This window comes from Pseudomonas sp. ZT5P21 (assembly GCF_054897785.1).
On record NZ_CM142705.1, the window covers coordinates 2,911,782 to 2,967,881 of the forward strand.

At 55.0% G+C, this 56,100-nt stretch carries 53 protein-coding genes and 12 pseudogenes (2 of these 65 running past the window's edge); 49 read left to right on the plus strand and 16 right to left on the minus strand.

The features are described from left to right. A pseudogene (locus ACYZT9_RS13590) lies at positions 1-56 on the plus strand (aldehyde dehydrogenase family protein); it begins 1,443 nt to the left of the window's first position. A gap of 43 nt (positions 57-99) precedes the next feature. On the opposite strand, the gene ACYZT9_RS13595 reads toward ACYZT9_RS13590, so the two are convergent. Next, entirely contained in the window at positions 100-1,032 is a 933-nt protein-coding gene (locus ACYZT9_RS13595) for an alpha/beta fold hydrolase (RefSeq protein WP_462005978.1), read from the minus strand. A 334-nt stretch (positions 1,033-1,366) separates the two neighbouring features. Between ACYZT9_RS13595 and cynR the strand changes: the two genes are divergently transcribed. From cynR to ACYZT9_RS13615, 4 genes are all read left to right on the plus strand, one after another. After that, on the plus strand, positions 1,367-2,251 hold the full coding sequence (cynR, locus tag ACYZT9_RS13600; RefSeq protein WP_462005979.1) for a transcriptional regulator CynR: 885 nt from the start codon (positions 1,367-1,369) through the stop codon (positions 2,249-2,251). Between the two features lie 136 nt (positions 2,252-2,387). Next, complete coding sequence (locus ACYZT9_RS13605; protein WP_462005980.1) at positions 2,388-3,017, plus strand: glutathione S-transferase family protein; 630 nt, start codon at positions 2,388-2,390, stop codon at positions 3,015-3,017. Positions 3,018-3,215: 198 nt separating this feature from the next. Beyond that, positions 3,216-4,136, plus strand: a complete 921-nt coding sequence (locus ACYZT9_RS13610) for a LysR family transcriptional regulator (RefSeq protein ID WP_462005981.1) — start codon at positions 3,216-3,218, stop codon at positions 4,134-4,136. Further along, positions 4,136-5,047: a LysR family transcriptional regulator gene (locus ACYZT9_RS13615; protein ID WP_462005982.1), complete on the plus strand. Its 912-nt coding sequence runs from the start codon at positions 4,136-4,138 to the stop codon at positions 5,045-5,047. Before ACYZT9_RS13610 ends, ACYZT9_RS13615 begins: the two co-directional genes overlap by 1 nt. 58 nt (positions 5,048-5,105) lie before the next feature. Here the strand turns inward: ACYZT9_RS13615 and ACYZT9_RS13620 are convergent. Further along, a pseudogene (locus ACYZT9_RS13620) lies at positions 5,106-5,859 on the minus strand (alpha/beta fold hydrolase). A 263-nt stretch (positions 5,860-6,122) separates the two neighbouring features. Between ACYZT9_RS13620 and ACYZT9_RS13625 the strand changes: the two are divergent. The 4 genes from ACYZT9_RS13625 (at position 6,123) to ACYZT9_RS13640 (ending at position 10,322) form a co-directional block, all read left to right on the plus strand. After that, a complete protein-coding gene (locus ACYZT9_RS13625) occupies positions 6,123-6,746 on the plus strand; it encodes a DJ-1/PfpI family protein (protein ID WP_462005983.1) in 624 nt (207 codons plus the stop codon). A 41-nt stretch (positions 6,747-6,787) separates the two neighbouring features. Next, positions 6,788-7,333 (plus strand): cysteine hydrolase family protein, encoded by a 546-nt coding sequence (locus ACYZT9_RS13630; protein WP_462005984.1) that lies wholly within the window; start codon positions 6,788-6,790, stop codon positions 7,331-7,333. A gap of 32 nt (positions 7,334-7,365) precedes the next feature. After that, complete coding sequence (locus ACYZT9_RS13635) at positions 7,366-8,046, plus strand: glutathione S-transferase family protein (RefSeq protein ID WP_462005985.1); 681 nt, start codon at positions 7,366-7,368, stop codon at positions 8,044-8,046. Between the two features lie 203 nt (positions 8,047-8,249). Further along, complete coding sequence (locus tag ACYZT9_RS13640) at positions 8,250-10,322, plus strand: 2Fe-2S iron-sulfur cluster-binding protein (RefSeq protein WP_462005986.1); 2,073 nt, start codon at positions 8,250-8,252, stop codon at positions 10,320-10,322. A 21-nt stretch (positions 10,323-10,343) separates the two neighbouring features. On the opposite strand, the gene grxC is transcribed toward ACYZT9_RS13640, so the two are convergent. The 4 genes from grxC to cynS all read right to left on the minus strand — a co-directional run bounded on the left by grxC (position 10,344) and on the right by cynS (position 12,154). Beyond that, entirely contained in the window at positions 10,344-10,607 is a 264-nt protein-coding gene (gene grxC, locus ACYZT9_RS13645) for a glutaredoxin 3 (protein WP_462005987.1), read from the minus strand. Positions 10,608-10,634: 27 nt separating this feature from the next. Then, entirely contained in the window at positions 10,635-11,297 is a 663-nt protein-coding gene (locus tag ACYZT9_RS13650; protein WP_462005988.1) for a carbonic anhydrase, read from the minus strand. Between the two features lie 39 nt (positions 11,298-11,336). Next, positions 11,337-11,585 carry a DUF2790 domain-containing protein gene (locus ACYZT9_RS13655; protein WP_462005989.1) on the minus strand — a complete coding sequence of 83 codons (249 nt, stop codon included), beginning with the start codon at positions 11,583-11,585 and terminating at the stop codon, positions 11,337-11,339. Between the two features lie 101 nt (positions 11,586-11,686). Next, a complete protein-coding gene (gene cynS, locus ACYZT9_RS13660; RefSeq protein ID WP_462005990.1) occupies positions 11,687-12,154 on the minus strand; it encodes a cyanase in 468 nt (155 codons plus the stop codon). A gap of 148 nt (positions 12,155-12,302) precedes the next feature. Here cynS and ACYZT9_RS13665 point away from each other — a divergent pair, with 148 nt between their 5' ends. After that, positions 12,303-12,842: a cupin domain-containing protein gene (locus ACYZT9_RS13665; protein ID WP_462005991.1), complete on the plus strand. Its 540-nt coding sequence runs from the start codon at positions 12,303-12,305 to the stop codon at positions 12,840-12,842. 569 nt (positions 12,843-13,411) lie between these two features. Here the strand turns inward: ACYZT9_RS13665 and ACYZT9_RS13670 are convergent. Both ACYZT9_RS13670 and ACYZT9_RS13675 read right to left on the minus strand, forming a co-directional pair. Continuing rightward, the gene (locus ACYZT9_RS13670) at positions 13,412-13,888 is read right to left on the minus strand and encodes a nuclear transport factor 2 family protein (RefSeq protein WP_462005992.1); all 477 of its coding nucleotides are present in this window, start codon (positions 13,886-13,888) and stop codon (positions 13,412-13,414) included. A gap of 395 nt (positions 13,889-14,283) precedes the next feature. After that, a pseudogene (locus ACYZT9_RS13675) lies at positions 14,284-15,229 on the minus strand (LysR family transcriptional regulator). 433 nt (positions 15,230-15,662) lie between these two features. Here ACYZT9_RS13675 and ACYZT9_RS13680 point away from each other — a divergent pair. Continuing rightward, positions 15,663-15,974, plus strand: a pseudogene (locus tag ACYZT9_RS13680) (hypothetical protein); the annotation flags it as partial. Between the two features lie 50 nt (positions 15,975-16,024). Here the strand turns inward: ACYZT9_RS13680 and ACYZT9_RS13685 are convergent. Then, positions 16,025-16,654, minus strand: coding sequence for a LysE family translocator (locus tag ACYZT9_RS13685; RefSeq protein ID WP_462005993.1), 630 nt, complete (start codon positions 16,652-16,654; stop codon positions 16,025-16,027). Between the two features lie 157 nt (positions 16,655-16,811). Here ACYZT9_RS13685 and ACYZT9_RS13690 point away from each other — a divergent pair. The 4 genes and pseudogenes from ACYZT9_RS13690 to tnpC form a co-directional block, all read left to right on the plus strand. Further along, positions 16,812-16,906, plus strand: a pseudogene (locus ACYZT9_RS13690) (AsnC family transcriptional regulator); the annotation flags it as partial. Positions 16,907-17,008: 102 nt separating this feature from the next. Further along, a complete protein-coding gene (tnpA, locus tag ACYZT9_RS13695; RefSeq protein WP_462005994.1) occupies positions 17,009-17,326 on the plus strand; it encodes an IS66-like element accessory protein TnpA in 318 nt (105 codons plus the stop codon). After that, a complete protein-coding gene (tnpB, locus tag ACYZT9_RS13700; RefSeq protein ID WP_047542313.1) occupies positions 17,323-17,658 on the plus strand; it encodes an IS66 family insertion sequence element accessory protein TnpB in 336 nt (111 codons plus the stop codon). The genes tnpA and tnpB overlap by 4 nt, the downstream gene beginning before the upstream one ends. A gap of 61 nt (positions 17,659-17,719) precedes the next feature. Continuing rightward, positions 17,720-19,297, plus strand: coding sequence for an IS66 family transposase (tnpC, locus tag ACYZT9_RS13705; protein WP_414913365.1), 1,578 nt, complete (start codon positions 17,720-17,722; stop codon positions 19,295-19,297). Between the two features lie 105 nt (positions 19,298-19,402). On the opposite strand, the pseudogene ACYZT9_RS13710 reads toward tnpC, so the two are convergent. Beyond that, a pseudogene (locus tag ACYZT9_RS13710) lies at positions 19,403-19,702 on the minus strand (DUF2834 domain-containing protein); the annotation flags it as partial. 118 nt (positions 19,703-19,820) lie between these two features. Between ACYZT9_RS13710 and ACYZT9_RS13715 the strand changes: the two are divergent. Next, positions 19,821-20,627, plus strand: coding sequence for an MmyB family transcriptional regulator (locus tag ACYZT9_RS13715; protein ID WP_414913374.1), 807 nt, complete (start codon positions 19,821-19,823; stop codon positions 20,625-20,627). A 52-nt stretch (positions 20,628-20,679) separates the two neighbouring features. Beyond that, a pseudogene (locus tag ACYZT9_RS13720) lies at positions 20,680-21,080 on the plus strand (Lrp/AsnC family transcriptional regulator); the annotation flags it as partial. Positions 21,081-21,210: 130 nt separating this feature from the next. Here the strand turns inward: ACYZT9_RS13720 and ACYZT9_RS13725 are convergent. Then, positions 21,211-21,483, minus strand: a complete 273-nt coding sequence (locus tag ACYZT9_RS13725) for a LysR substrate-binding domain-containing protein (protein WP_462005995.1) — start codon at positions 21,481-21,483, stop codon at positions 21,211-21,213. A 509-nt stretch (positions 21,484-21,992) separates the two neighbouring features. Further along, positions 21,993-22,904, minus strand: a complete 912-nt coding sequence (locus ACYZT9_RS13730) for a LysR family transcriptional regulator (RefSeq protein WP_462005996.1) — start codon at positions 22,902-22,904, stop codon at positions 21,993-21,995. Between the two features lie 272 nt (positions 22,905-23,176). Here ACYZT9_RS13730 and ACYZT9_RS13735 point away from each other — a divergent pair, with 272 nt between their 5' ends. Both ACYZT9_RS13735 and ACYZT9_RS13740 read left to right on the plus strand, forming a co-directional pair. Then, positions 23,177-24,088, plus strand: a complete 912-nt coding sequence (locus ACYZT9_RS13735) for an SDR family NAD(P)-dependent oxidoreductase (protein ID WP_462005997.1) — start codon at positions 23,177-23,179, stop codon at positions 24,086-24,088. 4 nt (positions 24,089-24,092) lie between these two features. After that, positions 24,093-24,932, plus strand: coding sequence for an NAD(P)-dependent oxidoreductase (locus ACYZT9_RS13740; protein WP_462005998.1), 840 nt, complete (start codon positions 24,093-24,095; stop codon positions 24,930-24,932). 724 nt (positions 24,933-25,656) lie between these two features. Here the strand turns inward: ACYZT9_RS13740 and ACYZT9_RS13745 are convergent. Then, positions 25,657-26,277 carry a TetR/AcrR family transcriptional regulator gene (locus tag ACYZT9_RS13745; protein WP_462005999.1) on the minus strand — a complete coding sequence of 207 codons (621 nt, stop codon included), beginning with the start codon at positions 26,275-26,277 and terminating at the stop codon, positions 25,657-25,659. A 240-nt stretch (positions 26,278-26,517) separates the two neighbouring features. Here ACYZT9_RS13745 and ACYZT9_RS13750 point away from each other — a divergent pair, with 240 nt between their 5' ends. From ACYZT9_RS13750 to ACYZT9_RS13775, 6 genes are all read left to right on the plus strand, one after another. Then, positions 26,518-27,384, plus strand: coding sequence for a fumarylacetoacetate hydrolase family protein (locus ACYZT9_RS13750; protein ID WP_462006000.1), 867 nt, complete (start codon positions 26,518-26,520; stop codon positions 27,382-27,384). 262 nt (positions 27,385-27,646) lie between these two features. Further along, complete coding sequence (locus ACYZT9_RS13755; RefSeq protein ID WP_462006001.1) at positions 27,647-28,642, plus strand: 2,4,5-trihydroxytoluene oxygenase; 996 nt, start codon at positions 27,647-27,649, stop codon at positions 28,640-28,642. 23 nt (positions 28,643-28,665) lie between these two features. After that, positions 28,666-29,289, plus strand: coding sequence for a malonic semialdehyde reductase (locus tag ACYZT9_RS13760; RefSeq protein WP_462006002.1), 624 nt, complete (start codon positions 28,666-28,668; stop codon positions 29,287-29,289). Between the two features lie 104 nt (positions 29,290-29,393). Further along, positions 29,394-30,629, plus strand: a complete 1,236-nt coding sequence (locus ACYZT9_RS13765) for an MFS transporter (RefSeq protein ID WP_462006003.1) — start codon at positions 29,394-29,396, stop codon at positions 30,627-30,629. A gap of 72 nt (positions 30,630-30,701) precedes the next feature. Next, positions 30,702-31,085 carry a nuclear transport factor 2 family protein gene (locus tag ACYZT9_RS13770; RefSeq protein ID WP_462006004.1) on the plus strand — a complete coding sequence of 128 codons (384 nt, stop codon included), beginning with the start codon at positions 30,702-30,704 and terminating at the stop codon, positions 31,083-31,085. A 240-nt stretch (positions 31,086-31,325) separates the two neighbouring features. Then, a complete protein-coding gene (locus ACYZT9_RS13775; RefSeq protein WP_462006005.1) occupies positions 31,326-32,126 on the plus strand; it encodes a hypothetical protein in 801 nt (266 codons plus the stop codon). A 320-nt stretch (positions 32,127-32,446) separates the two neighbouring features. Here ACYZT9_RS13775 and pqqE read toward each other — a convergent pair. The 3 genes and pseudogenes from pqqE to ACYZT9_RS13790 all read right to left on the minus strand — a co-directional run. Continuing rightward, positions 32,447-33,442 (minus strand): annotated as a pseudogene (gene pqqE / locus ACYZT9_RS13780) (pyrroloquinoline quinone biosynthesis protein PqqE); the annotation flags it as partial. Position 33,443: 1 nt separating this feature from the next. After that, positions 33,444-33,635, minus strand: a pseudogene (locus ACYZT9_RS13785) (recombinase family protein); the annotation flags it as partial. A gap of 679 nt (positions 33,636-34,314) precedes the next feature. Next, positions 34,315-34,830 (minus strand): MarR family winged helix-turn-helix transcriptional regulator, encoded by a 516-nt coding sequence (locus ACYZT9_RS13790; protein WP_462006006.1) that lies wholly within the window; start codon positions 34,828-34,830, stop codon positions 34,315-34,317. An 80-nt stretch (positions 34,831-34,910) separates the two neighbouring features. Here ACYZT9_RS13790 and ACYZT9_RS13795 point away from each other — a divergent pair, with 80 nt between their 5' ends. From ACYZT9_RS13795 to ACYZT9_RS13910, 24 genes and pseudogenes are all read left to right on the plus strand, one after another. Further along, complete coding sequence (locus tag ACYZT9_RS13795) at positions 34,911-35,846, plus strand: EamA family transporter (protein WP_462006007.1); 936 nt, start codon at positions 34,911-34,913, stop codon at positions 35,844-35,846. 632 nt (positions 35,847-36,478) lie between these two features. Continuing rightward, complete coding sequence (locus tag ACYZT9_RS13800) at positions 36,479-37,084, plus strand: P-loop NTPase fold protein (RefSeq protein WP_462006008.1); 606 nt, start codon at positions 36,479-36,481, stop codon at positions 37,082-37,084. Continuing rightward, positions 37,039-37,974: a P-loop NTPase fold protein gene (locus ACYZT9_RS13805; RefSeq protein ID WP_462006009.1), complete on the plus strand. Its 936-nt coding sequence runs from the start codon at positions 37,039-37,041 to the stop codon at positions 37,972-37,974. Before ACYZT9_RS13800 ends, ACYZT9_RS13805 begins: the two co-directional genes overlap by 46 nt. A 27-nt stretch (positions 37,975-38,001) precedes the next feature. Then, positions 38,002-39,873 (plus strand): hypothetical protein, encoded by a 1,872-nt coding sequence (locus ACYZT9_RS13810; RefSeq protein WP_462006010.1) that lies wholly within the window; start codon positions 38,002-38,004, stop codon positions 39,871-39,873. Between the two features lie 152 nt (positions 39,874-40,025). Beyond that, positions 40,026-40,292: pseudogene (locus ACYZT9_RS13815) on the plus strand (LysR family transcriptional regulator); the annotation flags it as partial. Positions 40,293-40,500: 208 nt separating this feature from the next. After that, positions 40,501-41,418 carry an NAD(P)-dependent oxidoreductase gene (locus ACYZT9_RS13820; protein ID WP_462006011.1) on the plus strand — a complete coding sequence of 306 codons (918 nt, stop codon included), beginning with the start codon at positions 40,501-40,503 and terminating at the stop codon, positions 41,416-41,418. Continuing rightward, positions 41,412-41,726 (plus strand): NIPSNAP family protein, encoded by a 315-nt coding sequence (locus ACYZT9_RS13825; protein WP_462006012.1) that lies wholly within the window; start codon positions 41,412-41,414, stop codon positions 41,724-41,726. Before ACYZT9_RS13820 ends, ACYZT9_RS13825 begins: the two co-directional genes overlap by 7 nt. Positions 41,727-41,740: 14 nt before the next feature. Further along, a complete protein-coding gene (locus tag ACYZT9_RS13830; RefSeq protein ID WP_462006013.1) occupies positions 41,741-42,673 on the plus strand; it encodes a VOC family protein in 933 nt (310 codons plus the stop codon). Then, positions 42,666-43,043 carry a YciI family protein gene (locus ACYZT9_RS13835; RefSeq protein WP_462006014.1) on the plus strand — a complete coding sequence of 126 codons (378 nt, stop codon included), beginning with the start codon at positions 42,666-42,668 and terminating at the stop codon, positions 43,041-43,043. The genes ACYZT9_RS13830 and ACYZT9_RS13835 overlap by 8 nt, the downstream gene beginning before the upstream one ends. 10 nt (positions 43,044-43,053) lie before the next feature. After that, the gene (locus tag ACYZT9_RS13840) at positions 43,054-44,007 is read left to right on the plus strand and encodes a fumarylacetoacetate hydrolase family protein (RefSeq protein ID WP_462006015.1); all 954 of its coding nucleotides are present in this window, start codon (positions 43,054-43,056) and stop codon (positions 44,005-44,007) included. A gap of 152 nt (positions 44,008-44,159) precedes the next feature. Then, complete coding sequence (locus ACYZT9_RS13845; RefSeq protein WP_462006016.1) at positions 44,160-45,107, plus strand: SphA family protein; 948 nt, start codon at positions 44,160-44,162, stop codon at positions 45,105-45,107. 86 nt (positions 45,108-45,193) lie between these two features. Next, entirely contained in the window at positions 45,194-46,429 is a 1,236-nt protein-coding gene (locus tag ACYZT9_RS13850; protein ID WP_462006017.1) for an MFS transporter, read from the plus strand. A 179-nt stretch (positions 46,430-46,608) separates the two neighbouring features. Further along, positions 46,609-47,472 carry a VOC family protein gene (locus tag ACYZT9_RS13855; protein ID WP_462006018.1) on the plus strand — a complete coding sequence of 288 codons (864 nt, stop codon included), beginning with the start codon at positions 46,609-46,611 and terminating at the stop codon, positions 47,470-47,472. After that, the gene (locus ACYZT9_RS13860) at positions 47,469-48,173 is read left to right on the plus strand and encodes a class II aldolase/adducin family protein (protein ID WP_462006019.1); all 705 of its coding nucleotides are present in this window, start codon (positions 47,469-47,471) and stop codon (positions 48,171-48,173) included. The genes ACYZT9_RS13855 and ACYZT9_RS13860 overlap by 4 nt, the downstream gene beginning before the upstream one ends. A gap of 18 nt (positions 48,174-48,191) precedes the next feature. Then, positions 48,192-49,652, plus strand: coding sequence for a 2-hydroxymuconic semialdehyde dehydrogenase (locus tag ACYZT9_RS13865; RefSeq protein ID WP_462006020.1), 1,461 nt, complete (start codon positions 48,192-48,194; stop codon positions 49,650-49,652). A gap of 10 nt (positions 49,653-49,662) precedes the next feature. Continuing rightward, positions 49,663-50,445: a 2-oxopent-4-enoate hydratase gene (gene dmpE / locus ACYZT9_RS13870; protein ID WP_462006021.1), complete on the plus strand. Its 783-nt coding sequence runs from the start codon at positions 49,663-49,665 to the stop codon at positions 50,443-50,445. Between the two features lie 11 nt (positions 50,446-50,456). Then, on the plus strand, positions 50,457-51,260 hold the full coding sequence (gene dmpH / locus ACYZT9_RS13875) for a 2-oxo-3-hexenedioate decarboxylase (RefSeq protein ID WP_462006022.1): 804 nt from the start codon (positions 50,457-50,459) through the stop codon (positions 51,258-51,260). A gap of 16 nt (positions 51,261-51,276) precedes the next feature. Further along, positions 51,277-51,477 carry a 2-hydroxymuconate tautomerase family protein gene (locus ACYZT9_RS13880; protein ID WP_462006023.1) on the plus strand — a complete coding sequence of 67 codons (201 nt, stop codon included), beginning with the start codon at positions 51,277-51,279 and terminating at the stop codon, positions 51,475-51,477. Positions 51,478-51,513: 36 nt separating this feature from the next. Next, positions 51,514-52,452, plus strand: coding sequence for an acetaldehyde dehydrogenase (acetylating) (locus tag ACYZT9_RS13885; RefSeq protein ID WP_462006024.1), 939 nt, complete (start codon positions 51,514-51,516; stop codon positions 52,450-52,452). An 11-nt stretch (positions 52,453-52,463) separates the two neighbouring features. Continuing rightward, complete coding sequence (dmpG, locus tag ACYZT9_RS13890) at positions 52,464-53,483, plus strand: 4-hydroxy-2-oxovalerate aldolase (RefSeq protein ID WP_462006025.1); 1,020 nt, start codon at positions 52,464-52,466, stop codon at positions 53,481-53,483. Positions 53,484-53,581: 98 nt separating this feature from the next. Further along, positions 53,582-53,863: an SDR family NAD(P)-dependent oxidoreductase gene (locus tag ACYZT9_RS13895; protein ID WP_462006026.1), complete on the plus strand. Its 282-nt coding sequence runs from the start codon at positions 53,582-53,584 to the stop codon at positions 53,861-53,863. Positions 53,864-53,985: 122 nt separating this feature from the next. Further along, positions 53,986-54,336: pseudogene (locus ACYZT9_RS13900) on the plus strand (SDR family oxidoreductase). A gap of 74 nt (positions 54,337-54,410) precedes the next feature. Further along, a pseudogene (locus ACYZT9_RS13905) lies at positions 54,411-54,874 on the plus strand (SRPBCC family protein). A 542-nt stretch (positions 54,875-55,416) separates the two neighbouring features. Then, positions 55,417-56,100 carry the 5' portion of a LysR family transcriptional regulator gene (locus ACYZT9_RS13910; protein ID WP_462006027.1) on the plus strand. The gene runs 225 nt beyond the window's last position, so only the first 684 of its 909 coding nucleotides appear in the window; the start codon lies at positions 55,417-55,419; its stop codon lies off the right edge, out of view.

The following is a 56,100-nucleotide window of genomic DNA, read 5'->3' on the forward strand; positions in this document are numbered from 1 at the left end:
TCACCATCCGCAGTCGTATGACACAGAACGATTTAACTGTTAAACGCAAAGGCTGAGCGTAAAAAAAGCGCACCTTGATCTGATCAGGGTGCGCTTTTTTCATTTTTGCTTGATCAGGAATTTTCGAGTGAGATTCGCGACATCTTCCAGCCTGGTGTCCATAACGAAATGTCCGCCGTCGAGGATCGCAATCTCAGCATTGGGCAAGTCACGGTGAAAAGCTTCAGCTCCGGCAACGGTAAAGGCCAGATCATGCTTGCCCCAGACAACCAATGTGGGTAGCTGATGTTCATTCAGCCATTTCTGCCACGTCGGGTAAGCTTCCAAGTTAGTGCGATAGTCGTAGATCAACGCCATTTGAATCGGGCCCTCACCGCGGCGGTTGAGGAATGCCACTTCGTCTTGCCATAAATCAGGGTTGTACGCTGTGACGTCTGGATCACTACCGACATGCCGCTGTCGAGTTACGTCCAGGGATAAATGAGCAGCTTGGAACTTGGCCTCATAGGCATTGCGATCAGCCCAGTAAGCTTTGCGGCTGTCCCACATCTTGCCTAAACCTTCGGAATAGACGTTGCCATTTTGGAACACCATTGAAGTCACGGCTTCGGACCTCGCCATCGCCAATCGCATACCGACTGGAGCGCCGTAGTCTTGCATAAACAAGCTGTATCGTTTGAGCCCGACTTCATCTGTGAAGTGCTCCATAACCTTTGCTAGGTGGTCAAATGTGTAGACGAACTTGTCTGGAGGGGGGGCGTCGCTGTTGCCGAAGCCTGGGTAGTCCGGAGCAATGAGATGGAAACGGTCACCCAATTGCTTCATAAGATCGTCGTACATACGGGACGAGCTGGGCACACCATGAAGGAGTAACACGGCGGGGGCGCTGGGGTCGCCAATTTCTCGATAGGCAATTTTTACCCCATCGACTGTTACTTGGCGATACTGCATTTTTGGCGTTTCCGCTAGGGCGTGTCCGAAGCCCAAAAGCATCGGCAGAACTAGAAAGGAGAGGTATTTAAGTAAGGGCATCACCGCTACTCCAGTAGGTGCAGAGCTAATCTGCGGAGAGATCTGGTCAGCGCGTTGGTGTTGTTTTGCGCTGTGTCTGATACTCGATAAATCACTGGGTAAGCGGAATAACTAACAGTGACAATGCGGTATTTCACCGGGTGAAAGAATGATAAGGACGGTGGCACCGAAGTGACTACATAGAGCTGGGCTCCTTCGCGGCAGCGGTACTCGCTGAAAAGCCCAATGCGTTTTGGTAGGCTCGGTTGAGAATAATCAGCTGATACCGGCTCAGCCAACCGCTGCGCAGAGTCCGATATACAATGCATTACGAGCCCAACCTTTTGGTGATCCAATGCTCCTAAGACATTTGCGGTATCTGTTGGCAGTAGCTGACCACGGTGGCTTTACCCGAGCCGCAGAAGTCCTTCATGTGTCTCAGCCGACGCTGTCGCAGCAGATACGGCAGCTGGAAGAAACGCTTGGCGTCAGCCTTTTTGACCGAACATCCCGGACTGTCAGACCCACAGATGCGGGACTTGCCTACATCGAATGCGCCCGGCGCGTACTGGTCGAACTGGCGGCGGGTAAACGGGCATTGCACGACGTGAAAGACTTGTCCCGTGGCACGTTAAGGCTTGCCATGGCCCCAACGTTCATGGCGTACGTTTTGGGTCCTTTAGTGCGCGATTACATCTCCCAATTCCCGAACATTCACTTAGAGATTTTTGAGCTGTCGATGGGCGATATCGAAACGGGATTGGCCGATGATTCGCTGGACATTGCTGTTGCATTTGACCAAGTGAGGAACGCCGATATCGAATCGATCCCTGCTTTTGTTGAAACACTGGGTCTGATGGTCGGGCGCGCTCATCCACTGTATGACTGCCAAGACGCATTGACGACTGAGCAGCTGGCTCAACTGGATTTTGCTTTGCTGACTCCGGATTTCGCCACCCGCGTTTGTATCGATGAGTTCTTCACCAAAGTGAAGATCACGCCAAGGGTGAAGATCCAAGTCAACTCTGTTAATACATTGCTAGAAGTCATCCGAAACACCGCGTTCGCTACCATCCTTCCCGAACCCATAGCCACGCAGGATCGCGCTCTGTACAAACTGGCCTTGCTCGACAAGGCGCCTCAGCGTGGCGTGTCGATTCTCAGGCGAAAAAATAACTACCACAGTGCAGCGTCGGTCGCGTTCATGAATTTGATGCTTGGATCCGCGGCAGTGGACTGAGAATAGAGTGCTGACCATTACGCCCAGTGAAATGCTGGATTGTAAATAATGGTAATTCCGCTGTTTGGTAGGGAAGAGCAAGATGACTCCATCGACACGATCACCGGGTCGAATCCAAAAACAACCGGAGTACGTCATGTCCCAACAACCAATCAAGCTTTATCGTCACCCATTGTCTGGCCACGCGCATCGTGTCGAATTGATGCTCTCACTGCTCGGCCAGCCAACGGAGTTGATATTTGTGGATCTGATGAAGGGCGCGCACAAGATGCCCGAATTCCTAGCGCTCAACAGCTTCGGCCAAGTACCGGTGATTGATGATAACGGCACCGTTCTAGCTGACTCGAACGCGATTCTGGTCTATCTCGCTGCTAAATACGGCAATGGTGAGTGGCTGCCCAGTGATCCCGTAGCGCAAGCAAAAGTACAACGCTGGTTGTCAGTTGCAGCCGGGCAGATCAACTCAGGCCCCGCTACCGCTCGACTGATCACCGTGTTCGGTGCCGGTTACAATGCGGAAGATGCGATCAGCAAGTCCCACACCCTGCTGACGGTGATGGAGCAAGAGTTGGGTAAAAGTAAATTCCTGGCTGGCGACAAACCGACCGTTGCAGATGTAGCAGCCTACACCTACGTCTCCCACGCCCCAGAAGGTAATGTTGCACTGACTGACTATCCTAGCGTTCGTGCCTGGTTGAGCAGTATTGAGGCATTGCCAAATTTCGTAGGTATGCAGCGTACTGCCAAGGGCTTGCAGCAAGCTTGATCCAACCGTCGGAGCTACCCGGGAAAAATTCCGGGTAGGCTCCGCTAATTCAACTACGATCTCTTCGAATTTTTGCCTGTCGCACTAGTCATCTGGATAGGGTTTGCACTAGTCGCTCTAGGCGACACTTTTTTGCATTTATGTCTGCTCGCTCTCGCGATCAGATCTTGCTGTCCCAACATCACGGCAGAGTCGCCTATGGATCGCTTTCAGGAAATGCAGATATTCATGACGGTGGCCGAAGAAGAAGGTTTTGCGGCCGCCGCCCGTCGTTTGAATATTTCTCCCCCCAGCGTTACCCGTGCCATTGCTGCTATGGAGGAACGCATCGGCACTCAGTTGCTCTCACGCACAACTCGTAGCTTGCACTTGACTGAGGCAGGGCAACGGTACCTGGATGATTGCCGGCGAATACTCGGTGAGGTCAATGAAGCGGAGGAAGCTGCTGCTGGCAGCTACTCAATTCCATGTGGGCACCTGACGGTGACAGCTCCCGTGCTTTTCGGTGAGTTGTACATTGCGCCTTTGCTGGCTGAGTACTTGGATCAATTTCCTTCTGTACACCTCAATGCGTTACTGGTTGACCGCGTGACAAGCATGGTTGATGAAGGTATCGATGTGGCGATCCGTATTGGCCATTTACACGAGAATAATCAGCACGGTATCAAAGTTGGCGAGGTGCGCCAGGTAATTTGTGGCGCCCCCAAGTATTTCGAGGAATTCGGCAGGCCCCGCCATCCTGGCGAATTAGGTTCCGCCAAAATCGTTATGTCTTCCGCGAGCCATTTGTTAAGCGATTGGCAATTTGAGAATGAAGGAAATGCACTGAGCTTTCGTTTCGATCCGCGCCTAGTCGTGACCGCAAACCAAGCTGCCATCAATATTGCCTGTCTGGGCTGGGGTGTGACACGCGTGTTGTCCTACCAGGTGGCCAGTCAAGTAGCCGCAGGTGAACTGGAAGTGGTACTCCAAGATTTTGAACCGCCCGCTTTGCCCATCCAGGTCGTTTACCTCAAGAGTAACCGCGTACCAGCGAAGATACGTACGTTTGTGGATTTCCTCACTGAACGTCTGGGATGTGATACGGCGCTTCGACCTACTATGAAAAGTACGCTCTGATGGACCGCTTTCATGAAATGCTCATGTTTGAAGCGCTCTCAGAGCGGCCAAGCCTAGCGGCAGCTGCGCGCCGTCTAAACGTTTCAGGCCCGACAGTCGTTCGCGCGATTGCTCGGTTGGAGACGCGTCTCGGTGTGCCGTTATTGCAACGGAGCACTCGTGGAGTGTCGTTGACTGAGTCAGGTGCTGCATTTATGGCTGACTGCTCCCGCATCCTCAAAAAAATCGAAGACGCAGAAGCATCAGCTAAAGGCCTTCATGTTCAGGCTCAGGGTAATCTGACTGTATTGCTTCCACTCCTTTTCAGCCGCTATGTAATGGCGCCTTTGCTTGCGAATTACATGGAGTTTTATCCCGAAGTCAGAGTATTCGCCCATTATCATGATCGTTTTCCGAACATGAACGAGGAGGGGCTTGACGTGGCCGTGCTGGTCGGAAATTTGCCCAGTTCCTCGTTGATAGCAAGGCCCGTTGGCTACGTTCGTACGATCGTATGCGGCAGCCCCACATATCTCGAAGCCCATGGTGTGCCCGCCGAGCCGGAGGATCTCAAAAGTCACCGGCTGATTGGCGTTCAAGCCTATCGGGAGAAGATCAACTGGGATTTTTCCAAACAAGGCGTTCAATCTACCATTAAGGCCCGATCACGCGTCAGCTGCACCACCGTTCAAGCTGCCATCGATGCGGCGGCTCATGGCGCGGGGCTTACGCGCTGCCTCAGTTATCCCGCCTACGATTATTTGAATGGCGGTCGGTTACGCAGGGTTTTGCAACCTTTCGAACTGCCAGCGCTTCCAGTTCAAGTCGTTTACCGAGAAGGGCGCAGAGCCTCAATGAGAGTGCGCAGTTTTGTCGACCACATTGTCGAAGGCCTGCGCGAACATCCGGCAATGTTGCCGGATGCTCTTTGAGCGTTCGGCGACCCCAGACTGAGGTCGCCGGCTAGCTTCATTTGGCATTCGCTGCCTTTTAGATCAAGCCGGCGACGACTTTCGGATTGGACACCATCACAACGTGCGACGCGCGTTTGACCACGACGGTCTGCTTGGAGTGTGCCCGCTCAGCCATAAAGGCCTGCGCTTGTGCTGGGATGTTTTTATCAGCGTCGCCGTAGACGAACCAGGAAGGAATGGTTTTCCAAGCCGGTTCGGTCGATGGTTCATTCAGCGCAGCAACCGTAACGGGGCGTTGAGTCGCAGCCATCAATTTGGCGTCTGCATTGGAAACGTCGGCTGCGAACTGGTCGTGGAATTTGTCTTGCTGGATATACAGATCCTTACCTCCGTCAGCCAAGGTCACTGGAGGAGCGAGGGTAGGGCCCAGCGTGCCACCCGGGAAACGTCCAGATAACTCTGCGGTGGGTTCACCTGCTTCGGGTGCAATGGCTGCGACGAATACCAGCGCTTTAACATTGGTGTTGCCGTAGGCCGCTTCGCTGATGACCGGGCCACCATAGGAATGTCCGACCAGCAAAACCGGCGTTTTGATGCTGGCGAGCATGTCGGCCACTGCTTGGGCGTCACCTTTGAGTGAGCGCAAAGGGTTCGAGGCTGCGATCACTGGGTAGCCATCTTTCCAGAACTTTGACGACGCCATTCCAACTGCTGGAATCGGCGAAAGCGCCGTGTACGAGTATGACAGTTGGTTTGACCGGCGCAGCCATCGCTGCGGTGGCTGTAACCATCGCTGCCGATAAGGCCAGACCTGCAAACATCTTTTTCATCTGTGTTCCTGTGCATGCGGGAGATGGGCGGTGGAGCGACAGGAATATTTAAACCTTTAGGTGTGTCCCGTATGTGTCCCGGTATCTAGTGCTACGCACGGAAACGTGTCTGACGCCGCGTTTGCTACAAATCGATACAAAGGTCCTCCAGCATTTCAGCGGCCGAAACATTGGATTGTGTTTCGTGTTCGTTCTCATCAAAGCGATTAAGGCGGAGCATGCGTTTCAAGCACTTTATTAAACACCTGACTGCGGAGACACCTATGAAACGAGTACTCATGCTGTTAGCCAATGGTGTCGAACCCATGGAAATGGCGGCTTTCACCGACGTGCTCGGCTGGGCCGATTTGCTCGGTGATTGTCCTATTGAGTTAGTGAATGCAGGCCTTCGCAGAAAAATCATCACCACATTTAGTCTCACGCTTAATCCAAGTTTTCTGCTTCGTGATTTGGACGTAAGTAGCTTTGATGCTCTGGCATTGCCGGGTGGTTTCGAACCGGCAGGATTCTATGAGGAAGCTCTGAGTGAGCCTTTTCTTGAAACCATTCGCCACTTTGTTGATGCCGGCAAACCCGTCGCCAGCGTTTGTGTGTCGTCGGTGTGCTTGGGTGTTGCGGGCGTGTTGCGTGGCAAGAACGCGACGACCTATCACCAGGAAGGCGGAAAGCGGAAAAACCAGTTAGTGGAAACCGGTGCTCTGTTCGTAGACCGACCAGTCGTTGTTCACGACAACATTATTACTTCTAGCGGTCCAGGTACGGCCACAGAAGTCGCCTTTTTGCTTTTGAAAAAACTGACCAGTTCTGAAAACGCGACTTATATCCGCCAAAAAATGCGCTTCGCTACACCTGATCGTGACTGGTATGACACGCCGCAAGTGGCCTAGCTCTCACTAAATATTCTATATCGACTTCTCAAGGTATTTGTATGACTGATACGGCACTCATCGTCGTGGATATTCAGAACGACTATTTCTCCGGTGGAAAATGGGAACTCAATGCGGTTAACGCGGCAGCCGATAATGCTGCACGCGTGATCGCATCGTCGCGAGTTCGAGGCGACACGGTAATTCATATTCGTCACGAAACTCCTGCTGCCGATGCACCTTTTTTTGTGCCGGGCTCTGATGGTGCTCAGCTACACGCGAAAGTACGTATTCAGGGCGACGAATTGGTAATTGTTAAACACTTCATGAACCCATATCGCGGGACACAGTTACGCGAGGTGCTGGAGCAGCAGGGCATCAAAAAAGTCGTCGTGGTTGGGAATATGAGCCACATTTGTATCGACGCAGTTACCCGTTCTTCTGACGATTTTGGGTACGTAACAACAGTTATCCATGACGCTTGCGCGACCCATGATCTGGAATTTAATCAGGTGAAAGTCCCATCAGCCTTAGTGCATGCAGCCTTCATGGCTGCCTTGCAATTCGGATACGCCACAGTATTGAGCGCGGATGAATATCTTTCCTAATTGTACCGCCGATGTGTTCAGAGGTCATACCGATGTCAAAGCCATCCGATGTACTGGACTTTTACTACTGGCCAACGCCGAACGGGCAAAAGGTCGCAATTTTTCTTGAGGAATCGGGCCGCAACTATACAGCCCACCCGGTCAACATCAGCAAAGGCGAACAGTTTTCTCCCGAATACACACATCTTTCACCTAATCAACGCATACCCGCGATTGTAGATAACGAAGTTGGCGTGTCAGTTTTTGAGTCGGGCGCGATTTTGTTGTACTTGGCCCAACGTCGAGGTCAGTTTTTTCCGAAGGACTCGAAAGGGGCGGTGTCGGTTTTGCAGTGGTTATTCTGGCAGGCTGCCAGTCTCGGGCCGATACTGGGGCAAGCGGTGTTCTTTCTAAATTATGCTTCTGAGCATTTGCCGCTTGCAGTAGAGCGTTTCAGTAAAGAGACAGAGAGGCTGTATAGGGTAATGGAGCAGCAGTTGAGCCATCACCCGTTCATTGCAGGAGAGTACTCGATCGCTGACATGGCGATTTACCCATGGCTGCGTCAACACGAGAAGCAAGGAATGAAATTGGATGCCTTTCCGTACATTGCTGCCTGGCTAGCGCAAATCACTGCGCGGCCGGCCGTGATCCGGGCCTACGCTAAAGGAGAGGAAATCCGCCCCTCAGTTCAAACCGATGAAGACAGGAAAAAGCTTTACAAGCTGTCGTAGGGATGGTCGCGGCGACTGAAGTAAATGAAGTACAGGCCCGCGGGACGCCGTTGTGTCTCGCAAAACCGTGCAGCGTTCCGGCCTGCAAGACGTTGGATTGATGGTATCGGGTGTATGCGTGGTTGGACACATCACGGGTAATCAATCAATACACGTTGGGCTGCGAGTGAACTGCACCTTTTTACGAATACGTAGAGGTGATCATGAATAACACGGACGAGCCGGGGGTTTCACCTTGGCATACCGGTGAGCGGCAGTTGCAGGAAAGCGTCGGTGTGGCGCAGCAAATGGAGCACTTTGGGCGAAAGGTTGTACGCGACTACATGCCGGATCAGCATCGTTCGTTTTACAGCCAGCTGCCTTATCTGGTGCTGGGGGCTGTCGATGAAAAAGGCATTCCTTGGGCGACGTTGATCGAGGGCCCTCCAGGGTTCGTTAACTCACCCGATCCACGCATTTTGCAACTCGACCGGCTCCCCGCGGAGGGAGACCCAGTTAAAGCTGCGTTGGAAATGGGTGCCGCAGTCGGGCTGCTCGGCATCGATCTGAAGACCCGAAGGCGCAATCGTATGAACGGCAATATCAGCACCGCCTCATCTGGCGGTGTTGCCGTTTCTGTCGTGCACGCTTTCGGCAACTGTCCGCAATACATCCAGTTGCGAAGCGTTGAGCCGGTCAGTGTTGGTCGTTCCTCATCCGATGTTGCAGCGGAATGCCTGAGCGAATTGGACGAGGCCGCGAAAGAGATGATTCGCAAGGCCGATACTTTCTTTCTCACCAGCTACGTCGATCTGGACGGCGACTCATCCAAGCGCTCGGTAGACGTCTCGCACCGCGGTGGTAATCCAGGTTTCGTCAGGGTAGAAGGCAACGTGCTGACGATTCCCGATTTCGCCGGCAATCTGCATTTCAATACATTGGGCAACCTGTTGCTCAACCCTAAAGCCGGTTTGGTTTTTGTCGATTTCTCGTCAGGTGATGTGCTCCAAGTGGCGGGGCGCACGGAGCTTATTCTTGAGGGGCCGGAGATCGCTGCATTCCAAGGGGCCGAAAGACTCTGGACCTTGACGGTGGAGCATGTCGTCAGAAGGCGAGCCGTGCTGGCCCTGCGCTGGGCATTCGAAGCTTTCTCACCTAACAGCTTGATGACCGGTAGTTGGGAAAAAGCACAAGGCCGCTTACAGGCCGATGCGCTGCGCGACCAATGGCGGCATCTGCGAGTGACCCGTATTGTTGAAGAGAGCAGCACCATTAGCTCTTTTTATCTGGAACCCGACGATGGTGCGGGGTTGCCACGCTTCGAGGCGGGCCAGCATTTACCTGTACGGTTTAGCTTGGTTGAAGGGCAGCCGCCCCTTGTCAGGACTTACAGTGTGTCGAGCGCACCTTCTGACAACTTCTTCAGGATAAGCGTCAAGCGTGACGGGTTGGTTTCGTCGCACTTGCACGACCAGATTCGGGTAGGGGATCTCATCGAAACCCGTGCCCCTCAGGGGCGATTCACAGTGCAGGCCGATGAGCATCGGCCGTTGGTATTATTGGCCGCTGGTGTGGGAGTCACGCCGCTGCTGTCGATGTTGCGTGAAGTCATCTATGAAGGAGAACGTATTCGTCGCACTCGGCCGACTTGGTTTATCCAAAGTGCGCGTAGTCTGGCGGAGCTAGGATTTCGAGATGAGCTGTATGAACTAGCGACCCGTGCGAAAGACAAAATTCGCGCATTGCGGCTGCTTAGTCAGCCTGAGGAGCACGCTCGCGAAGGCGAAGACTTCGAGTTGGCTGGACGTGTGGATGTCACTCTGCTCAAGGCACTGTTGCCCCTAGACGATTATGACTTTTACCTGTGTGGTCCAGGCGCATTTACCCAAGCTTTATACGATGGGCTGCGTGAGTTGCGCATTGGCGACGATCGCATTCACGCTGAAACATTTGGACCTTCGACTCTGGTTCGGTTACGCGATCAACTGACCCCAGCGGTAGAGCAAGTTCCGGCAGCAAGCAGTCCAGTCAAAGTGCTGTTCGCGGGGTCGGCCAAAGAGGCTCGTTGGGAGCCCGGAGGTGGGAGCTTACTGGAGTTAGCTGAAGGACGGGGTTTAAATCCGGACTTCAGTTGCCGTGGTGGGTCGTGTGGGACCTGTCGTACGAAACTGATCAGCGGGCAGGTGCATTATTTAAATTTGCCCGCTGAAATGCCGGCGCAGGGGGATGTTTTGATTTGCTGCGCAGTGCCAGCGCAAAGCAGGGAGGGTGATGCCCCCTTGGTATTGGATCTGTAACACGAGTGCCGTCTCAATCGCTCATCCCTCTTCACGTGGGTTGAGCGATTGAGCTAAACCGCCTTCACGGTCGAGTTGAGCGAGGTCGTCAAATCCACCCACATGCCAGTCGCCGATAAAAATTTGCGGAACCGTGCGACGGCCGCTGCGGTGTATCATTTCGACCTTCCGATCAACTGACTGCACGTCGATCTCGGTGTAAGAAATACCTTTGGACTTGAGCAACTGCTTCGCGCCACGGCAGTAGGGGCAGGTGCTGGTTGTGTACATGGTGACTTTACGCATGAAGAGTACTCCTCGCTTGGATTGCTTTTAGGCAGCGGCTTTTTCTACGCGGGCGTGTACAGCGCAGGTAGCAGGGTGCTGGGCCAAAGATATAAAACTGCGATTGTCGGAGTCGAGTGCGTCGACCGATCCGGTTTCGATGTCATAAACCCAGCCATGCAAATTCAACAGGCCTTTTTCCTTAGCCAAGCGCACGCTTGGATGAGTCTGGATGTTGGCCAATTGGGCGATGACATTTTCCCGAACCATTGAGCTTACTTTTGCCGCGTCATTGACGTGAGAGCGAGACTCGTTGATGACTTTTGCGGATTCCGCGTGTTGCAACCAGCCGGCGACAGCAGGCAGGTGATCCATGCATTTGCACTTGGAGATAGCGGTCATCGCACCGCAATCGGAATGGCCGCAGATCACAATATCTGTCACGCCCAGCACCGCCACGGCGTATTCGACCGTTGCCGACACACCGCCGGGATGGGGACTGTATGACGGTACAATGTTGCCGGCGTTTCGGATCACAAACAGCTCGCCAGGCTCTTGTTGCGTCAACAGTTCTGGTACTACGCGGCTATCGGAACACGTGATGAACAACGTGCCTGGATGCTGTGTGGTGGCCAGATGTTTGAACAGGTCAGTCCGTTGTGGAAATGCATCTTTCTGAAACTTAAGGAAACCTTCGACAAGCGCCTTCATGCTGTGTGCCTATAGCTGATAGTTGAGTATGAGTGACAATCAGTTGGTACAGCCGCGACCTATTACGCTGTATTCAAGGATACGGATGTCGCCTTGCGAATCTTTGTATGTCATTTGCACTGGCACTGGACCGCAGACGTCTGCTACCTGAGTAATGTCGATGACCTTGGCAATATCCAGGTGCATTCCGTAGACATAAGGAACGGCCTCTAGCGCGACCCTTACTCCCTGTGCGTAAGCGGACAGCGAAGCCGCCAGGGACAGGGCGAGAAACAGAATTTTTTTCATGACGTATCCTCCAGTCAAATTTGATGAGTAGGTGAAGTGAGTCAAGTGTATGAAGCAGGCCCGCAGAGGTTGCGAGCCGAATTACATTTGCAGTTGCATCGTTAGAAAGGACGCAGTGGCAGGAACTTGCCGTCGAGAGTGATCACTGCACGGTGACCACCTTCTGGATCTTCGACTTTCTTCATGTTGAGCTTGAAGTTGATCGCGCTGATGATGCCGTCGCCGAACTGTTCGTGAACCAAGGCTTTCAAAGTGGTGCCGTAAATTTGGATCATTTCGTAGAAGCGGTAGATGGTAGGATCCGTAGGGACCCCCGAGAGGCTGCCACGCAGTGGGATGATTTGCAGGCGCGCTACCGAGTCGGCGTCCAGGCCCAGTTTTTTGCCAATCACTTTCGCGGCACTTTCTGGAAGTGGGTGCTGGCCGAGCAGAGCAGCGGTCACGTAAGCCAGACCGAGGCCAGTGCCTTCTGCCATATCCTCGAAAGATAGGTTTTTGCGGGCTTTGGCGTCCAAAATTTTAGCGGTCAGGTCGAGACTGGTGTCGTTGTACGGGTGGGACTGTTGCATGGGTTTCTCCTGTCGGATGCTTGAGTAAGTGTTGCTGGATGAGTGTTGCTTGGTGTGAGGCCATGTTCTGCCGTTTGCTCGATAGCGTCCAAGACCGATATACAATGCTTCGCATAAGTCCAACCTATAGGTTGAAATCGGGGTGCTCATGAACGTTGAAAATTCGGAAGCGATACTGCTGATTCCTGGCGGTTACTCGGTTTGGATTGATGTGGATGAAGCAAGCGTCGGTGGAACAGGTACGGCTATGCGCTTCGACTTGCCCTTGCATGCTCATAACCTGCCGTTGATGCATAGCCACGAAACAAAGCTCGTAGTGGCGCTAAGGGGGGAGCTGGATATTCGTATCGGTCGACAAAAAATTGCATTGCTGCACGAGGGCGATGCCACACAAATTGATCCGGGGATTGCACACCGCATCCATCAAGTTGGATCCACCCCGAGTGTCGTGGGTGCAGTGCTATGGCCGGGCGCAGTTGAACGAGCTTTCCGAGAAATCGCAGCATTGGCCAAGCGAGGTGCTTATCAACGTAGAGAGATGATTCGAATCCTCTCCCGATATGGCGTGATTTGGGCTGCACAACCTCTTGCAAACAGTCATGAATCGATTGCTGTTCGACCTTTCTGTGATTTCCTGAGCGATATGCCTAGCCAGTTGGCTCACGCGCTTGAGCAGAGATGGAAATAAGGGGCTGTTCTCTCAATTTAGCTGGTCAGGATTGCTAGACAAAAAAGCCCGCGGAAGGCGGGCTTATAGGCAACGACTGCATTTATTAGGGGGAGGGGGCATGCAGTCGGTTTCCTCTAATTTCCACCTGTTGACCGATGGCAAACTCTCTGCGTGGCGAGCGCACCACTCGTTCTTCACCGGTGTCGCTTCGGACCGCGTAGGCTCGCTCCTCTAGACCTGCAGCCTTTTGCACCTCCCGGCCACCGAAAATTCCTAACGCAGCTCCGATTAGTGCGCCTACCGGGCCGCCAGCGGCTCCGCCGATTAGGACGCCAGTGCCTGCACCAAATGCTGCCCCCGCTGTAGTGTCCTCAGCTTGCGAGAGAACCTCGTCAGCGCTTGCGTGAGAGAGTTGGAACAGAAAAATTCCAATAGCTAGAGTGACTACACAAAATTGTTTCATGCTGCCTCCAATTTGCAAGCACGGCAGTAATAGCCATGCTGATCTGGTTAGCGTCCTAATCAACTTGCCGTGTAGCGCTGCTCTACTATGCGCCTTGTCAGGTAGCGCGAGTGTCGCGCCTTCCTCAAAGGTCCAGGTCGGAAAGGCTTGGATGGTCGTCCGGCCGACGGCCGAGGGGCCAACGAAACTTTCGTTCTGACTCCTTGATGGGCATGTCGTTGATGCACGCAAAACGGTGTGCCATTAAACCGTTCTGTGCAAATTCCCAATTTTCATTTCCGTACGAGCGATACCAATTCCCGGAATCATCGCGCCATTCATAGGCGTACCGGACAGCAATACGATTTTCAGTGAACGCCCATAACTCCTTGATAAGTCGATATTCCAACTCTTTGTTCCATTTTCGCGCAAGGAACGCCTGAGCCTCAGCGCGGTTGACCGCAAAATCGACTCGATTGCGCCATCTGGTGTCGGTGGTATAGGCCAATGCGACTTTTTCAGCATCTCGGCTGTTCCATCCATCTTCAGCCAGACGAACTTTGAGTGTCGCAGACTCACGATCAAAAGGCGGTAGCGGGGGACGGGTTTCAGATTCAGCCATGACAAGTACTCCACATTGAGGTACATCGGGGATAAAATTTATGGTTAGCTAGAAGCTTGGTTAAGTTAGGAACGATTGGGGCACCTACCGAGCATTTCGAGACTAAATACATCCGTTGGTGCGAGAAGCGACCTTTTGGAACTGATAAACCTTCAATGAGCGCTTCATGCGCTAGCGACCAATGTAAAAAATGGGTTTTTAGCGGCGATGTTAGAATGGCCGTTTAGAGCAGTCCAAGAACCGAAAGAACTAATGGTGGTTTGGTTATGTAAGATAGGTCTAACGTAAGTTAGGCTCCGTGCTACATAACATACAGCTGGATGCCGCGCTTCCAGTTTCAGCTTTCACTTAGTGCAATAGTGAGGGTGTTTACTATCCAATTGATGAGCGAAATATTATGCTGCCTCCTTGGCCGAGACTAGGTGTCCGATAGTTGCCCCTTTCTCACAAAGATGACTACTGATACGGGAGCGCAACCATCGTTCACCAGGATCCGTATCTGAAGTCGCACTCCATGACATCGATAGGTCGAGCGCAGAGATGTTCAACGGAAGAGCATCCATCCTAAGGCCACCTTGGCGAATCATGGTTTTGGCTACATAGTCAGGAACGACCGCGACCAGTTGCGTGTCCTCGATTAGGGTTTTAAGCGCACTGTATTGCGGTACAGCCAGAACAACCTGGCGTTGCCGACCTAAAGCCAGTAGCGCTTGGTCAACAGAGTCGATCATCTCACCGTTTAAAGACACGGAAACATGTGGACGGTCGCAGTACTCGTCGAAATCGAGAGATCTAGTGCTGACATCTGAGCTAAGAACTGTGGGGCGAATGGTCCGTAGGAATTTGCGCTTCGCATTGGCTGGGAGGTCGCGGCTGTGGCAGATGCCGAGAGATACCTCTCCAGTCGAAAGCTGGTCAGTTATAAGCGAGTGAGTGGTCGGTGCGGCGGATTACGAAGCTGACATGAGGGGCCTAGGTGCGCAGCTGTCGAATTAGGCTAGGTAGCAATGAGTACTCGACATCATAAGAAAGGCCAATTCTGAACACACTTCACTAGTCTTAGGGTCAAATGCGTTAATTTTGCTCAATGCTGATGCAATTGCATCCAGAGCCGGGGTCAAAGTTAGGCTCTACCGCTCTGTTTGTAGGCTCCATCTTCCGGCCCATCCTGACGAATAGTGGATCGTCAAAGAAGTGGCGCAAACGATTTAGAGAGACGCTAATTGCAGACTGCCCGATGAAACGTTTTTCTCCGGTACTCGTCAGGTTGTGCTCGTGCATTAATGTCTCAAACACAATCAGAAGATTGAAGTCGATTTTACGAAGGTCGATCCTGTTCATGGGATCACCCCTGGAGCTAAGCTCCGTCAGTGTGCGTCAGTCAGTGTGCGTCATTGAGTGCCAAGCGAGAGCTTGAAGAGTGCAACGCTCGATGCTTTTGGCCTTTGAGCCAGTGGTGGAAGCTTGATCAATAAAACTTGGCGTGTTGTAAGTGCCAGCGTTTTATTGGAGGACTGTATTTGTTGGCTTGAATTAAGATTACTTTGCGCAAGCCTAATTAGAAATTCTACTTGAGTAACATAATCTACTGTGTGAGTCGTAGTTGCTAATGCTCAGGTATATGTGCATGACATGCGCGCGCAGACATGTGAGCAAGCAAAATTTTAGGAGTTTCAGACAAGATTACTAGAAGGTAAACAGAATAGAGGTAGAGGTACGAGTTCAGGGGAACCGATCAGTTCTTGCCGAACCCTTTCACGAGCAGCGTCGCCAGCTGGAGCATTTAGTTTCGGACCTAAAAAGCGGCTTGTTGGTCGGGCGTTTTGTAACTCAGCCGACCGCCTTATTCTGTTTACGAATAGCCTTTTCGGAATCGGCAGCCAATGCTGTCAATCTTGAATTGCAGGCGAGCGGCGGAAGCGCTCATTTGAGTGGGAATAGCCATGGGTTTGCCAGACGTTTGCGTGAGTCGGCTTTTTTACCGATCATAACCCCGAGCCTGGTCGAATTACGTACTGAACTCCAACGGCGGGGAAGGGAGGCAGTGGTATGGCGCCCAGCCGCAACCCCTCGTGCACACAGGTGAATCCCAAGCTAGACGACGTCCGCAATGGTGGGATCGTTTAACGGAACATGTCAGGCTTGCTGTACGAACGCTAGCCGCACTGCAAATCCAATCAGGAGAGTTCCGAACAGCCATTGCTGAACTCGTTGCGCGGTTACGCTACGCTCTAACCAGCGGCCGACCCAAGCGCTAGCAGTGGCATAAATGCTGTCGAAAATCAGACCTGTAATGACGAGTACTACTCCTAGTATTGCAAATTGCTCCCAAACTGACGATCGATTTGGATCGATGAATTGCGGAAGCAGCACCGAGCAGAAAAGTAGAGCTTTCGGGTTGAGTAAATTGGTAAAGAGGCCACGTCGGATAGCCGCGCCCAAGCTCGGTGTTACAACACTAGTCTCTGTAATGGTGGAAGCACTCATTCCGCTGGCTTTGAACATCTGCATCCCAATCCAAAGCAGATAGGCCGCCCCCGCATACTTGACAATATCAAATGTCCAGGGCAGTACTTTAAACATCGTTGCCAACCCCATAGCGGTCAAAGCCACATGGCAGGCACGCGCTAGCGCAAGCCCGAGCGCTGTCGCGAGCGCCGCGGTTCTGCCTTGTTTTGCACCAGTTTGAAGTAGCAGGATCATGTCCGGACCGGGCATTAAAAAAATCATCGAGAGAGCGAGGAGGTACAGCGCGATGTCTTCCATATTCGTGTTGCTCGGTAGGAGATGAGGGAGACAATTCTAGAGCGAAGGGGTAAGGCAGGTGGTTGCGTATTGAACTCTCAAATTTACATGTTTTGGCAGAATTTGCCCTTTGATGATTAGAACAGGAACCTATATGCCAACTGATCGTTTTCCGCAAATTAGGCTTGATAGCTATGATCACGCGATCCTTGCAGCCTTGCACCGGATGGGCGGCTAACCAACGTGCAATTAGCTGAAGAGATTGGACTTTCGGCATAAGCGTCTGGGGAAGTCACCTTCCGAACTCCAGCATTAAGGGCGATGGTGTTCGCGTATTTTTAAGCGGACTCTATCGGCCTTAACGTCAGGATTTCCATGCGCCATCGAAGCTCTTATCCGAAACCCTTCAAGGCCCAGGTTGTTCAGGAATGCCTGCAACCGGGCGCAACCCTATCCAGCGTCGCCATCAGCCACGGCATCAACGCCAACGTGATCCGCAATTGGCTGCCGCTTTACCGAGACCAGCCGCCAGCAGCGTTGCCGGCTTTCGTTCCGTTGAGAGCTGCACCCAAGCGGCAGACGGAAGCTTTGGCGATTATTGAGCTGCCGCTTGGCGAGCAATCGATCACGGTGAAATGGCCGATGTCTGATCCTGAAGGCTGCGCTCGCTTTGTCCGTGGACTCACGCAATGATTCGCATCGACGCCATCTGGCTTGCCACCGAGCCCATGGACATGCGTGCCGGCACCGAGACCGCGTTAGCCAGAGTGATCGCGGTGTTCGGTGCGGCGAAGCCGCACTGTGCTTATCTGTTTGCCAACCGCCGCGCCACTCGTATGAAAGTGCTGGTGCATGACGGGATTGGCGTCTGGCTGGCTGCTCGTCGATTGAACCAAGGAAAGTTTCACTGGCCAGGCATTCGACTTGGTTGCGAGATGGAGCTGGATGCCGAGCAACTTCAGGCGTTGGTGCTCGGTCTGCCTTGGCAACGCGTTGGGGCTGGCGGTGCAATCACATTGCTCTAGAAGCTGTAATTAGCGCCTCGGCCTGCTGCCGCAGGCGATCCGCTTTGGTAAAATCCAGGGCATGACTTCCTCGCCCAATCTCGATCAGATGACCCCCGACCAACTGCGCGCTTTCGCTGCGCAGTTGCTGTCCCAGGTTGATTCGCTCGGACAGCAAGTCGACAGGATGGGCAAGAAGAACGACCGCGACCAAACCATCATCGAGCAACTCACCCACGAAATCGCCTGGTTCAAACGTAACAAGTTTGCCAAGCGCAGTGAGCAATTGAGTCCCGACCAAGGCAGCTTGCTCGACGACTTGCTCGACACCGACATCGCGGCCATTGAAGCCGAGCTGAAGGCGTTGAATCCGCCGGCTGCGCAAGCTGAACCACGCAAGCAGCCCAAGCGTGTTTCCTTGCCTGCGCAGTTTCCGCGTACCGTGATTTATCACGAACCCGACAACATCCAATGCGCCTGCGGCTGCCAGCTCCAGCGGGTTGGCGAGGACGTCAGCGAGAAGCTGGATTACACGCCGGGCGTGTTTACGGTGGAGCAGCATGTGCGCGGGAAATGGGTCTGCCGCGAGTGTGAAACACTGACTCAGGCACCGGTTCCCGCCCAGGTCATCGATAAGGGCATCCCGACGGCAGGGCTGCTGGCTCACGTGATGGTGGCCAAATTTGCCGACCATTTACCGCTGTATCGGCAAGAGAAAATCTTTGGCCGCGCCGGCTTCGCCATCGCCCGCTCGACACTGGCGCAATGGGTCGGTCAAACCGGTGTGCAGCTCCAGCCCTTGGTCGATGCGCTACGCGAAACAGTGCTTGCTCAAGGCGTGATCCACGCTGACGAAACGCCGGTGCAGATGCTCGCCCCGGGTGAGAGGAAAACGCATCGTGCTTATGTCTGGGCCTACTGCACTACGCCATATTCGGCGCTCAAGGCGGTCGTTTATGACTTCAGTCCAAGCCGTGCGGGAGAGCATGCACGCAACTTCCTTGGCGCGTGGAATGGCAAGCTGGTTTGCGATGATTTTGGTGGTTACAAAGCAAGCTTCCAGCAAGGCATCACTGAAATCGGCTGCATGGCCCACGCCCGCCGCAAGTTTTTTGATCTGCACGCGACGAACAAAAGCCAACTGGCCGAGCAGGCGCTGCACTCAATTGGTGGGTTGTACGAAATTGAACGGCTGGCGCGGGAGATGACCGACGAAGAACGCTGGCGAGTACGTCAGGAAAAAGCGGGGCCCCTTATCGACGCACTCCATACCTGGATGATGGCCCAGCGCGACCTTGTGCCCGAAGGGTCGGCTATCGCCAAAGCTCTGGATTACAGCCTCAAGCGCTGGATGGCACTGACGCGCTATCTCGATGACGGTGCTGTGCCCATAGACAATAACGCGGTCGAAAATCAGATAAGACCGTGGGCACTTGGGCGCTCCAACTGGTTGTTCGCCGGGTCACTGCGCAGCGGCAAACGGGCGGCAGCAATCATGAGTTTGATCCAGTCTGCGCGCATGAACGGGCATGATCCGTATGCTTACTTGAAGGATGTTCTGACTCGCCTGCCGACGCAGCGGGCGAGTGAGATTACGGAGTTGCTGCCGCATCGATGGGCGCCCATTCAATCACGCAAGGCGTGTTGGCCGGACATCTAGAAACAAAGGAATTGCCAAACGCCAACGGACTTCCTCTTCATTCCTTTTAGTCGAGATTGCGCGAAATATTGATGCTGTAACCGGTGCTATCCGTAGGAGCTTCTTCTTGGCGAATCCGTTGATAACGAGGTAAAGCAATGGGCCAATCGATACGAAGACTGCCGTTATCAGAAAGTAAGGCACAAGAGAGACCGCAGATCGGCCTTTGGAACGAGCGTCCTGATACATCCAGATGCAAGCGAGGACGCCGAGCAGGTAAAGGTCAATAACTACTTGGGCAGTGTCCGGGCTGGATATTAACTCCAGGCCGAAGTCGATGAGCGATTGATCGGCAACGAACATGGTACCCGCCGTATACAAGGAAAAAATCACCAATGTGGCAAGTGAGAGGTAGGGTCTTTTCATTTGTCCTCCTTGAGCAAGAAGCGATGATCAACGCTGACAAGGTAGTGATATTGTCACGACGAGATCAATGACCTCACAGGTCATGGACTCAGCCAATTCGCGCCGTCAGAGTCGAACAATGAGCCCCCGACCTTTTCCTCGAACGACACCCTCCATCACTGCAAGTGAGCAGTTGCGTCAACTGCGACGTCAGGCAAAATTGAGCCAACTCGACCTCGCCTTGATGTCAGGTATTTCTCAGCGCCACCTCAGCTGCATCGAGACAGGGCGCGCCAAGCCAAGCCCAGGCACTCTGCATAACCTACTCATGGCACTCGATGCGCCTCTAGAGCACTGCAACAGTGTCTTTCTCGCCAGTGGTTATGCACCGCGCTACGAAGCAACACCTCTTACCTCGCCAAGCATGGAGGCTGTTCGTGACGCTATAACTCACCTCCTTCATGCCAACAACCCCGCACCAGCGATTGTCTTGGGGAGTCAGTGGGAGATATTGGCAGCCAACGCCAGCACTGGAGTGCTGTTCGATCTGGTCGGCCTGAGTGCCGATGCGGCAGAAGGCCTAAATCTGTTGGTAACGCTGCTGGAGCCTGGAGGGTTGGGCGATCATCTGAACAACGTCGAGGAAATCAGATTGATTGCTTGGCAAAGGGCAGCTAGAGAGGCCCTGAGCAACCCGGGGCTCGCTACGCTTCTGAAAAGCCTCCCCATGCCTCAAGAGGCTTCCACGTTGACAAACGAACTGCCTCCGTTGGTACTGACGCGGCTCGACTCAAGGCACGGGGAACTGAAATTCATGTCAACTTTTACAACATTTGGCATGCCTCTCGACATTACGATGGAGTCGCTGCGTATTGAGCATCTGATTCCTGCCGACGCGAGAACCTGGGAAGTCATGGCCCGAGCCTATGGACAATTGAAATGCTGATGCCCTTATCTTCGGTTCAACACATTCAAAGGTGTGTTCGCCATACGCTTACCTTTCGGCGTCCCCATGCCTACGACGAGTGCGTAATCTGGAAGAGGCTGGAGTGATACGAGGGTATCAAGCAACCCTCGACGCAGAAGCTATTGGTTTGGGTATGACAGTTTTTGTAGGGGTGAAAGTGGAGCGTCATCATGAAGCGGAAGCGGAAGCGGAAGCGGAAGCGGAAAAGTTTCGAGTGACGGTGCAGGGCCTGCCAGAGGTGGTGTCAGCATTCCTTGTGTCCGGAGAGTCGGACTTTTTGCTGCATGTGGTGGTACCGGATCTGCGCAGTTACGAGCGCTTCTCACCGGCGTTTTGTTGAAGCTTCCCGGAGTTCGGGATATTCGTAGCAACTTCGCAATCAAATCGATCAAGCCTCAGAGCGCGTTGCCATTAGAGCACTTGCTGGGTTAGGAAAGTCTTGGTGGTATATCGCGCTTTCACCCTGCTTGAGCGGCGACCACTCTCTATCGACGGTAGAAGACAAGCGGGCGGCTGGACTCTTACCTGGTGATGCCAGAAAGGACCGGTTAGGGGCGTGCCGCTAAGCCCCACTATCAGTTTCTATGGCGCTGAAGTGATTATTCAGCGTGCCTTGGAAATGTTCAGTTAAGAAGTCGATAAAGACGCGTGTTTTAGCTGGCAATGCTTTCCTGGCCGAGTAATACAAGGAAATTGAGCCTAGATCGACGTGCCAGTTTGGCAACAGCCGGATCAGGTCACCTCGCTGCAACCAAGGCCATGCGCGCTCCAGTGGCACCAATGCCACGCCTAGACCCATCAGGGCGCACATGCACAAGGCTTGGGGGTCATTCATTATGCTGTTGGTTTTAAGCTCAGATCAAAGGTTTCGCCGTCCGCACTGCGCATTGTCCAAGTGCGCAATTTGTTGGTGTCCGTAGATCGCACGACGATGGCCTCCTGCCCTTGTAAATCTGCTGGCACGAGAGGCATCTGTCTATTTTGGAGCCATTCCGGAGCTGCAACAGCGACGAGGTGAAGCTTGGCCAATTCTCGCGGGAAAGCCATTCTGCGGCGGAAGAGACTTAACCTTTTTAAAACGCAATCGAAGAAAAAATCACACCGCCGGCGCGGCAACGTAACGATAGGCCGAGTTCTAAAGACGCGTTGACGGAGGGCGATCTTTACGACCGAACTAGCCGACGGTTTTTAGGCTCGGAGAATTCCCTTAGCCTTGAGCGAAAAAAGTGGTCCTTTGCTGCAATGGACACTGGTTAGGTGAGGCCAGTCCTTTGGGTGCAGTTGTAGTATGAACGTCGGCAGATGCTGAAGAATTCTCCGACTGTGCGTTGAAGCTTATCCATTTTATTTACTGATCGAATTCTCCGACACAATCTCGCGGACAACGTTGACGAAAGCTCGAAGTTTCGCTGGCATATGGCGATTTGCTGGATAGTAGAGGCGCAGCCCCGGGTATGAAGGAGTCCAGTCCTCCAATACGCGGATGAGCCTTCCGGACGCAATATGGGCAGAAGCGGCGAAATCATTAGTCCAGGCTATGCCGGCGCCTTGCAGAGCAGCCTCTAACATCAAGTGGTGGCTGTCGAGCGTCAACGACCCGCTGACATCTACTGATTGCTCTTCACCGCGCTTCTCGAATTCCCATTCGTAGACCGAGCCACTGGGGAAGCGCACGCGTATGCAGTTATGTGCGAGCAGGTCTGCCGGAACCTTTGGTTTTTTGCATTGCGCGAAGTACTGAGGGGAACCGACCACCGCAAACCGGAGCGGGGGAGTGATCGCAATTGCGATCATGTCCTGCGGAACGCTTTCCGCCAACCGTATGCCGGCGTCGAATCCACCAGCAACGATGTCAACCAGACTTCTATCGGTGACGATGTCTACCCGCATGTCTGGATAACGCCTTAGGTACTCCAGTACTACTGGAGTCAACACCATTTGCGCAGCACCTTCGGAGGTGTTCAGGCGTAGGGTTCCCGCCGGTGTATCGCGGAATTCGCTTACCGCCTCCATGGCCGCGGAAATATCACGCAGAGCGGGCTGCACACGAACCAGAAATTGCTCCCCGGCTTCAGACAGAGAAACGCTTCGCGTGGTTCTGTGGAACAACCTCACGCCAAGGCGTTTCTCCAGTGTAGCGATCGCATGACTTAGTGCTGATGGCGACATTCCCAATTCCACTGCCGCACGACGAAAGCTGCGATGAGTAGAAACTGCGACCACGGCGTTAAGTTCGAGGAGCCCGGATTTTTTCATTGTGCTAATTCCTGCATCTGTTCATACGATATTAGCCTGATTGTTTGCGACAGTGCTGAGGCTTATCTTGATCCGCAGCAACTTTATGCGGATCGGTCCTCATAGCGGGAATGGTGGCATCCCGGGCATTCAGGGATTTGGTCGGGCTCAGCACGATCCGTTCGGTCGGTGCAGTTGCCGCCTGGAATTGAACGCAGCTTCATCCGCCGGTCATCCGGTGATCCCGCAAATCAGTTCGACTCAGCGGCCATTAATCATGCGAGGAATAATTCATGACGCGTATCACTACACCGTTCGGGTTTCATTCAACCGCACAAGAGGTCATTGAAGGGGTTGACCTCACTGGTAAACGGGCGATCGTAACGGGCGGGGCCTCCGGTATCGGTATTGAGACAGCGCGCGCATTGGTCAATGCCGGCGCAAACGTGACGCTTGCAGTGCGGCGTCCGGAGGCGGCGGAATCGGTTGCCACCGAACTGCGCTCTGGGGGCAAGGGCACCGTTGCTATCCGCTCAATCGATCTGGCGGATCTGTCCTCTGTGAAATCGTTTGCTGAGTCTTGGTCAGAGCCACTTGATATCTTGGTCAATAACGCAGGGATCATGGCCGTTCCTGAGCGGGAGCTGACATCGCAGGGTTGGGAAATGCAGTTTGCAACCAACTTTCTCGGCCATTTTGCGCTCGTGCTTGGGTTGCAGGACGCTCTGATCAGAGCCGAAGGTGCACGAATTGTGTCGCTGAGTTCAAACGCTAATCTGCTGGGGCCAGTGGTTTTCGATGACATCAATTTCGACTTCCGCACATACGAAGCTTTCGCGTCATATGCCCAGGCCAAATCGGCATGCGCGCTCATCGCCGTAGAAATGACCCGTCGCTGGGCGGAGCGAGGCATTTTCGCTAACGCTTTGAACCCTGGGGCAATTGCAACCAACCTTCAGAAGCACACCGGTGGCCTTAAGACGCCAATTGAACGTCAGAAGAACGTGCAACAAGGCGCAGCGACATCGGTATTGCTTGCGGTGTCTCCTCTGTTGGAAGGCATTGGTGGTCGTTACTTCGAGGACTGTAATGAGGCGCTGGTGGTCACCAAACGGCCTGCCGATTACACAGGCGTTGCACCTTACGCTGTTGACCCTGATAACGCGCAGCGGTTGTGGGACGTTGCCACGCGGATGATTGGGTGAGGTCATGTCCAAAATATCAACCCTGAAGGTAGGCTTCATCGGGCTCGGTGACCAAGGTGGTCCGATGGCTCAAGCAATCGCCGAGTCTGGATTTGAGCTGCATACTTGGGCTCGTCGTCCCCAATCATTGGTAGCCATGGCAGGGGCGCCTCACATCGTTGAAAAAAAGGTGCAGACGCTTGCCAAGAATTGCGATGTCGTCTGTCTCTGCCTCCCCGACGACAAAGATATCGTCACTCTTCTCGACAATGGGCTTCGGGATGGGCTTAAGGCCGACGCCGTTCTTGTAAACCATGCTACCGGCGACCCGGGAGAAAGTCGCCGTCTGGCTGTTGAACTTGAACAGCGGGGAATCACGTACCTTGATGCTCCCGTAAGCGGAGGAAGACCTGGCGCGCTGGCTCGTACGTTGACCACTATGGTGGGTGGCGAGTCGGAAGCTTTTTCCCAAGTGCGTGCAGTCTTCGAGACTTTCTCCCGGAAAGTCGCCTTATTAGGGCCCTCAGGCGCCGGTCAGATGGCGAAGCTTCTGAATAATGCGTTGACCATGTCCAATTTGAAGAACGCAATAGATGTCTTCAGCTTGGGTAAATCGGTGGGTATGGACTTGGTGCAGCTCCATGACGTCATTGCCGTGAGCAGCGGTTCGAGTATAGTTCTGCGAGCGATCAATAACGAGATCACCTCGGATATTGCACCGCATCTACAGGGGCTTATGCGCAAAGACATAGAGCATTTTGCCGACGCTATTCGTGACGCTGGTTTTAATCCCGAAGACCTGCATGACCGCTGTCTTGCAGGTGCTGATGGACTAGTGGAGCTAGTAGGACAGCTTTCCGTCTAATGGCTGCCAAACCAGATACTCATGCAATGAGCAGTCATCGATCTCATCTGGCGTACATCAGGTGGGGGCTGAGCAATCAAGCCCCCAAATTAACCGTTCGGCTACGGCCAAATTGGGCCGCTATTTTTGAAGCCATTTTGCGAAACTCTGCGTCTACGAGCGCTTTGTCCTCGTCGCTCAATGCTTTGTACTTGGCGCGCCATGCTGCTCGTTTGAGATTTGAATCTGTGCTTGGCGCAATAGGTTCAGGGCTCAGATTTTACGTAGCGGCGTGCAAAAAAGACGCTTTCACCGCTCAATGAATGGGTAGCCAGGACCGGTCGACTCTTTCGACACAATCGGCCAATAGGTGCCCCATGGGCTCCGTCATTGTACAGTTACTTACGCCGCCTCGTTTCTGTATCTCCGTGTGCGGGTAGGCAACTTTTGTTTGGGTATTTGACTAATAATTTTCTTGAGATCAAAGCCGCGCAGGCGGCTCTCTTCAAGCAGCTCAGTGAATTGTAGTATGTTGATCCGTGACTCGGCGGGCCAGATGATCGAGGGCGCAGCTCAATTCGCTTCTGACTCCTTAAGTGTCTCTTAGTATCATGCTTGAGATGTCCTGGTGAATTATCACCTCTCCAGCCAAAAGCCTTAATCCAAGAATCGACTGACGCGTTGCATGAATGATTCCGTTATGTGCAGCAATGGACCTATTGATCAGTTTAGGCAATCGCCCTGGCTAACAACCTGTGGGCGACAATCCGTTGATGTAGATGGATATAGCTTCTGTGATCAGGTGCTCCCTTTCCGATTTTGAGGGGCACTTTCCAAGCCCGAGCAAGCAACGCAATTGCAAGTCGCCTGTCAGCGCATCGAGGAAAATCTTCGCGCGGGTATGGGCGTTGCCTGGCGTGATCATTCCGGCTTCCTCGGCCCAGGTAAAGTACTCGGCCAAGCAGTTGTAAGCCGTCGCCGGTGCTGCGTCAAAGAACGACCGCGCTGCCTCCGGAGCACGTAGCGCTTCGGCAACAATTAAGCGGTGCAGGGCGATGGTGCGAGGCGATAGCACAACATCCAGGAAGATCTTCGCAATGGTCGACAGGGCTTCTTGCAAGGGCTGTTGCTTGAGATCCATGTGGGTGAGGGGGCTGACGTTCTCTGCACAGAGCTGCTCGATAATCGCCGAAAACAATCCCTCCTTGCCGCCAAAGTAGCTATAAATCGTGCGCTTCGATCCGCCGGTTTTCCCAATGAGCCCGTCCACGCTGACCCCGGAGTACCCATCCGTGAGGAACATTTCGGTTGCGACTTTGAGAATGCTTTGACGCTTTGCTGCCTGTTTGGGGGTAGGGATTGTCATGTGGCTCGGGTATTCCTGAAAAGTACACTGCGAAGTTCGCCATAGCCTACGCCGCTCCAGGTATGCCTTCCAGCCGGACCGATGTGCATCGTGCGTAGTAGTCAGCCAAAAAAATTTTAAAAAAGGTGTTCAGCACTCTTGACCAGTCATTCGTTTAGGTGCACCTTTTGCCTCAACGATACGGTAACGTACCGTACCATACCATTAATAAAATACATAAGAACAATAGAGGCACAGATCATGCGTTTTGTACAATTCGTAGAAGGCACTTCCAAAGGCCTGGGTATTGAGCAAGCAGGCATTCTGCGCGGCTTGAACGAAAACGAAGCCGGCTACCCGGGCTCGCTCCATTACCTACTCGGGGCAGGCGAAGGCGCTTTGAAAGCCGCCCACGAACGCTTGAGCGATGCGCGTTTGCTTGATCCGTCGAAAATACGATATCTGCCTCCTCTCGAAAGTCCAGGCAAGATTGTCTGTGTCGGCTTGAACTATGCCGATCACACCAAAGAAAGCCCGTACGAGCAGCCTTCCTACCCGACGTTTTTTCCTCGCTTCGCCTCGAGTCTGATTGGCCATGGCGAACCCATCATTCGTCCCCGCATCTCCGAGCAACTGGATTTCGAAGGTGAACTGGCGGTCGTCATTGGTACCCGGGGCCGACATATCGCGAAGGATCGTGCGCTGGAACATGTCGCCGGCTACGCGATCTTCAACGAAGCCTCGATCCGTGATTACCAGTTCAAATCGCCGCAATGGACAATTGGTAAGAACTTCGATGCCACCGGCGCGTTTGGCCCGACCTTCGTCAGTGCCGAGGAGCTGCCGTTAGGCGCCAACGGCCTAAATCTGGTGACGCGCCTCAATGGGGCGATCGTGCAGCAGGGCAACACGGCCGACATGATCTTCAGCGTCGTCGACCTGATTTCCATCCTCAGTGAAGCGGTCACCTTGGAGCCCGGTGATGTCATTGTCACCGGCACGCCTGCGGGGATCGGGTGGGCGCGCCGTCCGCCACTGTTCATGAAACCTGGCGATCTGTGCACCGTGGAGATCGAAGGGCTCGGCACGCTGAGCAATCTGATCGCCGACGAGCATTCGCCGGTCTGAACCCAAGCGTCAGTTTCCCTTTCGAGATAGCGGAATAACAGCCCGGCTGCACCTGTGGCCGACGGCTGACCCGCCGATTCATGGATATCCCATTTCTGCCGAACTGCTGCGCCGTTCGCAGACCCGGCCGCCCGAAAATCGACTGGTCTGTTGTTCCGCACATTGAATGGTGCGCCCAAACAAACCCGACCGGGCGCCCTGAGTTTTGTCGATAACCCGCTTCTAGAGGCACCACTCTGAAAGCGGCCAAGGAGGCACTACCGTGTTGCAGATAAAAGACATCAACCACGTTGTCTACCGTCATCCCGATCTAGCGGTGATAGAAAGCTTCCTGACCGATTTCGGTCTGGTCGTAATGCACCGAACCGAACAGCGGCTTTATCTGCGTGGGGCCTGTTCGCTGCCCTATGTGTATATCGCCGAGAAATCCGAACACCGCAGCTTTGGCGCGATCGCGTTCGCCGTCGAGAGTGTCGACGACCTCCAACAGGCAACACGGCTGCCTGATGCGTCAGCTATCCACGCACTGGATGGCCCGGGAGGTGGGCATTGCGTCGTGCTGCACGATCCCTCCGGCCGCCGCATCGAGCTGGTCCACGGCATTGAACCGGTGGGTTCTTTATCTCTGCGCGCGGCGCTGACCTTTAATTCGGCTCAAGAGAAACAGCGCTTCGGCGATGTGCAGCGTCCCGGAAAAGGTGCCGCGCAAGTGTTGCGCCTCGGACATGCGGCAATCGGTGTGCAGGACATGGTCGCGCACCTTAACTGGTACAAGCAGGTGCTTGGCATGCTGCCTTCCGATCTGGTGGTTGAAGAGCCCAATCGGGACTGCCCGGCTGCGGCCTTCCTGCGATTGAATCGTGGGAGTGCATGGACCGACCATCACACCATAGCCCTGTTCCAGGCGGAAAAGGACTTTGTCCATCATGTTTCCTACGAGGTTCAAGACTTCGACGCGCAGTGCCTGGGACATGCCTGGATGACCCAGCGAGGCTGGTCGCCATTTTGGGGCGTTGGCCGACATGTGTTGGGCAGCCAGATCTTCGACTACTGGAGTGACCCGTCCGGCAACCTCATCGAGCATTTTACCGACGGCGATTTGTTTAATCAGGACTCGCCTTCCGGCTTCACCCAAGCCTGCGACGATAGTCTCTACCAGTGGGGCCCACCCATGTCGGTGGAGTATTTCCTGGGCGGTAAATGCGAAGCCCAGCACACCGATCCCCGGTCAGCGGCGTCCCGCCAGCGACGCAGCTGACCTATCTCAAGAGGACCGACGCAATGAATAAAGCAGTGACAGAGCAGGGGCTTGACCTGCTGTTTCGCCAGGCCCGAAGCCAGAACGGCTGGCTCGATCAGTCCGTGAGCGATGACACACTCAAAAACCTTTACGACCTGATGCGTTGGGGCCCGACCAGCGCTAATGGTTGTCCGGCACGTATCGTTTTTGTGCGCAGCACCGAGGCTAAACGGCGCCTGCTTCCAGCACTGAGCGCCGGCAACGTTGAAAAGACGTTGAGCGCGCCAGTGACTGCCATCATCGGTTATGACACACGCTTCCACGAGCAGTTGCCCAAGCTGTTTCCACACGACCCCGGCGTGCGCGACTGGTTCGCCGGGCAGCCGGAATTGATTGAATCCACGGCACTACGCAACAGTTCGATGCAAGGCGGATACTTCATCCTTGCGGCTCGTGCGCTGGGGCTCGACTGCGGTCCGATGTCCGGGTTTGATCATCAATTGGTGGACCAAGAGTTTTTCACTCCTGGCGCCCACCGGCCGCCTGTCTTTACCGGCATGCAGATCAAATCAAACTTCCTTTGTAACCTCGGTTATGGCGATACCGCCAAGTTGTTTGCACGCAGTCCGCGCCTGGACTTTGAGGAGGCCTGCTCACTGCTCTAACGCCGCATTTGCTAACCAGCATATCCTCCAGCCCGATTGATTGATATGGCTCATCGCGCTCAATCCTTTGGACTGGCACAACAACAAAAATAAGGAAAACTACGATGAAATCCATTTCGAAATGGCATGTGCTTGTCGGCGGTTTCCTGGCGTATTTGTTCGATGCCATGGAAATCATCCTTCTGACCATCGCGCTGCCGGTGATCCGTCAGGATCTCGGACTGAGCTTCAACGAGGCCGGTATGCTCGCTTCAGCGACACTGCTGGGTATCGGTTTTAGCAGCATCACCACCGGCTGGTACTCCGATAACTTTGGTCGACGCAAGGCACTCCTCATATCGCTGATTGCGTTTGGTGTACTGACCACCCTAGTTGCAACTACCCACAGCTGGGCCTTGCTCCTATTGCTTCGCTTCCTTTCCGGATTGGGGCTGGGTGGTGTCTGGGGAATTGTCTCGGCCTATGTAACGGAAACCTGGCCTGCGCATCAGCGTGCAAGAGCAACCGGTTTTGTGCTGAGCTCCTTCCCTATCGGAGCCGCGATCGCGGCAATGGCCGCAGCAAGCTACCTGCCGGACTGGAAGATGCTGTTTATGGTGGCGGGTATCTCGACGCTGATTCCTGTGGCCTACCTCCTTTTCTTTGTTCCTGAATCCCTGGAATGGCAAGAGCAGAAGGCCAAGAGCCTTGCCAACCCCAAACTTCATATGCGCGTCTCGGTCAGCGAGATCTTTTCCCCTGAACTGCTGCGGTTGACCCTGTTGGGTACCCTGGCAGCCAGTTGCGCAGTCATCGGCTTCTGGGGCGCAGGCACTTGGTTGCCGACCTACCTGGTGCAAGAGCGGGGTCTGAACATTGGCATGATGGCCAATTTCATGGCGATCATGAACATTGGCGCGTTCATCGGGATTAACGCGTTCGGCTTTATTGCCGACCACATCGGTAAAAGAAACGCTACGTTGCTTTCGCTGCTGGGCAGTGCCGTCATGCTGTCGATTTATGCGCTGACCACACAGAACGCCATCCTGTTTTGGCTGGGGCCGGTCTATGCCTTCTTCTATGCCTTTGCCAGCCTCTTCGCGTCGTACTTCAGCGCCCTTTACCCCACCCGGGTGCGCACTATTGGCGCCGGCTTTTGCTTCAACTTCGGCCGCGGCCTGGCGGCGTTTGCCCCATTACTGTTGAGTGGTATTGCCACCAGTCACAGCCTGGCTTTGGGGCTGCTGGTCTGCGCAGGCTTCTTTGCCTTGGCAACGATCACCATGTTCTTCATGCCCCATGCGGAAATTTCCCAGGTAAATCCCACGCAGAGTGTGCCATTGGGTCAAAACCATTCGTAGTCGAGAGTCCTCATCCGGTTATCCCCGCTATCCGCGTACGCCTGAGCAACTGCCAAGTACGGAGTTTTAAGCATGCTAGAGCAACATGTAAAGCAACACATTGAAGTACTTGAAGCACGCCGTCGTCAGGCGATGATCGACTGGGACATGGACTTTCTGGAAGGCATCTATACCAGCGATCTTACCTATAGCCACTCCGATGGTAAGAGCGATTGCAAGAGTGGGTATCTTCAGGGGATGCGCGCAGGGATTTGGATCTATCGAAGTTTTGAAAGCCAGCAAGAGCATATTCGTGTGCTGGGGACCTGCGCCGTCATCACCGGTCTGATCGACATGGATGTGATTATTCGGGGTGAGCCCATGCTGTTGAGTTCGCGCTATATAAGCATCTGGAAAGAGGGGGACGCTGGTTGGCAAATGATGGCCTGGCAGTCCACTCGGTATTCTAAAGTTTGAAGATGATTTTCAACGCGCAGCTGTTTCACCGTCTGCGCCCGACAGTTTTCAGTCACTAACAGTGCATTTGATCGTTTAATCCCGGTCTTTTTGGCTCAGCGGGCACGGCTTGCCTTTGCCTGAAGTCCATCCCAAGAAGCACTGTACATGCGGCGACCACATGGCTGAATTGGAATCTTGACTATGTATGTACAACAACTACAAAAAACGTATTTCAAAGCACTTCTGGCTGCTGGCTTAATGAGTCTGGCCACGACCAGCGCAAACGCCAAGAACTGGAACGATACTTTCGTTGGGTTTCGCTATGGTACCGACTTCACCGAGCCCGGCGTCCAGGGTAAGGTGCAGAAGGAGATCTATCAAATGGGTCATGTCAGCGGCAATGACGCGGGCTCCAATTTCTTCAATCTCGACATCCTGAAGTCTGACAGTAATGACCCAAAGAAGGACAGTAACTCCGGCGCGACAGAAGCCTACCTGGTCTATCGCCATCAACTGTTTCTGAGCAAGGTCTTTGACCGTTCAATGGCGTTCGGTCCGGTCAAGGAAGTGGCGCTGAGCAGTGGGGTCGAACTCAACTATAAGAACACCGAGTTCGCCACCCGTAAGCGCATGCTGGTGGTGGGCCCGACACTCAAGTTCGACGTGCCCGGCTACCTGGATATCAGCCTGCTTTACGCCATGGAATGGAACCATTGCGGGTTGAACGCTTGCCAGACCGAGAACATTCAGTTTAATCCTTACTACGTATTGCACATGGTGTGGGGTTTCCCAATTCAGATGGGCAGCGTGCCGCTCAAGTTCCAGGGGTTCGCCAGCTACAAGACGCAGAAGGGCAAGGATTACTTCAAACAGGACACCGCCGAGGAAAGCCTGGTACGGGCGTCATTGATGGTCGATGTCGGGCACATGACCTTCGGCAAAAAGAACAAACTGTTGATCGGGCCGGGCTACGAGTACTGGAAACACAAATATGGAGCGATCCACAAACCGGGTACCGACACCTACGCACCGACCGTGCATCTGGAGTGGCACTTCTGAACCGACCCGCATACAGTTCGTGAACCCTGTTCAACGCGGTCGCGGACCAGGCAGTCACCGCTTCCTTTTTGCTCCCATGGTTGGGAAGCGGTTTAGGCGCCCTGGTGGCGCCTTTTTTCAAGTTCGAAACTATCCTTTGTAGCAGCTGCCGAGCTCGCGAGCCCGCGTTCGGCTCGGGGCGCGATCGGACGCAGCAGTCGTATAACCATGCAGTGCGATATCTCAGCGTGAGACAAACCGCTCGCCCCGGTTTGCGAGGACTTCGTCCTCGAACGTGGCCTCTCCAGCTCGGCAGTTGCTACCGTCAATTTCTACTGGAATCAGCGGGCTTTGGCGATGAGCTTGGCATTGCGTTTATTGCGCATAGTCAGTTCGTCAATGGCTTGGGTGGCCTGTTCGGCGTCTCTGCGTGCAGTCATGATGACCTCGTGGTGGGGGGATTTGGCACACACCGGGTCGGCATAGCTGGCATCGCCGGTGAGCAGGAAGGCTTGGCAACGACAGTCGCTGAAATCTAGCTCCTTTTCATCGCAGGAGCGGCAGGGTTCGGGCATCCACTCATAACCACAAAACCGGTCGAAACCGAAAGACTCGTACCAGATGTATTGCCGGCTGTGCTCGCGCACGTTAGGGAATTGCACGGGCAACTGGCGGACACTGTGGCATGGCAGCGCTGTGCCATCCGGGGTCTTGTCGAGGAACAGACTGCCCCAGCCGCTTATGCAGGCCTTTTGGGGCGCACCTCGTAATAGTCCGGTGTGACTAGGATCAGCTTGCAGGGGGGGCGGCCAGCTTTTCCCGGTATTGGTTGGTGATACGTTCGGCACGCTGCAACTGCGCGCGGGTGGCCAGCAGCCCTGCGCGATTAAGCTCGGCCCAGCCTCGAACTGGCAGGTGCCAAGTTTGACGAAGTCCGACTCCAGGGCCAGGCACAGTTCGATGATGCGTTCGATCTGGTCGATGTTGTGCCGGGAGATGACGAAATTCAGTACCCTGGGATAGCCCTGCGACTTCACCGCGCGCGCTATGGCCAGCTTCTGCGCGAAGGCCTTTCGCGAGCCGGCCACCAGGTTATTCACCACTTCGTCGGCAGCCTGAAAGCTGATCTGGATATGGTCCAGCCTCCTTGACGGCGGCCATGCGCGCTTCGGTCAGACCGATGCCGGAGGTGATCAGGTGCTGTAGTAGCCCAGATCGCGGGCGGCGCGGATAAGCTCGTCCAGGTCCTGGCGCACCAATGGCTCGCCGTCGGAAAATCCCAGCTGTACGGCGCCCAGCTCGCGAGCCTGACGAAACACCTCGATCCAGTGCGTTGTGAAGGCCACTCTTGCCTGCGTCGGTATAAACTCTGACGATTTCGAGGGAATGCGCCGCTGCGTAGAGCTTGATTGTTTCGAGCTGATTTTCAGTCGAGTACTGCTGATGCTCTGTGGACATCCGGACATAAGCCGCTGCAAAACTTGGGTCTTGGCGGGTGTCTTCTGAACGGGCACTTTTACGACTGCGCATACGCGAAAGCCCCTGCGTGCATCCACACTGGACGCGCGCCGGGGGCGTGCCCGTTTTTGCCAGCTACTAAAGCAAACGGTGCGTCTTCCAACTATAGTGGATCACAGGGGGGAAAATGTTTCCTAAAAAGGGCAAAACTTTTCCGAACAGACAAGAATAACCATCGGGGCTGGCAGTGACATTACAAGGTGAGTTGGACTCTACGCGCCCAGCCGTGAAGACACTGATGAGGTGGATGTGTAGTGGTCTAATGAAACCGGACACCCAATTAGGCGAGAATGCTCGCTCAAGATCAGCTTGAGGCAGAAACGCAGCCGTCTGGCGCCGACGTTAAATCGGCCTATGGCGAATGGGATGGTGGCTCGGACGAACCTATACCCACGCAGTAGGCACCTGAGGATCGCGAACAATCTTCAGATAGTGAGTGACCAGCAAAAGGCGAAGCTAGTCGCTATGAGGGCACGTAAAAGTGCCTCCAATCACGCCATCTACAAGCGCCTAGCTTTTATGATGTAGAACTATATCCTGAACCTGTTTAACGATCCCTCGAGCTTTAGAGCGAGACTAGGCAAGAAAACAGCCGAAGAAGCGCAGTTTACGGGCTGTAAATGAGCATTCTGAGGCTGTTTTTAATGTGGTATCGCCGACCCGCAGCAGTTCATAAACAGGTTTTTAGAAATTACTCGGCCGCCGGTTCCAAGACCGCCAACAGCTCCGATAGCCGCTCATCCAACTGCGCCAGCTGTGCCGCCGCCGCTATAGGCGCCAGAATCCGCGCCTCGTTGGCGACATGTGCGGTTACCGCGCGGTCGATTAGCTCCAGCCCGGCCGATGTCAATTGCACCAGCAGGCTGCGCGCGTCACTGGGGTTGGGCGTGCGGCTGACCCAGCCGGCAGCCTCCAACTGCTGCAGCTGCCGGGTCATGGTACCGGAGGTGATCATCAAGGACGAGAACAGCGCGGTCGGCGCCAGGCAGTGAGGCGCGCCGGCGCGACGCAGCGTGGCAAGCACATCGAACTCCCAGGCGCTCAGGCCGAAAGCGCTGAAGACCTTATCCAGTTCACGCTGCAGCAGCGCCGAGCAGCGCTTGACCCGGCCAATGGTGCCCATGGGGCTGACGTCCAGATCCGGACGCTCGCGCCGCCACTGTCGAAGAATCATGTCGACCGCATCGGCCTGTCGTTCGGTTGTCATGTTCTACCCCTCAAGATTTATCTTGAACTCAAGACAAAATACTACTAGCCTCCATTTTATCTTGAATGCGAGATAAAAACATGGACAATTTAAGCACCCGCAGTTCCTGGCTGGACGCCCTGAGCACGGCGCTGGCCCCGGCCATCTGGGGCTCGACCTATATAGTCACCACTGAACTCTTGCCAACGGATCGGCCCTTTACCGCCGCCTTGCTGCGCGCGTTGCCGGCCGGTCTGTTGCTGGTACTGTACAGCTGGCATCTGCCCAAACGCGCCGAATGGCAGCGCCTGCTGATACTGGCGGCGCTGAATATCGGCTTTTTCCAGGCCCTGCTATTTGTCGCCGCCTACCGCTTGCCCGGCGGCCTGGCTGCCGTGGTCGGGGCCATCCAGCCGATGCTGGTGATGGGCCTGGTATGGACACTGGACCGCCAACGCCCGGCTTATCTGGCGGTCGGCGCCAGCGTGCTGGGGATAGTCGGGATGGCCGCGCTGCTGCTGGCGCCGGGCGCCTCCTGGGACCCGATCGGCATAACCGCGGCCTTTATCGGCACTGCTTGCATGGCGGCCGGCACCTACCTGACACGGCGCTGGCAGTCGGCGATACCACTGCTGGCCTTTACCGGCTGGCAGCTGCTGGTGGGCGGCCTGTTGCTGCTGCCGCTGGCCTGGCTGGTCGATCCGCCGCTGCCAAGCCTGAGCCTAAGCCAGTGGTTGGGTTACGCCTACCTGTCGCTGTTTGGCGCGCTGCTGGCTTATGTGCTGTGGTTTCGCGGGATCGCCCGGTTGGCGCCGGTAGCGGTGTCATCCCTGGGCTTGCTCAGCCCGCTGGTAGCCGTACTACTGGGTTGGGCGCTGCTGGGACAGAGCATCACGGGCCTGGCGCTGCTGGGGCTGATCACAGTGCTGGGCAGCATCCTGGCGGTGCAACGGGCATCGACCTCAGGTTCGCCGGCCAACCAAAAGCACACTGATTTATCCACTCCAGAAAACCCTGTGCAACGGAGAATGCTATGAACACTGCCATTAAGGCCCTTATCGAGTCGCGAGTTTCCACCACCCGTTATCAGGTCGGTCGCGACCTGCCCGAGTCGGTCATCCGCAGTTGGTGCAGCTGGCCACCCGCGCGCCCTCGGTTTACAACCTGCAGAACTGGAAATTTATCGCGGTGTGCTCGGACGCGCGCAAACTGGTCGGGGTAAGCGCGGAGATGAGTCTGAATGTACTCGCCTACAACATGAAGCGGGTTATGAACATTATCAGTACAGCACGCTTGCTGAAGGCGATGGCGTAAAGCCTCGGTTTTCTCTGCTCCAGAAGGCGCTAAACCGGTCCATAACCGCTTTAAAACGTCAGTAATGTTTATCACGGCAAACGCTTGGGCAATCACATCGGCGAGGAACGCCTGGTTGACGCACTCAAGATACGAAAGCGTTTTTACACACTCTGGGCCATTAGCTGTCGTTCGCAAAAGCGTCTACCAAAGACCATTAATTGCGTACCTTATAAAGCAAGCTTTAAGCGCACTATCGTCAGCTTCAGGCTAAGCCAAGGTGCATTTTTCCTACCGTCCAACGTAGATATTGTTGTTGTACCGAAACAACGCACATGGCAGCTTGCTACGTGCAGGATGTGCCGATATCTTGTGCTTGAAATTCGAAAAAAATACTACATATGGTGTTTTCGCCTCTTCAGCACGAAAAAAGGACTTCTATGCAGTTGATCAATTTCCATACCGAACACCCGGCAAGTCAGGATGTTTCCCAGGTGGTAGTCACGATAAGGTGGCGATTGCAATCCACGGCCATCTGCTGAGCGCTACACCGTCCAAAGTAGTCGGCCTCGACGGTGAGTTCGGCTCGGGTAAGAGCTCGATCCTGTACATGCTGAAGGCAAAGCTGACTGCTGCTGACCCCGATTACAGAGTATGGTTTTTTGATTGCGAACAAAATTATCAGGGTTCGACGAAGAGTAATTTCATCGAGCTGTTCACCGATGAGGTTCTCAAAGAGGTACCTCACGTCAGCAAGGCAGCGCGGGCCCTGAAAGCTTCGCGGGACAAAGCGTTGGGACGCCTGTTGGAGTACACCAAGAAAACAACCAGCCGTGTCAGTGCGTGGGCTTTGGCGCTGGTCGCCAGCCTGTTTTTCGCCGCCACTTCATTTCGCGAAATCTTCGCGCTCACTCGTAACACCCAAGAAGCACCCGCTTGGCTGATTGCAGTTCATTGTTTCTCACTACTCAGCCCGTGCTGATTTTGCTTGCGGCCAAGGTTTGGCATTGGCGCGTAGATGTAGGGGGGCAGCGTTGGAGTCTGCTCAGTCTCTTAAAAGGTTCCAGCGACGACCACATCAATGAAAAGATCGAGGTGGGCAAGGAGGTGACGCCACTGGATCTCAAGAGGACGTTACTTGAGCAATTGAAGGTCGTTGAGGACAAGCATTTCGTCATCATCCTAGACAACCTGGATCGTTTGCCGAAAGACAGCCTGCGATCAGTGTGGAGCGATCTTGAGATTTTCATCGCGGTGGCTGCTGAGGCTGCGAACCTGACCGTCATCGTTCCGTTCTGCTCGACGAAGGTCGCGGAATACCTGAAGGCGGACGGTGACCGTCGATACGATGCCAAGGACTTCATTGCGAAGAAATTCCCGGTCGTATTTCGGGCGCCTCCTGTCATCACGTCCGGTTGGAAAGATGGTTTTCGTCAGCTCTGGAGTCATACGTTCCCGGCTGCTGGACAAAGCCTCATCGAGCAGAGCGCCCAATTGTTGCAGCGCCATAGCCCGATGGCTAACAACCTTGTTACTCCCCGGCTGCAGAAAAAATTCATCAACGACATTGCGACGACGGCGCTCGTGGTGGGGGATCAAATAAGCCTCTTGGCCATTGCCGCCCATCTACTCCTCTGCAAGTATGCAGAGCTTTCTTTGCCAGAGATACTGCGCACCGATGGTTTTTCGGAAAAGTATGAGAAGGAGCTTGGTACCTCTCTGGCTGAGCTGATCGGCGACACTAAAGCCATTTTGAGTGCCTTCCTTGGGGATACCATGGAGACGGGGTGGCAGATCCAGTTTCTGCAAATCCACTATCTAACGACCGGCAATATTGCTCTCGCCGAACTCCTGGATACCCCGCTGGCTTAAGCGTTTGCTGCCAAGGATCACGAAGCCTTGGGCAGGCTCACCTCGTTGTTCGGCTTTTCCGATGCCATGAAGCGGTTGCTTGCGCGGCGACCTGCGCTCGCCTCGCTGCTGCCAACCATTTCCGCCGCGCACCAGGCGCAGAGTGGGGAATGGATCGACTCACTATTGGATCTACTCAATGTTGGGCCATTGGATCTGTTCAGCGAGTCGAAGACAGGATCTGAAGAATTCTACAAAGCTTTCCGATACTGCAAAGGCCATGGCTTGAACGGACGTCTGCTCATGGGCCATGGCGATGAGCTGCAAGCCAACTTATTGAATATCTTCAACTCCAGCTTCGATCAAGAGGAACTTGAACCAGCTCGGAGGTTGTTGGTAGCGTATGACCTCTACCTACACGCTCAGGATTTCGAGTTCGATAGCATTGTCCTGAACCGGGCAGAGTATTTGATGCATTTGCTGCCTGATATCAATGAGTTACAAGTTATCAGGGCACAGGCATTCACCCTCGCCAACGGGAGTTTAGAGAATGCGCATTTGCAACTTGCGTCAAGCCCAGATCACCCACTCGACCTAATGCCGCTGCCAGCTAGAAGCGTCGTGCCTGCGTTGGAATGGCTGCATGCTGAACGTAAATTTGGCACCGGCCTTTCCGGTGGGATCAAGGCAGTTGATGTTGCGACGCTGGCAAAATTTACCGGCGCTGCCGGTGAAGTAGAACATGCAGTTGTTGGCTTGGCATTAGCCACGAATGTTGATCCGGTCATCGGGGGCGCAATCACGACGTTAATTGCAAACAACACCAGCCCCCTTATCAAAGCCGTGGCGGCTATCACCTATATTCGCCAGGCTGATGCCGAGGCGTTAGCCAAGCTAGACAAATTGGACGGTGTTTTCGAAACACCGGTTTTTCGATCGCTCGCGAATGCAACGCTTAACACAGCTGCCCTTTTCGAGTTGCTGCCCGACCAGCAAGTCGGCGAATCAATCGCTGGATACCTAGCCCACCTTATCCAAGAGAAACGTATTGGATCGTTGAGTAGTGGTTGGGTGGCCGCGCATTTCAGCATACTGACCCAAGCCGTTGAGCCCTATGGGTTGTCGGAGGATGACGTCTTGTCCTGGCTTAGCCCATGGGATGCTTTCATCGAAAAAAATATCCAGGATGTTTTAACGGCGGATGCCCTATTAATCAAGGATGTACTGGACTCGGGTGCGCTCGCGTTGCCTAAAACGCGGGATAGCGTGATCAAGCAACTGACAAGCGAAGAACGGACTGAGGATGACTGGGTTCAGATCATCTCGACAGGTGCGAAGCAGCACCTCGCTATCGTCGAGACGATAGTCCACGAGGATATCCCCATAGCGACCATTTCCGCTGTCAGCGATGCTTTGACCGATGTTCTCAACACTATTGCCAACGGCGCGGTACCAGCCCCGTGGGGGCAGCCTCAGTACTCCATGATGGACGCCCTGCTGCAGGTTCTTGATGCCCAGCAATGCGCCGTTATTGGGATTCGATTGAGAGCGATGCTATTTGCCGAGTCCGTGGAGCCTCAGGACTTCGCTGTGCCGCTTGCAAAGTACGGTCATCTGATTCCAGATATTCAGCCGTCCAATCCGCATGAGGTACTACGGGTAGTGCTGTTCCTGGCCCACCTCAGCCGTAACCCTGGAAACGCTTCGGCCTTGGCCAGATTCTTCGATGCGAGGGCTGACCAGATCGCTGCGTTCAAGTACTCTGCGGAGCTCAGGAAAACAATGGGGGAGGCAGTGGCCAAGTTGTCCGAGACCACTCCGGCTTTGTATAAAAGGTTTGCCCAGGCCAAAGGGTTTGTCCGACTCATTCAGTCGCTGAAGAGAGGAACGCTCGATAGGGAAACTGAACGCGATGAATGACGCTGAGCATTCATCACGCTGTCTAGTCCTTAAATAGGTTACACCTGTTTTCACCCAAACGCCCAATGCATCGCATCGGGCGTTTTGTATTACAAATACTGGTCGAAAGCTACCGATCCTGATAGGCAGCTACTGGCCGTTTTCTGCCCGTCATGTTTGAAGCACTCTCAGAGCGCCCAAGCCTGGCGGCGGCAGCGCGCCGTCTAAATGTCTCTGGCCCGACGGTAGTTCGCGCGATTGCCCGATTGGAGACGCGTCTCGGAGTGCCGTCATTGCAGCGAAGCACTCGTGGAGTGTCGTTGACTGAGTCGGGTGCGGCATTCATGGCCGATTGCTCCCGCATCCTCAAAGGAATCGAGGAGGCAGAAGCATCTGCGAAAGGCCTTCATGTTCAGGCCCAAGGAAATCTGACCAACTTATTCAAAAAAACACCGACCTCCTTAGCAACGGCGGCTGTTTCCCCCAAGTTACCGTGCAACGCTTCGAAACTCGGGTCTCCTTCGTATAACTCTTGCTTCTACTTATTCATAACCTGGGCTGTTTGCTCCCAAACCCGGCTGCGTCTAGGTTAGCGCTTAGCCGAGCTTCAAGCTTTGCGTAAAAGAACAACAACAAGAGAGGCGAAAAATGCCTGTGATAACCATCGGTATGGTAGGAATCGGCCAACTTGGTCTTCCTATCGCAACCAACCTGCTTACGGCCGGATTTCGCGTTGTCGGTTACCGACGTCGAGATCGTGAAGCCTTCATCCGTCAGGGTGGCATCGCGCTCGAAAGCCCAGCCGCCGTAGCGGCGCAATCAAACTTCATCCTCACTTGCCTGCCGAGCGAAGTGGCCCACATGGGAATCATGGAGGGGCCTGATGGCCTGCTTCAGTCCATAGGGCCACAGCACACGCTCATCGAGATCGGCACCTATCACAAAGCCTTCAAGCAACGAATGGCTCAGCGTATCGGACAACGTGGTGCGCGGGTGTTGGAAGCGGAAGTCAGTGGTACTCCATCAATGGTTTACCAACGCAAGGCTTCCTTGTTTCTGGGCGGTGATTCTGACTTGGTGGAGCACTGCAAGCCGGTGCTCGATGCGATCGCCGACATCCAGTTCCATATCGGTGAGTTTGGATGCGCAGTCGCGATGAAATTAATCGCCAACTATCTCGTGACTATTCACACCCTGGCCGCAGCTGAGGCGCTAAACCTCGGAGTGAAAGCAGGGTTCAGCGCACAGCAGGTGGTTGAGGTGATACGCCAAAGCGCGGGTGGTTCAACGATGTTCAGCGCAAGAGCACCGATGATGGCTGATCGTCATTTCCTGCCGGCGCCAGGACCTTTCGCCACGCTGGAAAAGTACATCGATATGGCCAGTGAGCTGTCCGAGGAGCTCGGCAGCGCCGCGCCTTTGTTCAATGCCGCCAAGCCCTACTTTCTAAGGGCTATCGAAGAAGGCATCGGTGAAGAAGATATCTCGGCAGTGATCAAGTTGATCGAAGCCGACTCCCAGGCCGACTCCCAGGCACCTTCCAAAAAGGAGAAAACAACATGCTGATCGAACAACGTACCTATCAACTCAAGCCTGGCTCCCTACACGAATTCCTGCGTGCTTACGAGGAGGAGGGGCTGCCACTTCAGGGCGAGGCGCTGGGCAATCTGATCGGTTATTTCAAGCCGGAAACGGGGGAAATCAATCGGGTAATACAGTTGTGGGGATATTCCAGCTACGAGGACCGTGCCCAGCGCCGCTCGGCGCTGTCCTGCGATCCAAGATGGCGTACGTTCCTCGGCAAGAACGGTCATTTGGTGGTTGCCCAGCAGGTCGAACTGCTGAGCGCCGCACCCTTTTCCCCTATTCGTTAAAAGGAGCATTCCAAATGATTCGTTCTCTACAACACGTAGGCGTGACAGTTCCAGATCTGGAAGTGGGTCGCTCCTTTTACGAAGCTGTCGGGCTCGAAGCCCGAATGGCAGGTGAGCATTTGGTGTTGCGTTGCAAAGGGCGCGCCCAGGATCAAGTGCGACTGATGCCCGGCACCACAAAGCGCCTGAGCTATGTCTCGTTTGGTACCGATGCTGAGGGGCTGCAGACTATTCGCGAAAACCTGAGCTACCACGGCGTGGTCATCCACCCGGCACCTTTTAATATTGGACAAGACGGATTGTGGTTTCGTGATCCGTCCGGCGATTGGGTTCACGTAACCGACGCTGACTCCATGCTGTTAGCTCCTTTGCCGACACCAGAGTCGAACACCCCGGGCCGTTACCGCCGCATCGGTCAGCGCGGGTGCACACCGTCCTCGAAGTTGCGTCGAGTGACACCGTTGCGTTTGGGCCACTTGATCAAATTTACCCCCGATGTGGATCGTTCGATTGATTTCTATTCCCGGGTACTAGGAATGAAAGTCTCTGATCGCGCGGGGGACAAGATCGCCTTTCTACGGTGTGGCTGTGGCGGTGATCACCATGTATTGGGCCTGGCCAAGAGCAGCCATAGCGGTCTGCATCACCTCAGTTTTGAGGTGATGGGTATTGATGAGATCGAATTGGGCGCACAACACCTGATGAGCCTCGGCTATGAAAGCGCTTTTGGCCTTGGACGGCATGTGGCCGGCTCCAACTACTTTCATTACATCCGCGACCCTTGGGACAGCATGGTCGAATACTTCTGGGACATCGATGTCATTCCCGAAGATGACAGCGAATGGCTGGCTATCGACGGGGCACCACCAGACCTAATCGCCGTGTGGGCAAACAATCCACCTCCTGAAGCCTTCATTCAGAATTTCGAGGCGGCGCGTGATGAGTGACAGCTCTGCGACCAAGGAACTGCTGGCAGGGATGTTGAACAAGCCGCTGTTCGTGGTCATGCGTACGCCACGGGATCTGACCCTCGTACCAGAGCTGCTGGACGCCCACTTGAAGTGGGCGATTCTGGCGCAGCAACGCGGCGAGTTGTTTGCTTCCGGGCCCTTTGTCTCGGATGAGACCTTTCCCGGTGAGCTGGGTGGCATGAGCATTCTGCGTGCGGCGGATCAGGCCGAAGCGCTGCGCATTGTCCAGTCAGATCCCTTTATCGCCCACGGCGTTTATGACGTGGACGTACGCAAGTGGCTGCTCATGGAGGGCGGCCTGACGCTCCACGTCAGCTTTTCCAACCAACGCTTTTCGCTCCTGTGATGGTGGCCCCATGAAGTATCAACTTTTCACCTATCGGACGGATGTCCAGTCAAACGCTACCGGCCTGGTGGTTAGCGAATATGCCTATGATCTCGGTCAGCTTGTGGCCACGACAGGCCTTGAGTTGCCGACAGCTTCGATCGACACATTGCTCGAGAGTTGGGAGACGTCCAATCCGCAGCTCCAAAAGCTGGCAGTGGCCGTATTTGAAGCGCCAGCGCTCTATGAATCGTATTGGCTCGACCTTGAAGCGTTGCAGTTCGCGCCGTTCCTGGAGCGTCCCGGCACCCTCTATTGCGCAGGCGCCAACTATCGTGACCATGTCGAAGCCATGGCCCGTGCGTTTAACATGAAATTGTCGCTGGATCCGCGCGGCGAGGGCATTGCCCCATGGCATTTCATCAAGCCCGGCCGCGGCAGTCTGGTCGCACACAAGCACGCGGTAAACATTCCCGAAGGTGTCCGCATGCTCGATTGGGAAGCCGAGTTGGCGGTGGTGATCGGCAAGCGAGCGTCGCGCGTCTCCATTGAAGAGGCACTCGACTATGTGGCGGGTTACACCTGCGCCAATGACCTGTCTGCGCGTGATCGACTGCGCCGCGAGCAAGTCGATCCGAGCTCGCCGTTTCGCTTTGACTGGATTGGACACAAATGCTTCACCGGTTCTTGCCCGCTGGGCCCGTACCTGACGCCGGCACAATTCGTCAAAGATCCCGAGAACCTGAATATCAAGCTGTCGAGGAATGGCGCGTGGGTCCAGGACTCCAATACCCGCAACCATATGTACGGCGTTGCAGAGCAGATTTCCTATCTGAGCCAGACCATCGATCTCTTTCCCGGTGATGTGCTGTTGACGGGAACACCGGCAGGCGTGGGCATGGAAAGCCACACATTCCTGGACCGCGGTGATGTTTTGAAAGTGTGCATTGAAGGGCTCGGCGAACTGGAAACCACTATTCAGTAATGCCGTGCTGACGGCCGGGCAATCAACGCCTGGCCAAATGACGGCGTGCATCGCTGCACCTGAAATTTGCCAGCCGTTTTTAAGTAACGCTAACGCTGAAAGTTCCAAAAAAAACTCTCTTCCATCATACAAAAATAATAATGGTACATGAGATGAGCACACTTAGATCACACACCTTGCTCGCGTCAAACGTCTGGATTAGCACACTTTGCATCGGTTTTCTTTGCATTCCGGTTGCCCAGGCAACAGAGGGCGGCGGTAGTTCATACCCACTGGGTGTGAATACGGTCGGCGCGGGAAAGATGCCACCGCCAGGCTTTACCGAGTTCTTCTACTTGTCCGACTACAGTGCGAACAAAACACTGGACGGCGAGGGCGATAAAAAACAGGGTATTCAAAACTTTGACCTTAACGTCCAGGCACTGTCGATACGCGTGGATTACGTCTATCAGGACTTCTCGATATGGGGTGCCAAACTGGCCAGTCGCCTTGCCTTGCCCTTGATCAAGGGTGACATCAGTTTTGATGTCGATACGCCTCGTGGTCGTGTTCATCGCAGCGACCATCAAGAAGGTGTCGGCGATCTGACGGTGATTCCATTTGTATTGGGTTGGAGCTCTCCACGGTACCACCAGTTACTCGGTCTGGATGTGTTTGCGCCCATTGGGTCCTATGACAAGGATCGCCTTTTCAACCCGGGTCGAAACACATGGGCTTACGGGCCCTGGTATTCCTTTACCGCTTATCCGCTGGAGAATCTGGAGGTCAGCGCCAAGCTCATCTACATGATCAATGACGAGAACTCCGAGACCAATTATCGTTCCGGCCGTGAGTTCAACGCCGACTACAACATCGGCTACAACATCACCCGCGAATGGCAGGTAGGCGTGAACGGCTACCTGTACAAACAGCTCAGCGATGATGAGAAGAATAGCGAGACCTACCTGAATGGCAACCGTGGTCAAGTCGCCGCGATCGGCCCTGCGATCAAATACCAGACCCCGGCAATCGGGTTTGTCATGAAATGGCAGCACGAGACGAAGGTCGAGAACCGAGCCGAAGGTGATCGCATCTGGCTGCAGGCCGTTTACCGGTTCTGAGCGTCGCCTCCTTCATGGGCAGTCATAAAACACGTGGCGGCCCTAGTTCGAACATCACTGTCCAATAATTAAAACCAGGTGAAACCATGACTGGAATATCCAAGTGGCACGTACTGATCGGTGGATTCATCGCCTACCTTTTTGATGCAATGGAGATCATCCTGCTAACGCTCGCGCTGCCCGTTATCCGCCAGGATTTGGGTTTTAGCCTCCATGATGTGGGTGCGCTGGCTAGCGCTACATTGCTGGGTATTGGGGTGAGCGGCGTTGCCACAGGTTGGTACTCCGACAACTTCGGCAGGCGCAAGGCATTGATTGCATCGCTGGCGATCTTCGGTGCACTGACCTGTGTCTTTGCATTCGCTCATGATCTCTACGTAATGGCGGGACTGAGGTTTGTCTCTGGTCTTGGGCTTGGCGGGGTATGGACGATCCTCTCGGCTTACATCGTCGAAACGTGGCCGCCCAAGCAACGCGCAAGAGCCATATCCTTCGTGATCAGTGCCTTCCCGATTGGAGCCATCGCGGCTGCCTTGGCGGCAAAGTTCATGCTGCCGGAATGGCGTTTGATGTTTTTCGTGTCCGGCGCTGCGGTGATACTGCCGATCATTTATGTGTATTTTCTGATTCCGGAATCGCCGGCCTGGAAGGCTCAGCGCGCTACTGAGGGAACTGCTGAGCAGCGGATATCCGTCAGCGAGATTTTTTCGCCGGAGCTACTTCGTTACACCCTGCTGGGGTCTCTTGCAGCCAGCTTTGCGTTGCTTGGTTCCTGGGGCGTCAGTACGTGGCTGCCCACCTACCTGATACAGGACCGTGGCTTGAGTCTGGCGTCGATGACCAGCTTTATGGCGGTACTCCATCTCGGGAATTTTTTTGGCCTGAACGTATTCGGCTTCATCGCCGATCGCATTGGCAAGCGGCTTACGATTGTCATATCGCTGTTGCTGACATCCATGATGGCGCTGGTGTATGTCTATACCGCCCAGACCCAATCGCTGATCTGGATAGGGGCGGGGTACGCATTTTTCATGGTGTTCGCAGGGTTGTTCGGTTCTTACTTCAGCGAAATGTACCCCATCCGAGTGCGAACGCTGGGGGCGGGCTTCTGTTTCAACATAGGCCGAGGGTTGGCGGCTTTTGCCCCCGTGCTGCTCAGTGGCATTGCGAGCTTTTATAGCCTGGCGGCGGGATTGATCGTCTGCGCCGGCTTCTACGTCATCTCCGCAGTGTTCGTGATTTCCATGCCAAGGAATAAAACAGTGGGCGAGATGAGTACGCAGGCTGCCGCTTCAGACATTGCCAAGGAGGCAATCGGTTGACCTGATTCGCGGGTACCAGTGCCTCGTATCTACGGATCCGGGGCATTTTTTTTGCTCCCGAAAAGGCTGATATCTTTATAAGAATTTCAGATAGTGCGAATAACTAATATTTGCTTCTTTTATTTATTGCCCACCGGGAAGATGAATCCCAGACAACAATAAATAAGAGGACTTCCCTCATGATCAACCTGCATGACATTCGATACATACGGTTGGGCACCGCGAATCTGGACGAAGCACGTCGCTACGCCACTCAGATTCTCGGACTGCAGGTCGCCCGAGAAACCAACGGCGCGGTGTACTTCCGATCGGACAGTCGCGACCACACGCTCTGCTATTACGAGGGTGATCCGCAGGAAACCACGACAGCGTTCGAGGTCAGGACAGCGCAAGACCTGGAAGACGCCGCGGTGTTGCTGGAGCGTCATGAGTTCGACGTGCAGCATGGCTCGCGTGCTGACGCTGAAGTGCGCTATGTCGATGACTTCATTCGCTTCAAAGATCCCAGCGGCAACAACATCGAACTGGTCTTGCGTCCCCATGCCAGCGGACGACGCTATTTCCCGAGTCGCGATGCCGGCATCACCGGTTTCAGCCACATTGGCTTGCGCACCATGAATGCCCGGCGTGACGAGCTGTTCTGGACTCAGCTTGCAAACGCGAGGGTCAGTGATCGAATTGGCGAAGCGCCGTTACTGCGCATCGACGAGGTCCATCACAAGATCGCGTTGTTCCCATCGTCCCACCCCGGTGTGCAACACATCAACCATCAAGTTGAAACCGTCGATGACTTGATGCGCGCCTACTACTTCCTGGTTGGGCGGGGCATTCGCATCCTCTTTGGTCCGGGCCGCCACCCGACCTCGGGCGCAATGTTCCTCTATTTCGAAGGGCCGGACGGAATGACCTACGAATACTCGACAGGGGTCAGCCTAATTTCTCCAGAGAATGATGCAAGCCACCAGCCACGGCAGTTTCCGGCGGAGGGTGCAGGATTCTGTGCGTGGGGTGCGAAGCCAGACATTCCGGAGTTCAAATCGTGAGTCGCTTGCCAACTCCCAGCCGCGATGAGCAATCGCAAGTGCGCGTGGCCGCGCGGGCCTTGGCCCGCGCCGGTTTAGTGCATGCCTACGGGCACTGCAGCTTGCGACTTGATGAAGAGCACTTTTTGGTTTGCGCCGCGCGACCGATGGGTTTGATCCGTATTGGCGAGCCAGGAATTGTGGTGCCAATCAAAGGTGAGTTGCCCGACGGTGTGCTGGGTGAAGTCCGTATTCACCAGCAAATATACCGTCGACGCCCGGACGTCCATGCAGTGATCCGAAGCATGCCTGCCCAGGTCATGACCTTGTCCTGTGCGAGGCTCACACCTAAATCGCGTCATGGAATGGGTAGTTACTTCCAGGCGCCAATCCCGCTGTGGGACGACCCGCAGCTGCTGCGCAGCGACGACCAAGCCAGCGCACTGGCCAATCAATTAGGGCAGGGGAATGCCCTGGTCATGCGTGGGAATGGTGCCATCGTCGTCGGCGCGTCACTGGTCGAAGCGTTGACGCTGACCTGGTACTTGGAAGACGCCGCACGGATTGAATTGCAACTGCACAGCGCGGGTCTAGCAATCCAAGGACCGGTACTCGACGCACAGGCCTGCGCGCAACGGGCAGTCACCAGCGGCCGAATTTACGAACGCATGTGGGAATACCTGACAGCGGGCGACCCCGAAGCAAGCGTTCAAACACTCTAAAACAAGAAGGAACACTGTATGCCTGCGAAAGAATTCCGCCATTTTATCAATGGTGAATGGGTAAGTAGCGCCCGTACGTTCGAGAACCGAAACCCGGCCGACAACAGCCTGATCGGCGTGGTGCATGAAGCCGGCAAAGTTGAGGTCGACGCCGCCGTGCGAGCTGCGCAAGAGGCATTGAAAGGCCCTTGGGGCAGCATAACTGTGGCCCAGAGAACGGCCTTGTTGCACAAGGTGGCGGAGGGCATCGAACGTCGCCATGAAGAGTTTGTGGCTGCGGAAGTGGCCGATACCGGTAAACCCCGCGTGCTCGCCGGACATTTGGACATTCCCCGTGGTGCGGCCAACTTCAAGGTGTTCGCCGACCTGATCAAGAATGTGCCAACCGAAAGTTTCGTGATGGATACGCCTGACGGTGGCAAGGCTGTGAATTACAGCGTGCGAGCACCGCGTGGCGTCATCGCCGTAGTCTGCCCCTGGAATCTGCCGCTGTTGCTGATGACCTGGAAGGTCGGGCCGGCCCTGGCCTGTGGCAATACCGTCGTGGTCAAACCATCCGAAGAAACACCGGCCACTGCCACGCTGCTCGCCGAAGTCATGAATGAAGCCGGCGTGCCACCCGGTGTGTACAACGTGGTGCATGGTTTCGGCGGCGATTCGGCCGGCGCGTTCCTCACCGCTCACCCAGAGGTTAATGGTGTCACCTTCACCGGTGAAACCGGCACGGGCGAGATCATCATGAAGGCCGCGGCCAAGGGTATCCGCCCGGTATCGCTAGAGCTGGGTGGCAAGAACGCCGGCATCGTTTTCGCCGATGCGGACCTGGAAAAGGCCGTCAAAGGGTTGGGGCGCGCCGTGTTCGAGAACAGTGGCCAGGTGTGCCTGGGGACCGAGCGCATCTACGTGCAACGTCCGCTGTTCGAGCGCTTCGTCGCTGCATTCAAGGCCCACGCCGAAGGCATCAAGGTGGGTGATCCCAATCAGCACGACAGCACCATGGGGCCGGTGATCTCGCTCAGTCACCGCGAAAAAATTCTCTCCTATTGCCGTCAGGCGGTCACCGACGGTGCCACCGTGGTCCACGGCGGTGGCATTGCCCAAGTGCCGGAGCACTTGGCCGAAGGGGCCTGGTTCGAGCCGACGATCTGGACCGGCCTTGCGGAAACGTCGACCGTGGTGCGCGAGGAGATTTTCGGCCCGGTTTGCCACATCGCTCCTTTTGATACCGAAGAAGAAGTCGTACGCCTGGCCAACGACACAACCTACGGCCTTGCCGCCAGCGTATGGACCTCCAACCTGCAGGTCGCCCATCGTTTGGGCAGCGCGCTGGACGTGGGTGTCTGCTGGATCAACTCGTGGTTCCTGCGCGACCTGCGTACCGCCTTCGGCGGCGCCAAGCAGTCGGGTATCGGCCGTGAGGGTGGCGTGCATTCGCTTGAGTTCTACACCGAGCTGCGCAATGTCTGCGTGCGGCTGTAAGGAGCCATTCATGAATAAGCAAGAGATACAAGCTCTCGGCCAGCAACTGCACCAGGCCCTCAGCAATTGCCAGGCTCTGGCGCCGCTGACCGACACCTACCCGGATATGACACTGGAGCAGGCCTATGAGGTACAGCTGTCGATGATCCAGCGACGCCTTGACGACGGCCAGAGGGTCATCGGAAAAAAGATTGGCGTCTCCAGCAAAGTGGTCATGGACATGCTCGGCGTCGATCAACCGGACTTCGGTCATCTGCTCTCGGAAATGCTCTATGACGATGGCGCCGCCATCACCATCGACGGTTTGATCGCACCCAAGGCCGAAGGCGAAATCGCGTTCGTGCTCAAGGAGGATCTGCACGGCCCGGGCATTACCGTAGCCGATGTACTGCGCGCCACAGCTTATGTGATGCCGTGCTTTGAGATTGTCGATTCGCGTGTCCGTGACTGGAAGATCCGTATACAGGACACCGTCGCCGACAACGCCTCCGCCGGGGCTTTCGTCCTGGGCGGGCAGGGCGTGGCCCCGCGTGACGTAGACCTGGCCTGTGTCGGCATGACCCTGGAAAAGAACGGTGAGGTGGTTGCCACCGGCGCCGGTGCTGCGGCTCTCGGCCACCCGGCGAATGCCGTGGCCTGGCTGGCCAACAAACTCGGCCAGCTTGGCATCGGACTCAACAAGGGTGAGGTGATTCTCTCCGGCTCACTGGCCGCTATGGTGCCGGTCCAGGCGGGTGATCAATTGCGCATCAGCCTGGGCGGCATCGGCTCGGCCTCTGTTCGTTTCGTTTGAAGGAAACCTTTATGAATCTCTCTGCAAGCACTATCGCACAACTGGCCGAACACCTGGAAAACGCCGAGCTCAACCGTAAGGCGGTGGCCAAAATCACTGATGCCCATCCGGACATGGACTGGGAAGACGCCTACGCCATTCAGGACACCATTCGCCAGCGCAAAGAGTCACGCGGTGTACGTATCGCTGGCTTGAAAATGGGCCTGACCTCTTTCGCGAAGATGAAGCAAATGGGAGTCACTGACCCGATCCACGGCTTTCTTACGGACTACGGCTCTTGTCTGGACGGCGCGGCTATCGATGTTGACGGGTTGATCCATCCCAAGGTCGAAGCCGAGATCGCCTTTGTCCTCAAGCATCCGCTCAAGGGGCCGGGCGTGCATATTGGCGATGTATTGGCGGCCACCGATTTTATTTTGCCGGCAGTCGAAGTGATCGACTCGCGCTACGAGAACTTCCGCTTCGATCTCAAGAGCGTAATTGCCGACAACACGTCTTCGGCACGCTTTGTAACTGGCGGGCAAATGAGTGGCGTACAAGGCATTGACCTTAAATGCCTGGGCGTGGTGCTGGAGAAGAACGGTGAAGTCGTCGCCACCGGTGCCGGCGCTGCGGTGCTCGGGCACCCGGCGCAGAGTGTCGCCATGCTGGCCAACATGCTCGGCGCCAAGGGACGTGAACTGCCGGCAGGCTGTTTCATCATGACAGGTGGCATCACCGAGGCCATTGCCGTCGCTGCAGGGGACAACATCACCGTCCGCTACCAGCATTTGGGTAGCGTTTCCATGCGCTTCACCTCGTCCAGCCAGCGTTGATCCGGAGCTATCGACCATGCCTATCGCCATGATCCACCTCGCAGAGGGCCGCAGTGAAGAGAAGAAGCATGCACTGTTGGTCAACGTTACCCAAGCCATCGCGCAAAGCCTCGATGTGCCCGTAGAAAGCGTACGCGTGCTGCTTCAAGAGATTCCCGAAACCCAGTGGGCCGCGGGTGGCAAGACCCTTGCCGAACGCCAGCGTGGAAACGCCTGATCCCCAGGCTGTGTGCAACGACAGGACACAATAACAATGAGCAATCCAATTAGCGTCGCCATCATCGGCTCGGGCAACATCGGCACTGACCTGATGATCAAGATTTTGCGTCACGGCAAGCACCTGAAAATGGCGGCTATGGTCGGCATCGACCCCGCCTCTGACGGTTTGGCCCGCGCCCAACGCATGGGCGTGGCGGTGACCCATGAAGGTGTTGAAGGCCTGACCCGCATGGACGAATTCAAGGACATCGATTTCGTCTTCGATGCCACCTCGGCCGGCGCCCACGTTAAGAACGACGCCCTCCTACGCTCGATCAAACCCGGCATCCGTTTGATCGACCTGACACCTGCAGCCATTGGCCCGTATTGCGTGCCGGTGGTCAATCTGGAACAGAACCTCGGCCAACTCAACGTCAACATGGTCACCTGCGGTGGCCAGGCGACCATCCCCATGGTCGCAGCGGTATCGCGCGTGGCCAAAGTGCATTACGCCGAAATTGTCGCCTCGATCGCGAGCAAGTCCGCTGGTCCCGGCACCCGCGCCAACATCGACGAATTCACCGAAACCACCTCCAAGGCTATAGAGGTGATTGGCGGCGCGGCCAAGGGCAAGGCCATTATCGTCATGAACCCGGCTGAACCACCACTGATGATGCGCGACACAGTGTTTGTGCTGTCCGAAGCCGCTGATCAGGCGCTGGTCGAAGCATCTATCGTCGGGATGGCTGCCGCCGTGCAAGCCTATGTGCCGGGCTATCGCCTCAAGCAAAAGGTCCAGTTCGACGTGATCCTTGAAGATGCGCCACTGAACATTCCTGGCCTCGGCAAGTTCTCCGGCCTGAAAACCTCGGTGTTCCTTGAAGTCGAAGGTGCCGCCCATTACCTGCCAGCCTACGCCGGCAATCTCGACATCATGACCTCCGCTGCCTTGGCCACCGCCGAGCGCATGGCGCAGTCGATGCTGAACGCCTGAGGAGATCGACCATGACTTTCAATCCCGGCAAAAAACTCTACATCTCCGACGTGACCTTGCGCGATGGCAGCCATGCGATTCGTCATCAGTACTCGCTGCAGAATGTGCAAGATATCGCTCGCGCCCTGGACAAGGCCAAAGTCGACAGTATCGAAGTGGCTCACGGAGACGGCCTGCAAGGTTCGAGCTTCAACTACGGCTTTGCCGCACACACCGATCTGGAATGGATCGAGGCTGCGGCCGATGTCATCAGCCACGCCAAAATTACTACTTTGTTGTTGCCCGGCATTGGCACGGTGCATGACCTGAAAGCGGCCTACAACGCAGGTGCCCGGGTGGTGCGCATCGCCACCCATTGCACCGAAGCGGATGTCTCGAAACAGCACATCGAATACGCCCGCGAGCTGGGCATGGACACCGTCGGGTTCCTGATGATGAGCCACATGATTCCGGCCGAGCATCTGGCCGCGCAGGCCAAGCTGATGGAAAGCTACGGCGCGACCTGCGTGTACATGGCCGACTCCGGTGGGGCGATGAACATGCAGGATATCCGCGAGCGTTTCCGAGCGTTCAAGGCGGTGCTCAAGCCGGAAACCGAAACCGGCATGCACGCCCATCACAACCTAAGCCTGGGCGTGGCCAACTCCATCGTAGCGGTGGAAGAGGGCTGTGATCGCGTTGATGCCAGCCTGGCCGGCATGGGGGCGGGGGCGGGCAACGCGCCCTTGGAGGTGTTCATCGCCGCTGCCGAGCGACTGGGTTGGAATCATGGAACCGATTTGTACACGCTGATGGATGCAGCCGATGACATCCTCCGCCCGCTTCAAGACCGTCCAGTGCGTGTTGATCGCGAAACGCTGGCACTTGGATATGCAGGTGTTTACTCGAGCTTTCTTCGCCATGCCGAAGCTGCCGCTCATCGCTACGGCTTGCGCACTGTAGACATTCTGGTCGAATTGGGACGGCGAAAAATGGTCGGTGGGCAAGAGGACATGATCGTCGATGTAGCACTGGATCTGACCTGCCGCTGATTGGTGCAACAGGGCAACAGTCTTTGGTGGTTTTACGGGATTCCCGATCGTTGCCCCGGTAAATACAGTAAGTGGCATTACAAAACGAGAGTGTGGATATGAGCAACCTTGACGACCGGAACATCATTATCACTGGCACCTTGGGCGGCATTGGCCGTGCTTCGGCACTGGCTTTTGCCAAAGCGGGCGCGAGGGTTGTGCTGCTTGATCGCGATACCGCAGGTATCGAAGAAACCGCCAGTGCTGTCACGGCTGCCGGCGGCAAGGTTTATTCAATCCCCTGCGACGTTACCGACGAAGACGCTGTGGCCGCAGCAGTCGATGATGTCGTCACTCGATTTGGCCGTCTGCATGGCGCGTTCAACAATGCAGGTGCCTAGCAAAGCAATTTGCCTCTGCATGAAATCTCGTCTGAGGCGTGGGATCGCATTATCCGCATCGACCTGACCGGTGTTTGAAGCATCAGATCCGCACCAGGTTGAACAGAGGCGGTAGCGCCAGCGTGAACACCGCTTCATCCCTGGGCTCGGTAGCGATTGCTGCTGCATCGGGCTATATCGCTGCCAAGCATGGGGTGGTCGGTTTGACCAAGGCTGCGGCCCTCGACTACGGCACCCTCAACATCCGGGTTAACACGATCATGCCAGGGATTATCGAAACGTCGATGATCGTACGTGCGAGCGAAGAGCCCAATTATGCCAAACAGTTCGCTGCATTGCGCTAACGGCACCCCATTGGCCGCTTCGGAAAACCGGAAGAAACCGCGAAGGCAGCGCTTTGGCTACTGTCCGATGACGTCCGTTTTATGACCGGTACGGCAATGGCCGTGGACGGTGGTTACCTCACCGTTTGAAAACCCCTGAAAGACTGTCCCTGACACTCGACAAGCAGTCGGTCACCTTTGAACCTGAAACCCCGGAGTACTTCATGACCAATGTAAGTCGTCGCTTAAAAGTCAATGCCCCTGAGGAATCGGGCGGTGTGAGCCTGACCGCAGCTAGGTATGGGAAGGGTTGGTGAGCAAGGCCCGCAATGCGGTGCCGTTTCTTGATGCCGTTACCGAATGCAATGTCGTTGAGGATCAGAGCAATACCTTTATCCGCGAAGTGGTGCTACACGGTTAGCGTCTTCAGGAAATGGTAATCCTCACTGAAGAACGGCAAGTCGAGTTCTTGCGCCTTTCCGGCAATGCCCGCGGCGTTATAAAGAACGTCATCGAAGAAGAGGATGGTGATCTATTCCTTCGATTCTCCTTCGACTTTTCCCTGCCGGGCGTACCGGCAGGCAGCGGGAAGGAAGTCCAGTTCTCCACTGGCATGCAGGCGTCCTACCTGGGCGCGGTACGATCCACCCTGCAAGCCATCCGTAACAAGGTCAGCAAATCGGCATAAGTTTTAATGCAGCAACCAAACATAAAAAAATAAGAAATGATGCATGCCATAAACCATGTATTGACAGGTATGTTTGAAAGTGTTGATCGGATGTCGTTCGAAGGTTTTATGGGCTATTTGACAGATGACGTCGTGTTTCGGTTTGGCAATTCCCCGAAGTAGTGGGGAAAGAAGTTGTCAGGGAGGCGATTGAGTTATTTTTTTCCAAAATCGTCTCTACGGAGCATGTTCTTCAAGGCAAGTGGGAAGGCGACACGACAATCACGCGTTTTGATACTTATTACACCAAGCATGCCGGCACCATTATCAATGTCCCTTGCTGTGTCGTTGTTCGCTTCAATGCATCCCGACTGATCAATGATTATCGAATCCACATCGATCTTTCAACAATTTACAGTAGTGCATCTGTTGGTGATGTAATCCACGTGTGCACATAACTACTCAATGAGTTCCCGTTTTGCTGCACTCGACGGTCAAAGCCCACGAGGGCTTTGCTGGCAGGTGCAGTGTGTTGGTTTTCGAACATCAGTAAAGGCATCGTGATGAAGGATTTGAATCTACTCTATACCTTTGAGGCGTTGTGGCGAGACCACTCAGCATCAATTGCGGCGCAGAACCTGGGTGTTACGCAGGCAGCCGTCAGTGGTTCGCTTAAACGGTTACGAAATGACTATGGTGATAGGTTGTTTACGTTGGTCGGTCGCCGAATGGAGCCCACACCGTTTTGTGTCCATATCGCGCCGCGACTGTTGGCATCTCTTGCGATGGTCAGGGAGGCTGGATGCCAGATGCCGGCGTTTGATCCAAAAAGTTGTGAAAAGTCATTTATCTTTCGAATGCGCGACATTGGCGAGGTCGTTTGTTTACCACCCATATTGAGCGAATTGTCCAGGGTCGCACCTCAAGCGCGTATACACACCGTTGTGGGTGGGATGGATGAGACGCTCAATGGCCTGTCCACTGGCAGGATAGACCTGGCGCTCGGCTTTATGCCGACCCTTCAGACTGACATTCACCGTACACCAGTTATTTCTCAGCATTACGTCTGTGCCATGCGCAAAGACCACCCCTTGACAAATCGCGGCCTGAGCCTTGAAGCCTTTGTCAGCAGTGAGCATTTGTTGGTGGAGTCCGGTGGTAGCGGTCACCAGGCACTGGAGCGTGCCCTGATCGATGCGGGCGGCAGAGACTGCATTAAAATGCGCACCCCCCAGTTTCTGTCCGGT

Excerpts from the sequence above, each read along its gene's own strand:
- ACYZT9_RS13835 (WP_462006014.1), top strand. The coding sequence starts at position 42,666 with ATGAGTGACAGCTCTGCGACCAAGGAACTGCTGGCAGGGATGTTGAAC.
- grxC (WP_462005987.1), bottom strand. The coding sequence starts at position 10,607 with ATGCGTAAAGTCACCATGTACACAACCAGCACCTGCCCCTACTGCCGT.
- ACYZT9_RS13830 (WP_462006013.1), top strand. The coding sequence starts at position 41,741 with ATGATTCGTTCTCTACAACACGTAGGCGTGACAGTTCCAGATCTGGAA.
- dmpG (WP_462006025.1), top strand. The coding sequence starts at position 52,464 with ATGACTTTCAATCCCGGCAAAAAACTCTACATCTCCGACGTGACCTTG.
- ACYZT9_RS13750 (WP_462006000.1), top strand. The coding sequence starts at position 26,518 with ATGCGTTTTGTACAATTCGTAGAAGGCACTTCCAAAGGCCTGGGTATT.
- cynR (WP_462005979.1), top strand. The coding sequence starts at position 1,367 with ATGCTCCTAAGACATTTGCGGTATCTGTTGGCAGTAGCTGACCACGGT.
- ACYZT9_RS13865 (WP_462006020.1), top strand. The coding sequence starts at position 48,192 with ATGCCTGCGAAAGAATTCCGCCATTTTATCAATGGTGAATGGGTAAGT.
- ACYZT9_RS13605 (WP_462005980.1), top strand. The coding sequence starts at position 2,388 with ATGTCCCAACAACCAATCAAGCTTTATCGTCACCCATTGTCTGGCCAC.
- ACYZT9_RS13790 (WP_462006006.1), bottom strand. The coding sequence starts at position 34,830 with ATGACAACCGAACGACAGGCCGATGCGGTCGACATGATTCTTCGACAG.
- ACYZT9_RS13885 (WP_462006024.1), top strand. The coding sequence starts at position 51,514 with ATGAGCAATCCAATTAGCGTCGCCATCATCGGCTCGGGCAACATCGGC.
- ACYZT9_RS13795 (WP_462006007.1), top strand. The coding sequence starts at position 34,911 with ATGGACAATTTAAGCACCCGCAGTTCCTGGCTGGACGCCCTGAGCACG.
- ACYZT9_RS13640 (WP_462005986.1), top strand. The coding sequence starts at position 8,250 with ATGAATAACACGGACGAGCCGGGGGTTTCACCTTGGCATACCGGTGAG.
- ACYZT9_RS13650 (WP_462005988.1), bottom strand. The coding sequence starts at position 11,297 with ATGAAGGCGCTTGTCGAAGGTTTCCTTAAGTTTCAGAAAGATGCATTT.
- ACYZT9_RS13655 (WP_462005989.1), bottom strand. The coding sequence starts at position 11,585 with ATGAAAAAAATTCTGTTTCTCGCCCTGTCCCTGGCGGCTTCGCTGTCC.
- ACYZT9_RS13765 (WP_462006003.1), top strand. The coding sequence starts at position 29,394 with ATGAAATCCATTTCGAAATGGCATGTGCTTGTCGGCGGTTTCCTGGCG.
- ACYZT9_RS13825 (WP_462006012.1), top strand. The coding sequence starts at position 41,412 with ATGCTGATCGAACAACGTACCTATCAACTCAAGCCTGGCTCCCTACAC.
- ACYZT9_RS13855 (WP_462006018.1), top strand. The coding sequence starts at position 46,609 with ATGATCAACCTGCATGACATTCGATACATACGGTTGGGCACCGCGAAT.
- tnpC (WP_414913365.1), top strand. The coding sequence starts at position 17,720 with ATGACTTCCTCGCCCAATCTCGATCAGATGACCCCCGACCAACTGCGC.
- ACYZT9_RS13775 (WP_462006005.1), top strand. The coding sequence starts at position 31,326 with ATGAGTCTGGCCACGACCAGCGCAAACGCCAAGAACTGGAACGATACT.
- tnpB (WP_047542313.1), top strand. The coding sequence starts at position 17,323 with ATGATTCGCATCGACGCCATCTGGCTTGCCACCGAGCCCATGGACATG.
- ACYZT9_RS13735 (WP_462005997.1), top strand. The coding sequence starts at position 23,177 with ATGACGCGTATCACTACACCGTTCGGGTTTCATTCAACCGCACAAGAG.
- ACYZT9_RS13630 (WP_462005984.1), top strand. The coding sequence starts at position 6,788 with ATGACTGATACGGCACTCATCGTCGTGGATATTCAGAACGACTATTTC.
- ACYZT9_RS13745 (WP_462005999.1), bottom strand. The coding sequence starts at position 26,277 with ATGACAATCCCTACCCCCAAACAGGCAGCAAAGCGTCAAAGCATTCTC.
- tnpA (WP_462005994.1), top strand. The coding sequence starts at position 17,009 with ATGCGCCATCGAAGCTCTTATCCGAAACCCTTCAAGGCCCAGGTTGTT.
- ACYZT9_RS13715 (WP_414913374.1), top strand. The coding sequence starts at position 19,821 with ATGAGCCCCCGACCTTTTCCTCGAACGACACCCTCCATCACTGCAAGT.
- ACYZT9_RS13730 (WP_462005996.1), bottom strand. The coding sequence starts at position 22,904 with ATGAAAAAATCCGGGCTCCTCGAACTTAACGCCGTGGTCGCAGTTTCT.
- dmpE (WP_462006021.1), top strand. The coding sequence starts at position 49,663 with ATGAATAAGCAAGAGATACAAGCTCTCGGCCAGCAACTGCACCAGGCC.
- ACYZT9_RS13725 (WP_462005995.1), bottom strand. The coding sequence starts at position 21,483 with ATGAATGACCCCCAAGCCTTGTGCATGTGCGCCCTGATGGGTCTAGGC.
- ACYZT9_RS13595 (WP_462005978.1), bottom strand. The coding sequence starts at position 1,032 with ATGCCCTTACTTAAATACCTCTCCTTTCTAGTTCTGCCGATGCTTTTG.
- ACYZT9_RS13760 (WP_462006002.1), top strand. The coding sequence starts at position 28,666 with ATGAATAAAGCAGTGACAGAGCAGGGGCTTGACCTGCTGTTTCGCCAG.
- ACYZT9_RS13895 (WP_462006026.1), top strand. The coding sequence starts at position 53,582 with ATGAGCAACCTTGACGACCGGAACATCATTATCACTGGCACCTTGGGC.
- ACYZT9_RS13740 (WP_462005998.1), top strand. The coding sequence starts at position 24,093 with ATGTCCAAAATATCAACCCTGAAGGTAGGCTTCATCGGGCTCGGTGAC.
- cynS (WP_462005990.1), bottom strand. The coding sequence starts at position 12,154 with ATGCAACAGTCCCACCCGTACAACGACACCAGTCTCGACCTGACCGCT.
- ACYZT9_RS13820 (WP_462006011.1), top strand. The coding sequence starts at position 40,501 with ATGCCTGTGATAACCATCGGTATGGTAGGAATCGGCCAACTTGGTCTT.
- ACYZT9_RS13635 (WP_462005985.1), top strand. The coding sequence starts at position 7,366 with ATGTCAAAGCCATCCGATGTACTGGACTTTTACTACTGGCCAACGCCG.
- ACYZT9_RS13625 (WP_462005983.1), top strand. The coding sequence starts at position 6,123 with ATGAAACGAGTACTCATGCTGTTAGCCAATGGTGTCGAACCCATGGAA.
- ACYZT9_RS13685 (WP_462005993.1), bottom strand. The coding sequence starts at position 16,654 with ATGGAAGACATCGCGCTGTACCTCCTCGCTCTCTCGATGATTTTTTTA.
- ACYZT9_RS13845 (WP_462006016.1), top strand. The coding sequence starts at position 44,160 with ATGAGCACACTTAGATCACACACCTTGCTCGCGTCAAACGTCTGGATT.
- ACYZT9_RS13850 (WP_462006017.1), top strand. The coding sequence starts at position 45,194 with ATGACTGGAATATCCAAGTGGCACGTACTGATCGGTGGATTCATCGCC.
- ACYZT9_RS13770 (WP_462006004.1), top strand. The coding sequence starts at position 30,702 with ATGCTAGAGCAACATGTAAAGCAACACATTGAAGTACTTGAAGCACGC.
- ACYZT9_RS13665 (WP_462005991.1), top strand. The coding sequence starts at position 12,303 with ATGAACGTTGAAAATTCGGAAGCGATACTGCTGATTCCTGGCGGTTAC.
- ACYZT9_RS13670 (WP_462005992.1), bottom strand. The coding sequence starts at position 13,888 with ATGGCTGAATCTGAAACCCGTCCCCCGCTACCGCCTTTTGATCGTGAG.
- ACYZT9_RS13880 (WP_462006023.1), top strand. The coding sequence starts at position 51,277 with ATGCCTATCGCCATGATCCACCTCGCAGAGGGCCGCAGTGAAGAGAAG.
- ACYZT9_RS13615 (WP_462005982.1), top strand. The coding sequence starts at position 4,136 with ATGGACCGCTTTCATGAAATGCTCATGTTTGAAGCGCTCTCAGAGCGG.
- dmpH (WP_462006022.1), top strand. The coding sequence starts at position 50,457 with ATGAATCTCTCTGCAAGCACTATCGCACAACTGGCCGAACACCTGGAA.
- ACYZT9_RS13610 (WP_462005981.1), top strand. The coding sequence starts at position 3,216 with ATGGATCGCTTTCAGGAAATGCAGATATTCATGACGGTGGCCGAAGAA.
- ACYZT9_RS13840 (WP_462006015.1), top strand. The coding sequence starts at position 43,054 with ATGAAGTATCAACTTTTCACCTATCGGACGGATGTCCAGTCAAACGCT.